General features: G+C 72.2%; 55 protein-coding genes and 2 pseudogenes (2 of these 57 cut by a window edge). 25 read left to right on the top strand and 32 right to left on the bottom strand.

The window, feature by feature from the left end:
* Positions 1-119, bottom strand: partial view of a TetR family transcriptional regulator gene (locus AB0412_RS25270; RefSeq protein WP_366404849.1) — the 5' portion only. Its footprint begins 436 nt before the window's first position; 119 of the gene's 555 nt are visible here — the first part of the coding sequence; the start codon lies at positions 117-119; the stop codon falls past the left edge of the window.
* Positions 120-308: 189 nt separating this feature from the next.
* Here AB0412_RS25270 and AB0412_RS25275 point away from each other — a divergent pair, with 189 nt between their 5' ends.
* Positions 309-1,184, top strand: coding sequence for an SGNH/GDSL hydrolase family protein (locus tag AB0412_RS25275; RefSeq protein WP_366404850.1), 876 nt, complete (start codon positions 309-311; stop codon positions 1,182-1,184).
* 197 nt (positions 1,185-1,381) lie between these two features.
* Here AB0412_RS25275 and AB0412_RS25280 read toward each other — a convergent pair whose 3' ends face one another.
* Positions 1,382-2,371: a BtrH N-terminal domain-containing protein gene (locus AB0412_RS25280; protein WP_366404851.1), complete on the bottom strand. Its 990-nt coding sequence runs from the start codon at positions 2,369-2,371 to the stop codon at positions 1,382-1,384.
* Positions 2,372-2,505: 134 nt separating this feature from the next.
* A complete protein-coding gene (locus AB0412_RS25285) occupies positions 2,506-3,138 on the bottom strand; it encodes a helix-turn-helix domain-containing protein (RefSeq protein ID WP_366404852.1) in 633 nt (210 codons plus the stop codon).
* Positions 3,139-3,227: 89 nt separating this feature from the next.
* Between AB0412_RS25285 and AB0412_RS25290 the strand changes: the two are divergent.
* Positions 3,228-4,750 (top strand): annotated as a pseudogene (locus AB0412_RS25290) (FAD-dependent monooxygenase).
* 247 nt (positions 4,751-4,997) lie between these two features.
* Positions 4,998-6,758, top strand: coding sequence for a SpoIIE family protein phosphatase (locus tag AB0412_RS25295; protein WP_366404853.1), 1,761 nt, complete (start codon positions 4,998-5,000; stop codon positions 6,756-6,758).
* A gap of 47 nt (positions 6,759-6,805) precedes the next feature.
* Here the strand turns inward: AB0412_RS25295 and AB0412_RS25300 are convergent, their stop codons facing one another.
* Positions 6,806-7,042 (bottom strand): hypothetical protein, encoded by a 237-nt coding sequence (locus AB0412_RS25300; protein ID WP_366404854.1) that lies wholly within the window; start codon positions 7,040-7,042, stop codon positions 6,806-6,808.
* A 162-nt stretch (positions 7,043-7,204) separates the two neighbouring features.
* On the opposite strand from AB0412_RS25300, the gene AB0412_RS25305 reads away from it, so the two are divergent.
* The gene (locus AB0412_RS25305) at positions 7,205-7,720 is read left to right on the top strand and encodes a DinB family protein (protein ID WP_366404855.1); all 516 of its coding nucleotides are present in this window, start codon (positions 7,205-7,207) and stop codon (positions 7,718-7,720) included.
* A 313-nt stretch (positions 7,721-8,033) separates the two neighbouring features.
* On the opposite strand, the gene AB0412_RS25310 is transcribed toward AB0412_RS25305, so the two are convergent.
* The gene (locus AB0412_RS25310; RefSeq protein WP_366404856.1) at positions 8,034-8,777 is read right to left on the bottom strand and encodes a glucose 1-dehydrogenase; all 744 of its coding nucleotides are present in this window, start codon (positions 8,775-8,777) and stop codon (positions 8,034-8,036) included.
* A gap of 185 nt (positions 8,778-8,962) precedes the next feature.
* Here AB0412_RS25310 and polX point away from each other — a divergent pair, with 185 nt between their 5' ends.
* From polX to AB0412_RS25325, 3 genes are all read left to right on the top strand, one after another.
* On the top strand, positions 8,963-10,732 hold the full coding sequence (polX, locus tag AB0412_RS25315) for a DNA polymerase/3'-5' exonuclease PolX (protein ID WP_366404857.1): 1,770 nt from the start codon (positions 8,963-8,965) through the stop codon (positions 10,730-10,732).
* 57 nt (positions 10,733-10,789) lie between these two features.
* Positions 10,790-11,656, top strand: coding sequence for a GNAT family N-acetyltransferase (locus AB0412_RS25320; protein WP_366404858.1), 867 nt, complete (start codon positions 10,790-10,792; stop codon positions 11,654-11,656).
* A gap of 117 nt (positions 11,657-11,773) precedes the next feature.
* Complete coding sequence (locus tag AB0412_RS25325) at positions 11,774-12,316, top strand: MarR family transcriptional regulator (RefSeq protein WP_366404859.1); 543 nt, start codon at positions 11,774-11,776, stop codon at positions 12,314-12,316.
* A gap of 308 nt (positions 12,317-12,624) precedes the next feature.
* Here AB0412_RS25325 and AB0412_RS25330 read toward each other — a convergent pair whose 3' ends face one another.
* Genes AB0412_RS25330 through AB0412_RS25380 form a run of 11 tightly spaced genes read right to left on the bottom strand, consistent with a single transcriptional unit; the run spans position 12,625 to position 22,624 of the window.
* On the bottom strand, positions 12,625-13,635 hold the full coding sequence (locus AB0412_RS25330) for an aromatic ring-hydroxylating dioxygenase subunit alpha (RefSeq protein ID WP_366404860.1): 1,011 nt from the start codon (positions 13,633-13,635) through the stop codon (positions 12,625-12,627).
* Between the two features lies 1 nt (position 13,636).
* Positions 13,637-13,861: a recombinase-like helix-turn-helix domain-containing protein gene (locus tag AB0412_RS25335; protein WP_366404861.1), complete on the bottom strand. Its 225-nt coding sequence runs from the start codon at positions 13,859-13,861 to the stop codon at positions 13,637-13,639.
* Between the two features lie 32 nt (positions 13,862-13,893).
* Positions 13,894-14,841 (bottom strand): PDR/VanB family oxidoreductase, encoded by a 948-nt coding sequence (locus AB0412_RS25340; RefSeq protein ID WP_366404862.1) that lies wholly within the window; start codon positions 14,839-14,841, stop codon positions 13,894-13,896.
* 12 nt (positions 14,842-14,853) lie between these two features.
* Positions 14,854-16,479: a thiamine pyrophosphate-binding protein gene (locus tag AB0412_RS25345; protein ID WP_366404863.1), complete on the bottom strand. Its 1,626-nt coding sequence runs from the start codon at positions 16,477-16,479 to the stop codon at positions 14,854-14,856.
* Between the two features lie 9 nt (positions 16,480-16,488).
* A complete protein-coding gene (locus AB0412_RS25350; RefSeq protein WP_366404864.1) occupies positions 16,489-17,274 on the bottom strand; it encodes an SDR family oxidoreductase in 786 nt (261 codons plus the stop codon).
* Between the two features lie 17 nt (positions 17,275-17,291).
* Entirely contained in the window at positions 17,292-18,035 is a 744-nt protein-coding gene (locus tag AB0412_RS25355; protein WP_366404865.1) for an SDR family oxidoreductase, read from the bottom strand.
* Positions 18,028-18,549, bottom strand: coding sequence for a cupin domain-containing protein (locus AB0412_RS25360; protein ID WP_366404866.1), 522 nt, complete (start codon positions 18,547-18,549; stop codon positions 18,028-18,030). The genes AB0412_RS25355 and AB0412_RS25360 overlap by 8 nt, the downstream gene beginning before the upstream one ends.
* A 7-nt stretch (positions 18,550-18,556) precedes the next feature.
* Entirely contained in the window at positions 18,557-19,348 is a 792-nt protein-coding gene (locus AB0412_RS25365) for an alpha/beta fold hydrolase (protein ID WP_366404867.1), read from the bottom strand.
* Positions 19,345-20,145 carry an aspartate dehydrogenase domain-containing protein gene (locus AB0412_RS25370; RefSeq protein ID WP_366404868.1) on the bottom strand — a complete coding sequence of 267 codons (801 nt, stop codon included), beginning with the start codon at positions 20,143-20,145 and terminating at the stop codon, positions 19,345-19,347. Before AB0412_RS25370 ends, AB0412_RS25365 begins: the two co-directional genes overlap by 4 nt.
* Positions 20,142-21,116, bottom strand: coding sequence for a VOC family protein (locus tag AB0412_RS25375; RefSeq protein ID WP_366404869.1), 975 nt, complete (start codon positions 21,114-21,116; stop codon positions 20,142-20,144). Before AB0412_RS25375 ends, AB0412_RS25370 begins: the two co-directional genes overlap by 4 nt.
* Before the next feature lie 20 nt (positions 21,117-21,136).
* A complete protein-coding gene (locus AB0412_RS25380; RefSeq protein WP_366404870.1) occupies positions 21,137-22,624 on the bottom strand; it encodes an aldehyde dehydrogenase in 1,488 nt (495 codons plus the stop codon).
* 332 nt (positions 22,625-22,956) lie between these two features.
* On the opposite strand from AB0412_RS25380, the gene AB0412_RS25385 reads away from it, so the two are divergent.
* A complete protein-coding gene (locus tag AB0412_RS25385) occupies positions 22,957-24,348 on the top strand; it encodes an MFS transporter (protein ID WP_366404871.1) in 1,392 nt (463 codons plus the stop codon).
* Positions 24,349-24,414: 66 nt separating this feature from the next.
* On the opposite strand, the gene AB0412_RS25390 is transcribed toward AB0412_RS25385, so the two are convergent.
* The 3 genes from AB0412_RS25390 to AB0412_RS25400 all read right to left on the bottom strand — a co-directional run bounded on the left by AB0412_RS25390 (position 24,415) and on the right by AB0412_RS25400 (position 26,215).
* On the bottom strand, positions 24,415-24,939 hold the full coding sequence (locus tag AB0412_RS25390; protein WP_366404872.1) for a hypothetical protein: 525 nt from the start codon (positions 24,937-24,939) through the stop codon (positions 24,415-24,417).
* 109 nt (positions 24,940-25,048) lie between these two features.
* The gene (locus AB0412_RS25395) at positions 25,049-25,222 is read right to left on the bottom strand and encodes a hypothetical protein (protein WP_366404873.1); all 174 of its coding nucleotides are present in this window, start codon (positions 25,220-25,222) and stop codon (positions 25,049-25,051) included.
* A 78-nt stretch (positions 25,223-25,300) separates the two neighbouring features.
* On the bottom strand, positions 25,301-26,215 hold the full coding sequence (locus AB0412_RS25400) for a hypothetical protein (protein ID WP_366404874.1): 915 nt from the start codon (positions 26,213-26,215) through the stop codon (positions 25,301-25,303).
* Positions 26,216-26,348: 133 nt separating this feature from the next.
* Between AB0412_RS25400 and AB0412_RS25405 the strand changes: the two genes are divergently transcribed.
* Both AB0412_RS25405 and AB0412_RS25410 read left to right on the top strand, forming a co-directional pair.
* Positions 26,349-27,248, top strand: a complete 900-nt coding sequence (locus AB0412_RS25405; protein ID WP_366404875.1) for an NAD-dependent protein deacetylase — start codon at positions 26,349-26,351, stop codon at positions 27,246-27,248.
* A 176-nt stretch (positions 27,249-27,424) separates the two neighbouring features.
* Entirely contained in the window at positions 27,425-28,849 is a 1,425-nt protein-coding gene (locus tag AB0412_RS25410) for an amino acid permease (RefSeq protein WP_366404876.1), read from the top strand.
* Positions 28,850-28,854: 5 nt separating this feature from the next.
* On the opposite strand, the gene AB0412_RS25415 is transcribed toward AB0412_RS25410, so the two are convergent.
* The 4 genes from AB0412_RS25415 to AB0412_RS25430 all read right to left on the bottom strand — a co-directional run bounded on the left by AB0412_RS25415 (position 28,855) and on the right by AB0412_RS25430 (position 32,875).
* Positions 28,855-30,270, bottom strand: a complete 1,416-nt coding sequence (locus tag AB0412_RS25415; RefSeq protein ID WP_366404877.1) for an amidase — start codon at positions 30,268-30,270, stop codon at positions 28,855-28,857.
* 125 nt (positions 30,271-30,395) lie between these two features.
* Positions 30,396-31,133, bottom strand: a complete 738-nt coding sequence (locus AB0412_RS25420; protein WP_366404878.1) for a hypothetical protein — start codon at positions 31,131-31,133, stop codon at positions 30,396-30,398.
* A 168-nt stretch (positions 31,134-31,301) separates the two neighbouring features.
* Positions 31,302-32,459, bottom strand: coding sequence for a DUF6596 domain-containing protein (locus AB0412_RS25425; protein ID WP_366404879.1), 1,158 nt, complete (start codon positions 32,457-32,459; stop codon positions 31,302-31,304).
* An 8-nt stretch (positions 32,460-32,467) separates the two neighbouring features.
* Positions 32,468-32,875, bottom strand: coding sequence for a YciI family protein (locus tag AB0412_RS25430; protein ID WP_366404880.1), 408 nt, complete (start codon positions 32,873-32,875; stop codon positions 32,468-32,470).
* Positions 32,876-33,078: 203 nt separating this feature from the next.
* Between AB0412_RS25430 and AB0412_RS25435 the strand changes: the two genes are divergently transcribed.
* Positions 33,079-33,699 carry a dihydrofolate reductase family protein gene (locus AB0412_RS25435; RefSeq protein ID WP_366404881.1) on the top strand — a complete coding sequence of 207 codons (621 nt, stop codon included), beginning with the start codon at positions 33,079-33,081 and terminating at the stop codon, positions 33,697-33,699.
* A gap of 32 nt (positions 33,700-33,731) precedes the next feature.
* On the opposite strand, the gene AB0412_RS25440 is transcribed toward AB0412_RS25435, so the two are convergent.
* Both AB0412_RS25440 and AB0412_RS25445 read right to left on the bottom strand, forming a co-directional pair.
* On the bottom strand, positions 33,732-34,583 hold the full coding sequence (locus AB0412_RS25440) for a maleylpyruvate isomerase family mycothiol-dependent enzyme (RefSeq protein ID WP_366404882.1): 852 nt from the start codon (positions 34,581-34,583) through the stop codon (positions 33,732-33,734).
* Between the two features lie 133 nt (positions 34,584-34,716).
* Positions 34,717-35,232, bottom strand: coding sequence for a pyridoxamine 5'-phosphate oxidase family protein (locus AB0412_RS25445; RefSeq protein WP_366404936.1), 516 nt, complete (start codon positions 35,230-35,232; stop codon positions 34,717-34,719).
* Positions 35,233-35,399: 167 nt separating this feature from the next.
* Between AB0412_RS25445 and AB0412_RS25450 the strand changes: the two genes are divergently transcribed.
* On the top strand, positions 35,400-35,837 hold the full coding sequence (locus AB0412_RS25450) for an NfeD family protein (protein WP_366404883.1): 438 nt from the start codon (positions 35,400-35,402) through the stop codon (positions 35,835-35,837).
* Positions 35,838-35,865: 28 nt separating this feature from the next.
* On the top strand, positions 35,866-36,975 hold the full coding sequence (locus tag AB0412_RS25455) for an SPFH domain-containing protein (protein ID WP_366404884.1): 1,110 nt from the start codon (positions 35,866-35,868) through the stop codon (positions 36,973-36,975).
* Here AB0412_RS25455 and AB0412_RS25460 read toward each other — a convergent pair.
* Positions 36,964-37,203 (bottom strand): hypothetical protein, encoded by a 240-nt coding sequence (locus tag AB0412_RS25460; RefSeq protein WP_366404937.1) that lies wholly within the window; start codon positions 37,201-37,203, stop codon positions 36,964-36,966. The two genes, AB0412_RS25455 and AB0412_RS25460, sit on opposite strands and share 12 nt — an antisense overlap.
* A 179-nt stretch (positions 37,204-37,382) precedes the next feature.
* On the opposite strand from AB0412_RS25460, the gene AB0412_RS25465 reads away from it, so the two are divergent.
* From AB0412_RS25465 to AB0412_RS25510, 10 genes and pseudogenes are all read left to right on the top strand, one after another.
* Positions 37,383-38,591, top strand: coding sequence for an FAD-dependent oxidoreductase (locus AB0412_RS25465; protein ID WP_366404885.1), 1,209 nt, complete (start codon positions 37,383-37,385; stop codon positions 38,589-38,591).
* Positions 38,592-38,684: 93 nt separating this feature from the next.
* Positions 38,685-39,581 (top strand): RNA polymerase sigma-70 factor, encoded by an 897-nt coding sequence (locus AB0412_RS25470; protein WP_366404886.1) that lies wholly within the window; start codon positions 38,685-38,687, stop codon positions 39,579-39,581.
* Positions 39,582-39,770: 189 nt separating this feature from the next.
* The gene (locus AB0412_RS25475; protein WP_366404887.1) at positions 39,771-40,361 is read left to right on the top strand and encodes a redoxin domain-containing protein; all 591 of its coding nucleotides are present in this window, start codon (positions 39,771-39,773) and stop codon (positions 40,359-40,361) included.
* 6 nt (positions 40,362-40,367) lie between these two features.
* Positions 40,368-41,282, top strand: a complete 915-nt coding sequence (locus AB0412_RS25480; RefSeq protein WP_366404888.1) for a cytochrome c biogenesis protein CcdA — start codon at positions 40,368-40,370, stop codon at positions 41,280-41,282.
* A 132-nt stretch (positions 41,283-41,414) separates the two neighbouring features.
* Positions 41,415-42,011 carry a hypothetical protein gene (locus AB0412_RS25485; protein ID WP_366404889.1) on the top strand — a complete coding sequence of 199 codons (597 nt, stop codon included), beginning with the start codon at positions 41,415-41,417 and terminating at the stop codon, positions 42,009-42,011.
* Positions 41,923-42,135, top strand: a pseudogene (locus AB0412_RS25490) (potassium transporter TrkG); the annotation flags it as partial. The gene AB0412_RS25485 and the pseudogene AB0412_RS25490, both read left to right, overlap by 89 nt.
* 145 nt (positions 42,136-42,280) lie before the next feature.
* Positions 42,281-42,799, top strand: coding sequence for a potassium transporter TrkG (locus AB0412_RS25495; RefSeq protein ID WP_366404890.1), 519 nt, complete (start codon positions 42,281-42,283; stop codon positions 42,797-42,799).
* On the top strand, positions 42,792-43,148 hold the full coding sequence (locus AB0412_RS25500) for an NAD-binding protein (protein ID WP_366404891.1): 357 nt from the start codon (positions 42,792-42,794) through the stop codon (positions 43,146-43,148). Before AB0412_RS25495 ends, AB0412_RS25500 begins: the two co-directional genes overlap by 8 nt.
* 57 nt (positions 43,149-43,205) lie before the next feature.
* On the top strand, positions 43,206-43,508 hold the full coding sequence (locus AB0412_RS25505) for a TrkA C-terminal domain-containing protein (RefSeq protein WP_366404892.1): 303 nt from the start codon (positions 43,206-43,208) through the stop codon (positions 43,506-43,508).
* 138 nt (positions 43,509-43,646) lie between these two features.
* A complete protein-coding gene (locus AB0412_RS25510; protein ID WP_366404893.1) occupies positions 43,647-43,952 on the top strand; it encodes a PadR family transcriptional regulator in 306 nt (101 codons plus the stop codon).
* A gap of 42 nt (positions 43,953-43,994) precedes the next feature.
* Here AB0412_RS25510 and AB0412_RS25515 read toward each other — a convergent pair whose 3' ends face one another.
* A complete protein-coding gene (locus AB0412_RS25515) occupies positions 43,995-45,269 on the bottom strand; it encodes an APC family permease (RefSeq protein ID WP_366404894.1) in 1,275 nt (424 codons plus the stop codon).
* Positions 45,270-45,526: 257 nt separating this feature from the next.
* On the opposite strand from AB0412_RS25515, the gene AB0412_RS25520 reads away from it, so the two are divergent.
* On the top strand, positions 45,527-46,591 hold the full coding sequence (locus AB0412_RS25520) for a PP2C family protein-serine/threonine phosphatase (protein ID WP_366404938.1): 1,065 nt from the start codon (positions 45,527-45,529) through the stop codon (positions 46,589-46,591).
* 50 nt (positions 46,592-46,641) lie between these two features.
* Here AB0412_RS25520 and AB0412_RS25525 read toward each other — a convergent pair whose 3' ends face one another.
* The 3 genes from AB0412_RS25525 to AB0412_RS25535 form a co-directional block, all read right to left on the bottom strand.
* Complete coding sequence (locus tag AB0412_RS25525) at positions 46,642-47,622, bottom strand: peptidase (protein WP_366404895.1); 981 nt, start codon at positions 47,620-47,622, stop codon at positions 46,642-46,644.
* Positions 47,623-47,775: 153 nt separating this feature from the next.
* The gene (locus tag AB0412_RS25530) at positions 47,776-49,521 is read right to left on the bottom strand and encodes a ThuA domain-containing protein (RefSeq protein ID WP_366404896.1); all 1,746 of its coding nucleotides are present in this window, start codon (positions 49,519-49,521) and stop codon (positions 47,776-47,778) included.
* A 17-nt stretch (positions 49,522-49,538) separates the two neighbouring features.
* Positions 49,539-52,319 carry a PQQ-dependent sugar dehydrogenase gene (locus AB0412_RS25535; protein WP_366404897.1) on the bottom strand — a complete coding sequence of 927 codons (2,781 nt, stop codon included), beginning with the start codon at positions 52,317-52,319 and terminating at the stop codon, positions 49,539-49,541.
* 409 nt (positions 52,320-52,728) lie between these two features.
* Here AB0412_RS25535 and AB0412_RS25540 point away from each other — a divergent pair, with 409 nt between their 5' ends.
* Positions 52,729-53,223, top strand: a complete 495-nt coding sequence (locus AB0412_RS25540) for a MarR family transcriptional regulator (RefSeq protein ID WP_366404898.1) — start codon at positions 52,729-52,731, stop codon at positions 53,221-53,223.
* 6 nt (positions 53,224-53,229) lie between these two features.
* Here the strand turns inward: AB0412_RS25540 and AB0412_RS25545 are convergent, their stop codons facing one another.
* Together AB0412_RS25545 and AB0412_RS25550 are read right to left on the bottom strand one after the other, a co-directional pair.
* On the bottom strand, positions 53,230-54,420 hold the full coding sequence (locus AB0412_RS25545) for a SpoIIE family protein phosphatase (protein WP_366404899.1): 1,191 nt from the start codon (positions 54,418-54,420) through the stop codon (positions 53,230-53,232).
* Between the two features lie 16 nt (positions 54,421-54,436).
* Positions 54,437-55,741, bottom strand: the 3' portion of a protein-coding gene (locus AB0412_RS25550) for a SpoIIE family protein phosphatase (RefSeq protein ID WP_366404900.1). Its footprint extends 540 nt past the window's final position; the window shows 1,305 of its 1,845 coding nt (coding positions 541-1,845); its start codon lies beyond the right edge, outside the window; its stop codon occupies positions 54,437-54,439.

Consider the following 55,741-nt stretch of genomic DNA (forward strand, 5'->3'; position numbering starts at 1 on the left):
TCCGCGGCCGCCGCGATCTGCCGGACGGTGGTCCGGGCGAAGCCGTGCTCCCGGAACAACCGGGCGGCGGCTGAGTGGATGGCCTCGCGCGTGGTGATACCGGGGGCTGACTGCGGCATGCGGGCCAGGATAGGCGCCGCCGTTCCCGGGCGGCGCCCGAGGTGCTGGTGGTCAGCGTTTCAAGAAGTTCGGTCAACTATGTTGACGCCGACGTGGCGGCCACCTCACATTACCTATCGGTACTACTGATCGGTAATTCGCCCGCTCCCTCACTCCAGCCCCCACCACTCCCAGAGAAGAGAGAGCACATGCCGAGACTCCGTGATGTCATGTCCGCATCAATGGCCACCGGTGCGCTCGCCCTCACCCTCACCGCCGCGCCCACCGCACAGGCCACACCCGCCACCCCGACCCTGGACTACGTCGCTCTCGGCGACAGTTTCAGCGCCGGCTCGGGCGTCCTGCCCGTGGATCCGACCAACCTGCTGTGCCTGCGCTCCACGGCCAACTACCCCCACGTCATCGCCGCCAGGACGGGTGCCCGGCTGACGGACGTGACCTGCGGCGCAGCCCAGACCAAGCACTTCACACAGGCACAACACCCGGGGACACCCCCGCAGACGAACGCCCTCACCGCCGGAACCGACCTGGTCACGCTGACGATCGGCGGCAACGACAACGACACCTTCATCAACGTCCTGCTGGCCTGCGGCTCCGCGGGCCTGCTGAGCGGCGGCAAGGGCAGTCCCTGCAAGGACCGGCACGGCACCTCGTTCGAGGACCAGATCGCCACGAGCACCTATCCCGCACTGAAGTCGGCACTCAGGAGCGTCCGGGCCAAGGCGCCCGACGCCCGCGTGGCGGCCCTGGGTTATCCCTGGATCGCGCCGGCCGCCCCCGACCCGTCCTGCTTCGCCAGACTCCCGATCGCCAGAGGCGACGTCGCCTACGTGCGGGGCATCCAGGCACGCCTCAACGCCGCCGTCGAGCGAGCCGCCCGCGAGACGGGGGCGACGTACGTGGACTTCTCCCAGGTGTCCGAGGGACATGACGCGTGCAAGGCCGCCGGAACCCGGTGGATCGAGCCGCTGCTCTTCGGGCGGAGCGCCGTCCCCGTCCACCCCAACGCCCTCGGGGAGCGGCGCATGGCCGAGCACACCATGGCCGTGCTCGGGCTGCGCTGAGCCCGCAACTCCCCCGGCACGGGCGGGCGTACGGCTCGGCCTCCGAGAGTCGGGCTCCGGGCCGTCCTGGAGGAGCGGGCACTCCACGGCACTGGTGACCCATCAGCTGACCCGTGCTCAGCTGGGCTGACCGACCCGTGCGCCTGTCGTGGCCGGAGGGGCCGTCGAGCGTCCTCGTCGGCCGAGGTCCTCCCGGCTCATCCCTCCAGTGCGCTGAGCGCCTCCATGGCCTCGCGTTCCATGCGGGCAAGTTCGCGGAGGAGGGTGGCCGTCCGCGTCAGGCAGTGCGCGTCGCCCGATGTGCCGGCCCGGGTGATGAGGTCCGCCACCTCCCGCCACAAGGTGGCGGCCTCCGCGTACAGCCGGTGTCCGGTGCGCAGGTGGCCGCTGTCGATCAGGTGGGTGCATTCGGCGAGGAAGTCACGGTAGAGGTTGCGGAAGAGGGCGCCGCCCGTGCCGGCCTTCTCCATCAGGGCGGCGGCCTGCGGCAGATCCCGCTCAGGGGCGTCGGTGCGTTCCAGCCAGGTGCGCGCCAGCTTGCCCGCCTTCTCGATGCCGCGGTAGCCGAGGTTGGCGATGGGCGGATTGAGGAAGGCGTCGGCACAGGAGGTGATGGCCGCAGCTATGTGGTCCTTCGGGGAGGGTGGGTTCGCGGGGACGCTGAGGGTGAAGGAGCGGTGCCTGGCGGTCATGGGACCGCGCTGGGCCCTGGCCCGGGCGAGACTGGCCAGGCTGGTGGAGACCGCTCCGCCCTGTTGCTCGGTGTCCACCAGGCAGGCGGTGTCGTCGTCGTATCCGTACAGGGCGACGACATGACCGCCGAAGTGCACCTTCGAGGTGAAGTAGTCGAGGTGGTAGCTGTCCAGCTGCAGTCCGACCGGGCGCCCGGTGTCGATGGCATGCGCCACGGTCGCCCATGCCTTGCGGGGCGAGGTCGTCTCCTCGACCCGCAGGTCCAGTCCGAGTGCCGCGGCCAGGTTCCTGGTGAGCTCGAAGGGCTTGACCCGTCCCCCGAGGAAGGGGAAGTTCATCGTCTTGCTGTCCCAGTAGACGAAGGAGAGACCGGAGCCGAGGCCGAAGAGCATGGGCTCGGACAGATCCAGTCCTTCGTGCCGCAGCAGCACTCCCAGGGTCGTCGTCTCGCAGTGCTGCATGCCTCGGGCCTCGACGCCGTCGACTGTCGCCATGCCGGACTCTCCTCCTCTGCGGGGTGACCGGACGACCAGCCCGGTCATCGGATGCCGGGACGGCCCATGCTTCTTACCAGCCCGCCCTGCCGCGGCCCCGTCGGCCGCCCGCCGTCGCGGCGGCCTCGGCGGGCTCACCGTTGCCCCAGTCCGTTCTCCAGCAGGGCGAACGCGTGCTCCGCGTCCGCCAGCGCACCCGCGTGCCGTGCGTCGGCCGGCTCCCCGTCCGCGAGTCGCTGGGCGTTGTCCTGGGCCAGCGTCCACTGGACGGCGACGATCTGGACGGCGGCCAGGCGTGCGGTGAGTTCCGGCATGGCCGCCGTTTCCCGCAGGGCGAGGGCGAGTGCGCGTTCGGCGCCGGCTCTGAAGCCCTGCATGCGGGCCAGCAGCGAGGGTGAGTCGAGGATCATCCGGGTGAGTCGCAGCACGTGGGGGTGGTCGTTCAGCCCGGTGACCGGGTCGCGCTCGCGCAGCCCGCCGAGGAAGTGCTCGCGCACCGCGGTCAGCGGGTCGGTGCCGGGCTCACGGGCCCGTACGACGCGAGCCAGTTCGTCCTCGTGGTCGGCGAGGCGATGCAGCACGAGGTCTTCCTTGGTCGGGAAGTAGGCGAACAGCGTGCGCTTGGACACCTCGGCCGCCTCGGCCACCTGAGCCACCGAGACGCGGTGGAAGCCGTGTTCGAGGAAGAGCGCGATCGCGGCGTCGGAGATCGCCGCACGGGTCCGCTGCTTCTTGCGTTCCCGCAGCCCAGGCTTGACGTCGTCCACGATCCACACGGTAGCAGTCGGCCGCCCGAGACTATTTCTACACCAGGTATACTTTTGCCCTGAGGCGAGAAATGTGGGGGGTGCCGGGCATGAGGACCGAACCCGAGGTCGTCGAGGCCGAGGTCGTGGTGGTGGGCGCAGGGCCGACCGGGCTGACGCTGGCGTGCGAGCTGACCCTGGCAGGCGTCGGAACGCTGGTGCTGGAGAAGGCGCCCCGGCGGATCGAGCAGGTCAAGGGGGGCGGGATCCAGCCACGCACGGCCGAGCTGCTGGAGCTGCGCGGCCTGCTCGCACCGCTGCTGGCGTCCGGCGGCTCGTACGTGCGGGAGGGCGGGCACTTCGCCGCCCTGCCGGTGCCGCTGGACTGCACGCCGTGGCGCACGAGCCACCCCTTTCCGATCGCGATACCGCAGTGGAAGGTCGAGGAGGTGCTCGAGGAGCGGGCCGTCGGCCAGGGCGCGCGGGTGCTGCGCGACGCCACCGTCTGCGCTGTCGAGCCGGACGACGACGGCGTGACGCTGGTGACGACGGGCGGGCTGCGGGTGCGCGCGCGTCACGCGGTGGCCTGCGACGGCGGGCACAGCACGGTACGGAAACTGCTCGGCCTGCCGTTCCCCGGCCGGCCCGGGACCCATGAGGCGGTGCTGGCCGACATCCGTCTCGCCACGGCGTCACCGCTGGTGCCCCGTCAGTCGGGGCACCAGCGGTGACGCGTCAGGCGGGCGGCCACTGGGCCATGCTGGTGCCGCTCGGCGGCGACCTGTACCGGCTGACCTGCGGCCGTACGCGCAGGGCGGACGAGACCGGACAGGACGACTTCGACCGCGACTCGCCGGTCACCCCCGCGGAGATCAGCGCCGCGCTGCAGGCTGTGTACGGCAGCGAGACGACCCTCGGCACGGTCGAGAACGCGTCGAGATTCACCGACGCCACCCGGCAGCTGGAGCACTACCGCGTGGGGCGTGTCCTCTTCGCCGGGGACGCCGCGCACATCCACCCGCCGCTGGGCGGCCAGGGCCTCAACCTCGGGATCCAGGACGCTTTCAACCTCGGCTGGAAACTGGCCGCCACCGTCCAGGGCCGGGCACCGCACGACCTCCTGGACAGCTACCACGCCGAACGTCATCCGGTCGCGGCCGAGACCCTGCACCACACGTCGGCACAGCGCGTCCTCGCGGACCCCGAGCCGGGCGCCGACGCGGCCGCGCTGCGGGACATCGTGATCGACCTGCTGCGCCTGCCCGACGCCAACCGCCACATCGCCGGCCTGATGTCCGGCCTCTCCCTGCGCCACCCCCTGCCCGGCGACCATCCGCTCACCGGACACCGTGTCCCGGACGCCGACCTCGTGACCGACAGCGGGCCCACCCGGCTGTCGGCCCTCTTCCGCTCGGGCCACGCCGTTCTGCTCGATCTGACCCGGGGCCTCCCGGACGACCTCCGGCTGCCGCCGCGCATCGACCTCGTGCACGCCACCTGCCCGGAGGACATCGGCGCAGCCGTCCTTCTCGTCCGCCCCGACGGATACGTCTGCTGGGCCGCCGACGACTCCGAGGGCCACGGCGACGCGGTGCTCACCGTCATCGCCGATCGTCTCGCGTCGATGCCCTGAGGAGGGGGTGTCACCGTCGCCGTGGTGGAGGCCGCGCTGGGGGCGCGGGCTGCCGAGCGACGCGGCCGGATCCGCCGTGCGGAGCACTCCGGCGGGCACGTCACCGGGCACGCTCCCCGTGCCGCCCGAGCCCGGCCACCGTGACGTGTGCGACGTCGACGCGGTGGCTGGAATCGGGCAGGCCGGGAACCCGGAGGGAACCACCGCTCACGGGAGCCGGTGGCCGGTCGGCACGGGAGACGAGGACATGGCAGAGCCGGAGGAGAAGGGGACGGCCGGGAGCCACCACCCGTCGGAGCCTGTCGCCGCGCACGGCAGTGCGGCGCTGGAAGCCATCGGGACGGCGGCCTATGTGGTGGACGAGCAGGGCCGCATCGTCGCGGTGAACACCCGTGCCCGGGATCTGCTGGTCCGGCCCGTCGAGGATCTTCTCGACCGTGACGCACACGACCTGCTGCACCGAGACGCCGGCGGCGACCGCTTGCCGAGGAGTCGGTGCAGCATGCGGCAGGCCTTCCACGAGGGGCGCACCGCCCAGGGCGACGACGACTACTTCGAGCGCGGAGACGGCACCCTGCTGCCCATCTCCTGGCTGATCACGCCGTACGACCTCGGTGACCGCACCTGCGGGACGCTGGTGCTCTTCCATGCCCGGCATCCGCTGGAAGCCGGCCCCCCGCCGGAGCCCGAGGTGAAACCGGTCCCCGAACTCGAACGGCTCGCGCTGCTGGCCGAGACCACCACTCGGCTGACCTCGACCCTCGACGCCGATGAGGCACTGCACCGGCTGGTGGCCCTGGTGGTGCCCAGGCTGGCGGACTGGGCCGTCGTCGATCTGATCACCGAGCGGGACGAGGTGTGGCGCACCCTCGTCGTCCACGCGGAAGGCGACCGGCTGGTGCGTCACGAGGAACTCGAGGGCCCGATGCCGCCGGTCCCGGAGGCCTCCCCGATGCCCTTGTCCAAGGCTCTGCGCGGGGTGGCGTCCACCCTCGCCGGGCCCCAGACCTATCAGGGGCCCCCGGACTCCGGCATCGCCCTCGAACAGCGCCGCCTGTTCGACGCCACCGGGATCCACTCCGCGGCCATCGCGCCCATCCGCAGCACCCGTGAGGTCCTGGGCGCCCTGACCCTGGGCCGCGCCAAGCAGCCGGAGGGCTTCACCAGCGACGGACTTCCCCTCCTCGAGGACATCGCGCGCCGCGCGGGCCTGGCCCTGGACAACGCGCGCCTCTACCAGCGCCAGCGCAAGGTCGCCGAGACCATGCAGAACCACCTGCTTCCCCAGATGCCACGCGTCCCGGGCCTGGAGATGACGGTGCGCTACCTCCCGGCGCCGGACGCCTCGCACGTCGGCGGCGACTGGTACGACGCCTTCGCCCTGGCCGACGGCGCCACCGCGCTGGCCGTGGGCGACGTCGTCGGGCACGACCTGGAGGCCGCGGCCGGCATGGCACAGCTGCGCAACATGCTCCGCGCCTACGCCTGGGCCCTGGAGGAACCCCCCAGCCGGATCGCGTACCGGCTGGACGAGGCGGTCCTGCACATCACCGAGGTCACCATGGCCACGATGATCTTCGCGCGCGTCGAGGAGACCGAGGACGGACACTGGAGACTGACCTGGCACAACGCGGGCCACCCGCCGCCCCTGCTGATCAGTCACGACGGCCTGGCCCACTTCCTGACCGACGGGCACGGCCTCCTCGTGGGCACGGGAGTGCGCCTGCCGCGGGCCGACGGGAGCGCCCTCCTGCCACCCGGGTCCACGCTCGTGCTGTACACCGACGGCCTGGTGGAAGAACCCGGCCGGACGCTCGACGACGGCCTGCACCGACTGCGTCAGCACGGCGCCGCCCTGGCCCACCGCCCCCTGTCGTCCTTCACCGACCACCTGCTGCGCCGGGTCCGGCCCGCCGCCAACGACGACGACGTGGCCCTCCTCGCCCTGCGCGTGCCCGACCGGCCCGGGCGGACAGGCGGCGGGGCAGGTCTGAGCAGCGACGTGTGAGGGACGCCTGGGACGCGACGCGCCAGAGCGTCTCCGGCTGCTGCATGCTAGGCGCTGTCCGTCAGAGCCTCGTGACCACGCGCACGGGCGCAGTGGGCACAGCAGAAGAACTGCCCGCCGGCCTGGTGTCCGTGTCCGAGGACCTTGCACTGGCAGTTGTCGCAGATCGGCGCCAGCTTGTGGGCGGCGCATTCCAGGCTGTCGAAGGTGTGCACGCCGCCACCGACGGTGTGCACCTCGAAGGACAGGGCGTAGTCGTTGCCACAGACCTCACAGACGGCCATGACGCGCTCCCTTCCGGCCCACGGACCTTCCGACGTTGCGGCCCTCTGAGCAGCAGCCGGGTACCGCGCCGTGCCCGTTGCATGCCCGGCACGTCCCCCGGCTCGCCGGCGCCGCCGAAAACCGGACGACAGCGGAGTGCGGGCCCGCTAGCGTCCGCAGGCATGGCTTCCTCACTTGAACGCCCCCCGTTCCAGGCCGACGAACGCACGGCACTCATCGGCTGGCTGGACCTTCAGCGACAGATCCTGCGATGGAAGTGCGAGGGCCTCAGCGAGGCGGACGCGCACCGCTCCGTCATACCGACCTCACCGGCGATGACGATGGCCGGGCTCGTCAGCCACATGCGGTGGGTCGAACACACCTGGCTGGAAGTGCTGTTCCTCGGCGGGGACAAGACACAGAACCCGTCCTTCGACGAGACGGACGAGGATGCCGACTGGCGCACCGACGGGGTCACGCTGAAGCAGCTCCTCGCGGACTACGAGGCCCAGTGTGCCCGCAGCAACGAGATCGTGGCCGCCGCCTCCCTGGACGACGTCGGCCGCGACCCCGAGTACCGCTCCGCCAAGGCCAACCTCCGCTGGATGCTCATTCACCTCATCGAGGAGACCGGACGGCACGCCGGGCACGCGGACATCGTGCGGGAGCTGCTCGACGGGGCCAAGGGCTACTACTAGGCCGGTCCACCCGGCAGCCGGGTCCGGGCCCCGGCCTTCGGCGGGAACCCCGGCTGCGCATCCCGGGACGCGCGACCTGTACGGTGTGGATCACCGTCGTCGGCGCCGACTTTCCTTGCCGTGGAGGCCGTTGCCCGGTTCGCAGGCGTGATGCGATCGATGGCGGTTCCGCAGGGGCGTCCGCCAGAGCGGGTGCCCCTGTTGTCGACACCTAGGAAGCCGTGTACGACGCCGGCAAGCGTGACCTGGTCACCGACGAGTTGATCGACTCCCGGTGAGGCACGCTGCCGCCGCGCCGGCGGCCGCACCCCGGCTAGAGAACACCTCCGTTCGCGCGGATGTTCTGACCCGTCACCCACCGTCCGTCCGGCCCCGCGAGGAACGCGACGACGTCCGCCACGTCCTCGGGCCGGCCGAGGCGTCCGAGCGAGGTCATCGCGACGGCCATCGCCAGCTTCTCCGGCTCGTTGGTGGACCTCAGAAGACCGGTGTCCGTGGCGCCGGGCGACACGGTGTTGACCGTGATGCCCCGCGCGCCCAGCTCGCGCGAAGCCACCAGGGTCAGCTGCTCCAGGGCACCCTTGCTGGCCGCGTAGGGGGCGTTGCCGGGGGCGGGGAAGACGGTGTTGAGGGTGGAGATGTTGACGATCCGCCCGCCGTCGCGCATGTGCCGGGCCGCGTAACGCATCGTGAGGAAGACCGACTTTGCGTTCACGGTCATCACTCGGTCAAAATCCGCCTCCTCCGTCTGTGCGAGGGGCACGACGTCGGTGTGCGTGGCCGCGTTGTTGACCAGGATGTCCAGACCGCCGAACCGGCGTTCCGCCGTGGCGGGCAGCTCCTCGGCTGCGCCGGGCTCGGCCAGGTCCAGCTGGACCGCGACAGCCTGCCCGCCCTCCTTCTCGGCCTGCCGCACGACCTCGTCGGCCGCGTCCCGGTTCCGCGCGAAGTTGAAGACGACACTGGCTCCGTCCCGCACGAGCCGCAGGACGACAGCCCGGCCGATCCCGCGTGAGCCACCGGTGACGACAGCTGTCTTCCCTGTGAGCACCGCCATGCTCTCTCCCTGCCTCGATGCATCCGTGGGCGCGCATTGCCATACCTATCGCGCGGTTTCGTGCGCGTGAAGGCGGCGCAGCCGACCGTGTCGGCGCCGCAGGCGCTCGTGGGCGTGAGCGGTGTCCGTCGGCGTGCGCGGAGCTCGGAGGCATGAAAGCGGTGCCGGCTGCCTACCCGGGACGCATGGCTCGGTCCAACGACGAGGTCGCGGCGCTGTTCCAGGAGTACGCGGATCTGATCGCGATCACGGGCGGAGAGGCGTACAGGGCGCGCGTGTACGAGAAGGCCGCTCGAGCGATCGGCGGCCATCACACCGACGTGGCCACGCTCGACGCCAAGGGCCTGCGGGAGATACCCGGGGTCGGCAAGTCGATCGCGGACAAGGTCGGCGAGTACTTCCGCACCGGCAGCGTGTCCGCGGTGGACGAGCTGCGCGCGAAGGTCCCGGCCGGTGTCCGGCGGCTGACGGCGATCCCCACGCTCGGCCCGAAGAAGGCCATGACGCTCTACGAGGAACTGGGCATCTCCTCGGTGGACGAACTCCTCGACGCGATCCGCGCCGAGAAGCTGCGCGACATGAAGGGCTTCGGGCCACGGACCGAGGAGAACATCCTGCACGGTGTCGAGCTCCTGCGGTCCTCCGGCGACCGGGTCCTGCTCGACGCGGCCATGGATCTCGCCGAGGATGTCGTCTCCGAGCTGTCCCGGGTCACCGGCTGCCTGAGCTGCACCTACGCGGGATCGCTGCGCCGGTACCGCGAGACCGTCGGCGACCTCGACGTCCTGGTGGCGGCCCGGAAGCCGGGCCCGCTGATGCGGGCGTTCACCGAGCTGCCCTACGTCTCCGAGGTGATCGCGCACGGCGAGAAGAAGACCTCGGTCCGCACCGGCAAGGGGCTCTCCGTCGACCTGCGGGTGGTGCCGCCGGATTCCTGGGGGGCGGCGCTGCAGTACTTCACCGGCTCGAAGGCGCACAACATCCGCACCCGGGAGCTGGCCCTGCACCAGGGGCTGAAGCTGTCCGAGTACGGCCTGTTCGACGCCGACAGCGGCGAGAAGGTCGTCTCCGAGACCGAGGAAGAGGTCTATGCCCGGCTCGGGCTGCCGTGGATCGCGCCGCCGCTGCGGGAGGACCGCGGGGAGATCGAGGCGGGGCTGCGCGACGAGCTGCCCGATCTGGTGCAGGAGTCGGATCTGCGGGGCGACCTGCACACGCACACCGACCTGACCGACGGGCTCGCGCCGCTGGAGGAGATGGTGCGGGCGGCCGCCGAGCGCGGCTACGCCTACTACGCGATCACCGACCACGGGCCGGACCTGTACATGCAGCAGATGACCGAGGAACGGATGCTGGCCCAGCGCGAGCAGGTACGGGAACTCGACGGCAGGTTCGGCGGGCGGGACGGGCGGGGCGGCATGCGGCTGCTGCACGGCGTGGAGCTGAACATCGGCCCGGACGGCGACGTGGACTGGCCCGGGGAGTTCCTGGCCGGCTTCGACGTGTGCGTGGCCTCCGTGCACTCCCACTTCAACCAGAGCCGCGCCGCGCAGACCCGGCGGCTGGTCCGGGCCTGCGAGAACCCGCACGTCAACATCATCGGCCATCCCACCACCCGCAAGATCGGCAGACGGCCGCCTCTCGACGTCGACCTCGACCAGGTCTTCGCCGCGTGCGCGCGCACCGGCACCGCGCTGGAGATCGACGCCTTCCCCGACCGTCTCGACCTGCGCGACGAGGACATCCTGCGGGCGCGGCGCCACAGAGTGCGGTTCGCCGTCGACAGCGACGCCCATTCCGTGCTGCACCTGGCTCATATGCGCTACGGCGTGGGGACGGCCCAGCGCGGCTGGCTCACCAAGGACGACGTGATCAACACCTGGCCGGTGACGCGCCTGCGGCGCTTCCTGCGCAAGGGGCGCACCGCGCGGACGTCCCGCGCCCGACCGGGGTGACGCCGGCGGGTCGTAAACCGAGTGCGGCCGGCCGGTGCCGTGGTGTGGGATCGGGGCATGGCGATTGCGTTGGGCAGGCCGGGCGTCGACGGACTGGGCGAGGTCGTGGGCGTGCTGCGGGGGTGGCAGAGCGACGGGGCGCCGATGCAGCTGCACCCGGGGGATGTGGGCTGGTTCTGGCGGTTCGGTGCGCAGGCGACCGCCGCGGCGGTCAGGACATGGAGCCGGGGTGGGCGGATCCTCGCCGTCGGGCTGCTGGACGGTCCGGGACTGTTGCGGCTGGCGATCGCGCCGGACGTCCGGCGGGACGAGGAGCTGGCTCGGCAGCTGGCCGCGGACGTGAGGGCTCCGGAGCGCGGCGTGCTGCCCGAGGGGAGGGCGAACGTCGAGGCGCCGACGGGGGCGCTGGTCCAGGAGCTGCTGTCCGGGTACGGCTGGAGCGTCGACGAGCCGTGGACACCACTGTGCCGCGACCTCGCCGGGCCGGTGCCGGACCCGGGCGTGCGGATCGAGGTCGCCGGGCCGGAGCAGGCGCCGGTGCGGGCCGCCGTGCAGCGGGCCTCGTTCGACAGGTCGGCGTTCTCGGACGGGCACTGGCACGCGATGGCGGCCGGGATCCCGTACGCCGACGCCCGCTGTCTGGTCGCCTACGACGACGAGGGCAACGCGGTGGCGACGGTGACGGTGTGGTCGGCCGGCCCGGGCAGGCCCGGGTTGCTCGAACCGATGGGTGTGCACCGGGACCATCGCCGCCGCGGTTACGGCGCGGCGATCAGCGTCGCCGCGGCGGCCGCACTCCGGGAGCTGGGCTCGTCGAGCGCGCTCGTCTGCACCCCGAGCTCCAACGGGGGCGCCGTCGCCACCTACAGGGCAGCCGGTTTCCGGCCACGCCCGGAGGTCCGGGATCACTGCCGGGTCGCCTGAGCGCCTCGCCCCGGGTGACGCCGACGGTGCGTGCGCCGGGGCACATGTTTCAGGGCTAAGATTTCTGACGCGGACCGCAGGTCGGGCTCGTGCGGGCGAGGTCAGGAGGGGCACCACATGCCGGGGAAGAGGGCCACGGGCCGGCAGGACGCCGTCGCGGCGATCATCGAGGACTGGGCCCGGGAGCGGCCCGAGCTGGACACCTCTCCGCTGGAGGTGCTGGCCCGGCTGCACCGCACCTTCCTGCGCTACCAGGCCGGACTGACCGCCGCGATCGAGCGGCACGGGCTCGCCGTGGCCGGGTTCGACGTCCTGACCGCGTTGCGGCGGGCGGGGAAGCCCTATCGGCTCACGGCGGGGCAGCTCGCCGACTCGGGGCTGATCTCCTCGGCCGGGGTCACGCTGCGCATCGACCGGCTGGAGAAGGACGGCCTGATCGTGCGCGAGCGCGACGCCGAGGACCGCCGCGTCGTGTACTCCCGGCTCACCGACGCCGGCCTCGCGAAGGTGGACGAGGTGTTCGCCGAGCACCTGGACAACGAGCGGCGGATGCTCGCGGAGCTGTCCCCGGCGGAGCGGCGCCAGCTGGCCCGGCTGTTGTCCAAGCTGGAGCACTCCATCGTCCACGCGGCCGAGACCCACACAGACCCACCCGCCTGAGCCCCGACTCCCCCGGCCCGGAGCCCGACGCAGAACCCAGCGCCTGAGCCCCGACTCCCCCGGTCAGGGACCCGGCGCCGGCCGCGGGCCTGAAGCCGGGCTGCGTGTCCCCGGCTGGGCCCCTCCTCGGTCACCGGCCCGAGACTGCTTCCGTCCACCGCCCAAGACCCCCTTCGGCCATCGGCCTGAGGCCGGGCACCGGTCGGCCGGAGCCGGAGCCACGGCCGGAGCCGGAGCCAGGGCTAGGGCCGGGCCCGGGGCCAGGACCGGGGCCGAGGCCAGGACCGGATCCGAGGCCGGGCCCCGGTTCAGCGGGCCGCCTGGGTCTCTGCCTGCTGTCGGTACAACCGGCGCAGGCGGACGACGCCCAGGTCGTGCTGGTAGAGGTTCTCCGCCTGGTCGGCGTCCGCGGGCATGGCCTCCAGCATCACCCGGTCCTGCTCCAGCACCTGCCAGTGGCGTTCCTCGATCAGCGTGCGGTACAGGAAGCGCCAGGTGTCGCGCTCCCAGCCGGAGACCTTGCGGTAGCGCCAGAAGAAGACGCCGGTGCGCCCCGCGTCCACCGGGCAGGCCATACCGACGATGCCGAAGGCGCCGCCGGGTCCCGCGGACGGCGGGTACGGGATGGACAGGTCGACCCAGTCGACACCCGTGCGGCACAGCTCCACCCAGTCGAAGTTGACGCCCCGCTGGTCGGTCTTCTCGAAGAAGTAGCCGCGGTCGGTCTCCCGGATGCGGAACCGGGCCTGGGTGTCGCCGTCGTACATGGTGTGCGACTCGTGGTGCAGGAACGCCCCGTGCATCGGGTCGAGGAGGTTCTCCATCGCGAAGCGCCACGGCACGTTCCACTCGGCGTAGCACAGGAAGGAGGCGATCTCCGGGTCCGTCAGCGGTTCGGGCAGCGTCAGTTCGACGGGCTCGGGGTGCTGCTCGTCGCCGAAGTAGGCGAGGATCGCGCCGCCCACCTCGCGCACGGGCAGCGAGGTGACGAGCTTCTTGCCCTCAAGGTTGCAGCCGGGCAGACCGGGGACGGAGGTGACGGTGCCGTCGCCCTGGACCTCGACGCCGTGGTACCAGCAGGCCACCCGGTCGCCGAGGTGTCTGCCGAGGGAGAGCGGGGCGCCCCGGTGCGGGCAGCGGTCGGCGAGCATGGACAGGGTGCCGTCGGAGCGGCGGAACAGCAGCCAGTCCTCGCCGAGGGCGGTGACCTTGCGCATGCCGCCCGGCTCGACGAAGGCGGAGGGGACGACCGGGTGCCACTGGTTGCGCAGTCCGTTGGCGTAGACGTGCTCGGCGGTGACGTCGGTGGTGAGGGTCATCTCAGGCTCCCAGGCGGTGCATCTCGGCGCGGAAGGTGTCCTCGGTCCAGGGCGTGCCGTCGGGCGTGCGCACCTGGCGGGCGTTGAGGCCGGCGACGACGTCGGCGAGCCCGTGGCCGTCCTCGGTGAAGATCTCCTCGAGGGTGCGGGCGAGCTTCAGCTCGTACGGGGTGGGTTCGTGGGTGCGGGACTGGTGCGGGTCGAGGTACGGCCAGTCGGTGGTCATGGGGGCCTCCAGGAGGGCGGCGGGTACGGGGGTCACAGGTCGAGGACGAGCCGGTCGGAGGCGCAGCGCGAGACGCAGATCATCATGGTGGCGTTCGCGGCGTGCTCCGCCTCGGACAGCAGGAAGTCGCGGTGCTCGGGGCGGCCGGCGAGGACGCGGGTCTCGCAGGTGCCGCAGATGCCGTCGCGGCAGGAGGAGGGGACGGCCACGCCCGCCGCCTCGACGGCGTCCAGCACGGAGGTGGTGGCGTCGACGGTGACGGTCAGGCCGGAGCGGCGGCACTCCACCTCGAAGGCGGTGTCGTCGCCGGTCCGCTCCACCACCGGCGCGCCGAACCGCTCCAGCCTCACCTGCCCGGCCGGGCATCGCTCTTGTACGGCGGTCAGGAGCGGCTCCGGACCGCACACATACACCAGCGCGTCGTCGGGCAGGTCGGCGAGCGCGGCCGCCAGGTCGATGTGGCCCTGCTCGTCCTGCGGGACGAGGGTGATCTCGCCGCCGGTGAGCTCGGCGAGCTGTGCGCCGAAGGCCATGGAGGCACGGGTGCGTCCGCCGTGCACCAGGCGGTAGGGGACGGTGTCGCGGTCGGCCTGGCGGGCCATGGCGAGAATGGGGGTGATGCCGATGCCGCCGGCGATGAACACGTACGACGCCGCCGGCTCCAGCGCGAAGTGGTTGCGCGGCCCGGCGACCCGGATCCGCTGGCCCGGGCGCAGCTCGGTGTGGACGTGGCGTGAACCGCCGCGCGAGGCGGGCTCGTCGAGGACGGCGACGCGGTAGACGGTGGTGTCCTCCGGGTCGCCGCACAGCGAGTACTGACGGACGTGGCCGCCCACGTGCAGGTCGATGTGGGCGCCCGGGGTCCAGCCCGGCAGGGGCTTGCCCGCGGGGTCGACGAGGTCGAGGGACAGCACGCCGTCCGCCTCCCACGTCATGCGGTGCACGAGGAGTTCGAGCTCCTGCTCTTCGGTGTCGCTCACGGGACGGCCTCCTTACGTGCCGGGGATCTTCACGGGCGGGGTGAACGGGGTCTTCATCGGGCCGAGTGCGGCGAGGTCCACCTCGACGACCGTCGGGCCCTCGGCGGCGAGCGCCTGCCGGATCACCGGCTCGGCGTCGGACTGGGCGGAGATGCGCGCGTAGGTCAGGGCGCAGGCGGCGGCGAGCCCGGCGAAGTCCGGGGTGAACAGGTCGACGCCGGACCGGCGTTCGCTATAGCGGTCCTGGGTGTTGCGCAGGACGCCGTAGCCGCCGTCGTTGAAGACGAGCAGCAGCAGGCGGGGCCGCTCCTGGGCGAGGGTGAGCAGCTCGCCGAGGTGGACGGCGAGTCCGCCGTCGCCGGCGATGACGACCGTCGGCTCGCCGGGGCGGGCGAGGGCGGCGCCGATGCCCATGCCGAGGCCCTGGCCGATGCCGCCGCCCCGCGGGAAGACGTTGCCGCGCGGGTCGTGGATCGGCAGGAGGCGATTGCCCCACGTCGAGGAGGGGATGGTGACGTCCCGCGCGACGACCGTGCCCGGGGGCAGGGCGGCGGTGAGGGCGTCACAGATCGCCGCCTGCGGGCCGATGGACTCGCGCAGGGCGACGCGGACCTCGTCGCGTACGGCGGTGACGCGGGCGGTCCAGCCGTCCTCGGCGGGCACGGCCGCCGAGGTCAGGGCGGGCAGGACGTGGGCGGCGTCGCCGTGCAGGGCGTGCCTGGCCGGGTGGACGCGGCCCAGGGCTGCGGCGTCGAGGTCGATCTGTACGTGCGCCTCGGGCAGCCGCAGGGTGTAGTCGGCGGTCTCGTTGGATCGGAAGTGGGTGCCGACGGTGACCAGGACGTCGGCGTCGTCCAGGAGGGCGCGCACGGCGGGGGCGGTGGCGAAGTTGCCGATGACCTGGGGGTGGTCCTCGGGGACCGTGCCGCGCCCGGAGTTGGAGGTGATCAGGCCCGCGCCGGTCGCCGCCAGGAGGTCGTGCAAGGCGGTACGGGCGCCGGTCGCGCCGCCGCCGGCCCAGACGAGGGGGCGCCGGGCGGACGCCAACAGGTGCTGCGCGCCCGCGAGTTCGGCCGCATCCGGCTGCGGAGCCGGTGTGGTGGGCGCAGGGTCGCCGGTGTCCTGCTGGGCGGCGTACTGCAGGTCGATCGGCCACTCGATGCTGGCCGGTCCCCCGGGCGCAGTCAGCGCCGCGGCGGCGGCCTCACGCAGCAGGCGGCCCGCGCTCGCGGTGTCGGGGACGGTCTCCGCGTACGCCGAGACCGCGCGGAGCATGCCGAGCTGGTCCTTGGTCTCGTGGATGAACCCCCGCCCGCTGCCCAGGTATCGGCTCTCGATCTGCCCGGTGATGTGCAGGACGGAGGTGCCGGCGGCGAGCGCCTCGATGAGGGAGCCGGCCGCGTTGCCCGCGCCGGTGCCGGTGGAGGTGAGGGCGCAGCCGAGGGTGCCGCGGGCGCGGCCATAGCCGTCGGCGGCGCTGACGGCGGTGGCCTCGTGCCGCACGGGCACGAAGCGCAGCTCCCGGTCGACGGCCTCGACGAGGGGGAGGTTGTGCACGGACACGATGCCGAAGACCGTGTCGATGCCGAGTTCTTTCAGGACGGCGACGAGGAGGTCGCCTCCGGTGCTGTACGTCATGCGTGCCTCTCAGAGGATGCCGCGGCCGACCCCGCCGCAGACGTCGATGGCGGTTCCGGTGATGTAGGAGGCGCGCGGCGACAGCAGGGTCACGATCGCGTAGGCGACCTCCTCGGCGCGGCCCAGGCGGCCGAGGGCGACGCCCCGGTCGGCGGCGAGTTCGGCCTGCCAGTCCTCGTAGGACAGGCCGGTGCCGGCGGCGGCGTGGCGGCGGGTCCACTGGCCGGTGTCGATCAGGCCGAGGCAGACGGAGTTGACCCGGATGCCCTCGGGCGCAAGTTCGGTGGCGAGGGACTTGGAGAGGTTGAGGATGCCGGCGCGGGCGGCGCTGGTGGTGATCAGGCGGGGTTCGGGCTGCTTGGCGAGGACCGCGTTGACGTTGACGACGCTCGCCGCGTCCGAGTTCCTCAGGTGGGGGCGGGCGGCGGCCAGCGGGTTGAGGACACCGGTGAACTTGAGCTCCAGTTCGTCGCGCCAGTCCTCGGCGGTGGTGTCGTCGAGGCGCTTCATGCGGGACTGGCCGGCGTTGTTGACCAGGGCGTCCAGGCGGCCGAAGTGTGCGGCGGCCCGTTCGGTGAAGGCGGTGACGGCGTCGGCGTCGCGGACGTCGCAGACGCCGGTCAGCAGGCGGTCGCCCTGGCCGAGACGGGCGGCGGCCTTGGCGAGCCGGTCGGCGTCGCGGCCGCAGGTGGCGACGCGCGCGCCTTCGTCGAGGAGCGCGCGGACCGTGGCCAGGCCGACGCCCGAGCTGCCGCCGGTGACCAGGACGGTCCGGTCGGCGAGACCCAGATCCATGGGGTTCTCCAGTGGGGTCAGTGCATGGTGAAGCCGCCGTTGACGGCGATCACCTGTCCGGTGAGGTAGCGGGACTCCTCGGTGAGGAGGAAGGAGACGAGTCCGACGAGGTCGTCGGGCTGCTGGGGGCGGCGGATCGCGCGCTGGCCGGCGTACAGGGCGTGGCGTGCGGCGGGCACCGTCTCGGTGGCCTCGCACTCGGTGAGGCCGGGGGCGACCGCGTTGACGGTGATGCCCTGCTCGCCGAGTTCGCGGGCCATGCCGCGGGTCAGGGCGATGACGGCGCCCTTGGAGGCGATGTAGTGGGCGAGGCGGGGCGAGCCGTACAGGGCGGCGTCGGAGGCGATGTTGACGATTCGTCCGGGCCGGGCGAGCAGCGGGTGCAGCGCCTTGGCGACGAGCCAGGGGCCGCGGACGTTGACGGTCATCAGCCGGTCCCAGGTCTCGACGTCGATGTCCTGGAACTCCTTGCCGCCGACGCCGTTGGCGAGGGCCGCGTTGTTGACCAGGGCCCACACGGGGCCGAACGGCCGTACCGCCTCGGCGAGTTGCCCGACCGAGGCCGGGTCCGCCACGTCGCAGGGCACGAAGTGCGCCTCGCCGCCCGCCTCCCGGATCGCGGCCGCGGTGCGCTCGCCCCACTCGGGGTCGAGCTCTGCGACGACGACCCGGTGTCCGTCGGCGCCGGCCCGGCGGGCCATGGCCTCCCCCAGACCACGGCCCGCCCCGGTCACGACCACCGTGCGCACGCTGTCAGTCACGGCTGACGCCGTACAGCGGCGAGTACTCGGGGTAGGTCGGCACCTGCGGCTTCTGCGTGCCGATGATCACGCAGAACAGCGCGTCGGTGTCGCCCTCGTTCTTCAGGGAGCGGGTCACCCCGGCCGGGACCACGATCATGTCGCGGTAGCCGAGGGTGCGGTACTCGACCTCGTCGGGGCCGCGGTGGATGCCGACGCGGACCTGCCCCTCCAGGACGAAGAAGGCCTCCTCGACGTCGTGATGGGTGTGGGCGGGGCCCTCGGCGCCGGGCGGCAGCAGCATGTTGGAGAAGGTGAAGCCGCCGGAGGGGATGATCCGGTTGTCGTTCTCGTGGTTGCCGGTGGCGCCGGAGCCGACGTAGCGGATCTGGGCGCGGCGGTACTGGGGGCCGGCCTTCTCCTGGAAGGACAGCGTGCCCCAGTCGGGCTCGCGCGAGTCGCGGGTGGCGATCAGGGAGTCGGTGTACTTGGCGAGGTCGGCGCCGTTGTCGTAGTCGGTGGTGGTGAGGGGCATGAGGGGGTCAGCCTTTCGTGCGGGGGTTGGTGACGATGTGCAGGTGGGCCAGGACCCAGGCGTTGAAGTGCTCGGGCTGTTCCTGGTTGGCCAGGTGGCCGGCGTCCTTGACGACCACACTGGCGGTCTTGTGCAGGCCACCGGCCAGGGCCTGGGCGGCTTCCGGGCCGGTGACCCGGTCCTTGTCACCGCACAGCACGAGGGTGGGTGCGGTGATGCGCGGCAGGTCGGCGCGCAGGTCGGCGGAGGCCATGGACTCGGCGGCGTGGGCGTAGCCGGGCAGGCGTACCGCGTCGGCCATGGTGTCGACGACCCTGCGGACGAGCTGCGGGGGTGCGTCGGCGGAGACCAGGCGGGGTCCGCGCCGTTCGGCGAAGGCCCGCGGTCCGAGCGCTTCCAGTTCCGGTACGCGGGAGCGCATCGCGGCGGCCTTGCCGGGGTCGGTGCCGGAGCCGGGGCTGGAGGCGGCCACGATCAGGGAGGTGACGAGGTCGGGGTGGCGCAGGGCGAGCCTCAGGGCGATGACGCCGCCCCAGGAGACGCCGAGCACATGTGCGCTGCCGCCGCGGGTGCGGATCACCTCGGCGGCGGCGTCGGCGTAGTCGTCGAGGTCGAGGGGGCCGTCCGGGTCGGGTGATCTGCCGTAGCCGGGGGCGTCCCAGGCGACGACCCGGAACTGTCCGGAGAGTGCGGCGAGTTGGGGTGCGAAGGAGGCCGAGGAGGAGCCGATGCCGTGCAGGCACAGCAGGAGCGGCCCGGTGGTGCCGGCCTCCTCCGCGTGCACCTTGGCGGGGGTCACAGGATCTGTCCCGGGCGTCCGGCGATCGCGCCGAGGGAGCGCAGTACGGCGTAGGGCACGACCTTGCTGGTGGCGGGGTTGTCGGCGTCCGGGGTGTGCGCGGCCTCGAAGCGGTAGGAGCCGTGTGGTCCGGACGCCTCGATGACATGCCGGGTGTGTACGGCGCCCGGGTCGGCGACGACGCGGACGCTCACGGCGTCCAGGTCGCCGACGGCGAGGGCGACGGAGGCGGCGACGTTCGTCGAGCGGGGGAACTTCACGGGGATGTCCCGCGCGGTGCCGCTGAGGACCTCGACGGGGCCGGTGGCGGTGCGCAGCCGGTGCAGCAACTCCTCGTCCATCCAGGGCTGTTCGAGGACGGCGGGGAGCTTGGTGGTGGTGAGGCGGACCTCGTCGAGGGGGCCGAGGACGCGGACGGCCTGGAGCAGGTCGAGGCCGCCGACGGCGCCGCCGGTGAAGTAGACGCGGCCCGGTCCGCTGTCGAGGAGCCGCTTGGCGAGGTCGTCGTCGGTGAGGGCGCCGGTGGAGGCGACGAGCAGGTCGGTGCCTGCGGTGAGGATGCGCTCGCCCCAGGCGCGGACGACGCCCTGGCCGGCGGCCTCCACGATCAGGTCGCAGCGCTCGACGGCGGTCTCGAAGGGCACCTGCTCGGCGGGGGCGGCGCCGCCCAGGGGCCGGTTGTCGACGACGCATTCGAGCATCGCGCCCGGTACGTCTCCGGCGGCGAGGGCGGTGCCGACGACGCGGCCGATGGCGCCCCAGCCGACCAGGCCGGTCTTCATGGGGGTGGGGTTCATGCGGGGGCTCCTTGCGGTGCGGCGGGCTCGGCGTCGAGGGGCGGCTGGACGGGGCTGCCGTCGGGGGTGCCGGCCATGTGGGCGCGGATGAGTTTCGACGGCGGTCCTGCGGTGCCCCACAGGTCGGACAGTTCGGGCACCCGCCGCCACACCTTGCAGATCCAGCGGTCCTCGACGACCTGGGCGACCTCGGAGGTGTACTCGCACACCAGGCCGGTCGGGTCGGTGAAGTAGGAGAAGGTGTTGTTGCCGGGGCCGTGCCGGCCCGGGCCCCACTGCGGGGTGATGCCGTGGTGGCGCAGGCGTCCGATGCCGCGCATGAAGTGGTCGAGCGAACTCATCTCGTACGCCACGTGGTTGAGGGACACCCAGGGCGCCTGGTTGAAGGCGACGCAGTGGTGGTCGCTGTTGCAGCGCAGGAACGCCATCTGGTGCTCGGACCAGTCCGACACGCGCAGGCCGAGTACCTCGCGGTAGAAGGCGACGGAGGCGTCGATGTCGGGGGTGTTGAGGACGACATGGGTCACGCCGACGGGGACGGCGGCGTCCCGGCCGCGGGGCGGCACCGCCCAGGTGTCGGCGGACAGTTCGATCAGCCGGCCCTCGTGGTCGTGGAAGCGCAGCCCGTATCCGCCGCCGACCTGGTCGAGCGGGCCGGGTCCGGCCACCGGCCGGATGCCGCGCCGCTCGAGCCGGCGGGCGGCCTCGTCGATCTCCGCCGGGGTGGCCACGGCGAAGGCGAGCCTGCCGAGGCCGATTCGGTCGGCGCGGGTGAGCTGGAGGGCGTGGTGCTCCTCGCCGGTGCCGCGCAGCCAGCTGGCGCTGTGCCCGGACTCGACGACCTCCAGGCCCCAGGCCTCCTCGTAGAAGTCGGTGGCCTCGGTGAAGCGGGGGGTTTGCAGTTCGACGGAGCGCAGGGCGCGCAGGCGGGCGACGGGGGGGTCGGGCGGGGTGAGGGAAGAAGGGGACATGCGATTTCTCCGGTCGCGGGTCAGCCGGCCCAGGGCAGCGGCGTGGTGGCGGTGCCCCAGTACAGGGACTTCTGGCGCTGGTAGGCGCGGATGCCGTCGCGCCCCTTCTCGACGCCGAGGCCGCTGTCCTTCCAGCCGCCGAAGGGCGTGGAGATGCTGAACTGCTTGTAGGTGTTGATCCAGACGGTGCCCGCCTCGATCCGGCGGGCGATCCGCCAGGCGGCGCGGTGGTCGCGGGTCCAGATGCCGCAGGCGAGGCCGTAGACGGTGTCGTTGGCCCGGCGGACCAGGTCCTCCTCGTCGTCGTAGGGCAGGGCGACCAGCACCGGGCCGAAGATCTCCTCCTGGCAGGTGCGGGAGTCGCCCGGCAGGCCGTCGAGGACGGTGGGCAGGTAGTAGGCGCCGCGCTCGTACTCGGGCCCCTCGGGGACCGCCCCGCCGCACAGCACGCGGGCGCCCTCCTCGCGGGCGAGGTCGACGTAGGCGGCGACGCTGTCACGGTGGGCGGGGTGGACGAGCGGGGCGACCTGGGTGCCGGGGTCGGTGCCGGGGCCGACGCGCAGCTTGCGGACGCGTTCGACGAGGGCCCCGAGGAAGTCGTCGTACAGGGAGCGGGCGACGAAGAGGCGCGATCCGGCGATGCAGGACTGGCCGCTGGAGGAGAACACCCCGAACATCACCCCGGCCAGGGCCTGTTCGACGTCGGCGTCGGGCAGCACGATCGTGGGTGACTTGCCGCCGAGCTCCAGCGAGACGGGCATCAGCTTCTCGGCGGCGGCCCGGGCCAGGGCGCGGCCGGTGCCGGTGCCGCCGGTGAAGACGACCTTGCCGACGTGTGGATCGCGCACGATGGCGTCGCCGACGATCCGGCCGGGTCCGGGAAGGACCGACAGCAGGGCCGTGGGCAGGCCGTGTTCCTCCAGGGCCTGCGTGATCAGCCGGCCGAGGGCGAGGGAGACCAGCGGGGTCCAGTCGGCGGGCTTGAGCAGGATCGCGTTGCCCGCGGCCAGCGCGGGGGCCAGCTTCTGGGCGTCGCTGGCGACCGGCGAGTTCCACGGGTTGATGGCGCCGACGACACCGATGGGCTCGTGCACGCTCATGGTGACGTACGCGCCGCGGGACGGGGTGAGGGCGTCCTCGGCGGTCTCCAGAGCGGCGGCGGTGTACCGGAAGGTGCCGGCCGCGCTGGTGACCAGGGCGCGGGTCTCGGTGAGCGTCTTGCCGGTGTCGGCGGTCTGCAAGGCGGCGAGGTGCTCGGCGTCGTCCTCGATCAGCGCGGCCACGCGGTGCAGGAAGCGGGCCCGCAGATGCGGCAGGAGGTCGCGCCAGCCCGGCTCGGCGGCGGCCCGGGCCGCGGCCTCGGCGGCCTCGGCGACCTCGTCGGTGGTGACGGCGTGGACGGTGGCCAGGCGTTCGCCGGTGGCCGGGTCGAGGGTGTGTGCCGGGGCACCGCCGCCGCGCCGCCACCGGCCCGCAACGAGCGCTTCGTCCGGGGGAGTTCGGAGCATACGGGGGCCTCCTGGACGCGTCGAATGGGGAGCTGCTTAAGTAAGCACTAGACATCTAAGGGCTTAAATATCTCTGACGCAAGAGGGTCGGACCGACAGATTCGACAGTTAAATCGCTGCTTCAGACCTTGACGCGGTCCGGGCGTCGAGCGATACAACTTGAGCGCTTAAAGATTTGGCGCTTACCGATTCCTCGGACCGACAGCGCCGCGGCTCTTTCGCGGACCGGCCCGCCTCCCGCAGACTGGACCGCCGTCGACCGCCCCTCCCCCGCTCCTGCCCGCCCCGATCCCGTTCGTCCTCCCCCTGCCCCCGCGACCCCGGAGTACCGCATGACGACGGAAGCCGTACCCGACAGCCCGCTCAGAGCCTCCATAGCCGCCCGCTTCGAACGACTCCCCCTGTCGCGCTGGCACGTCACCGTCCGGCTCCTCGTCGGCGCGGTCACGTTCTTCGAAGCCTTCGACCAGCTGCTGATCGCCTACGCCCTGCCCGAGCTGCGCGCCGACTGGCGCCTGTCCACCTCCTCCGCGACGCTGCTGCTCACCGTGGGCTCGGTCGGCATGCTGGCCGGCGCCCTGCTCTCCGGGCGGATCGCCGACCGGATCGGCCGCGTGAAGGTGATCGTCCTGTGCTTCGCCGTCTCCAGCCTCGCCAACCTGGCGCTCGCCCTCTCCCCCTCCCTGGAGCTGTTCACCGCCCTGCGCTTCATCCAGGGCATGGCCATCGGCGGCGAGGTCCCGGTGGCCGCCACCTTCATCGCCGAGATCACCCGCAGCCACCGGCGCGGGCGCTTCGTCCTGCTGTACGAGCTGGTCTTCCCGGCGGGCCTCACGGTGGGCGCGCTGGTCGCGGCCTGGGTCATGCCGGTGCTGGGCTGGCGGTGGATGTACGGCCTCGCCGCGATCCCCGGGATCCTCGCCCTCGTCGTCCACCGCATGGTCCCCGAGTCACCACGCTGGCTCGCCGACCGGGGCAGGACCGAGGAGGCCGCCGCGGTGATGGCGCGGATCGAGACGGCCGTGGAGAAGTCGACGGGCGCACCGCTGCCGGAACCGGTACCGGTGACCGCGGAGGCCGAGCGGGCCGCCACGAAGGCCGAGGAGGGCTCGGGTCTGCGCGGGCTGCTGGCCGGCCGTTACCGCCGCCGCACGCTGGTCGTCGGGGTGCTGTGGTTCGCCGGGTACTTCGTGAACTACGGCATCACGTCCTGGCTGCCCACCATCTACAAGAACCGCTTCGACCTGTCCCTGTCCGACGCCCTGCTGTACTCCACGGTCACGTCCTGCGCGGGCCTCGCGGGCTGCCTGGTGGCGGCGCTCACGGTGGACCGGCTGGGCCGCCGCCGCGTGATCACCGGCTGCCTCACCGGTTCGGCCGCCGTCCTGGGCCTCCTCGCCCTCCTGGGGGCCGACAGCGCCGTGGAGGTCCTGGTGTGGACGTCGCTCGCCGCGGTCTTCTTCTTCGGCTCCAACATCTGCCTCTACCTGTACACGCCCGAGCTGTTCCCGACCCGCATGCGGGCGCTCGGCAGCAGCGTGGGCGGCGCCATGAACCGGATCGGCGTCATCCTCGGCCCGATCGTCGTCGGCGCCGTCTACGCGGGCGGCCACATCGGGGCGGTCTTCCTCACCCTGGGCGCCGTCTCCCTCGTCGGGGCGGTCGTCGCCGGCATCGGTGCGGAGGAGACGGCGGGGCGGCGGCTGGAGGAGGTCTCGCCGTAACGCCTGCCCACGCGTGAACCCCGGCCGGTACGGCCGGGGTTCACCCATGTCCGGCGGCCGTCGTGCTCAGCAGCCGCCGCAGTTGTAGTACAGGACGTCCCAGTGGTTGCCCTCGTCGGCGTAGATGTTGCCGGAGCCGGACCGCCACTGCGGAGCCCCGTCACCGCGCACACCGATGTAGGTGAAGTTGTTCTTGATGTAGTTCCCGAGGCAGGTGTACTTGCTGTAGTCGAGCTTGTAGCCGTTCCAGTGGGAGTACGTGCCGGAGGCGTGACCGGTCTCCGTGCCACCGGTGATGTTCAGCGCGCATCCGCTGGCCCGCTTCAGGGTCTGGGCGCCCTGGGCGGTGGCCAGGTTGAGCTGCTCGAAGGACGTACAGGTCGGATTGTTGCGGTCGGAGCAGTTGCCCGAGGACGACCAGCTGATGCCGACCTCGCGGAACATCGAGGTGGCGGTGGCGTGACTGATCTTGGTGACGGCGAAGGCGTCGCCGGCCGTGCCGATCACGACGGCGCCGGGAGCGACGACGAGGGCGAGCGCGGTCAGGATCGATCTGACCCGGACACCGATGAGCCCTTTGAGATGTTTCACGTGGAACCTCCTGCGAAGAGTCGTGCCCTGTGAGGTGACTGTGCAGGTGGTGCGAGGTGATGCAGGTCGTGCAGGTCGTGCAGGTCGTGCACGCAGATGATGCCGGGGTCTACGCGCGTTGGCCAGAGGGCGGTCGATGCGGCGGGTTCCCGGTGAGGCGGGTGGCCAGGCGGTAGGTGACCTTGATGTCCCGGTAGTCGCTGCCCGGCACGACCTGGTCGGGCAGATTGGTCCGCTCGTCGTGCGACGTCGAGTCCCGCTCCCCCGCGCCGGGGAAGTTCACTGCGGCCCGAGGGCGTTCGGCGAAACGCAGGCGCTCACCGTGGACCGTCGCGTCGAAGGAGATGTCGGCTTCAGGCGTTCATGGCGGTTCGGCGGAGTCCTCCGAGCTACGGCGGCGGACGGGCCGCTTCGCCCCGGCCGACCGTCGCTTCGCGCTCCGCGAGGCCGGTGCCGTACGGCGTGCGGCGCCGCCGACCGCGTCCTGTGCGATGCCGCCGGCCTCTTCGCCGGCACCGCCGGCGGCGGCGCGGCCCGCCTCGCTGCCGACGCCCGCCACCGCGCCCCCCGCGCCGTCGCCGACACGTTCCACGGCACCGGCCGCACCCCTGCCGACGTCCTGCACGACCGCTCCTGTGCCCTGCCCCACGTGCCGTACGGCCGCCCCCGCGCCCTGTCCGACGTCCTGTACGGCCATCCCCGCGCCCTGTCCGACGTCCTGTACGGCCGCCCCCGCGCCTCGGCCGACATCCCGCACGGCGACCCCGGCGCCCTCTCCGACGTCGTGCACCGCCGCGCCGGCACCCTGGCCGACCTCCTCGACGGCCCTGCCCGCGCCCGTGCCCACCTCCCGGACGGCCTGACCCGCGCCACCGCCGACGTCCTGTACGGCGGCGCTCACCCCGCGGGCGAGCTGCTCCAGCATCTGCGGGTTCCGGTCGAGCGTGGTGAGCACCCGGTCGATGATCCTGGCGACGTTGTCGAGCCGCACCCTCAGCTGGGCCTGCGCCTCGACGCCGGAGATGTTGAGGTGGACCTTGCCCAGCGTGACGTCCGCGCCCACGCTCAGCCTCAGCAGGTCCAGCACCTCCGCCTGGAGCGAGACGTGCGCCCGCAGGTCCTGGACCTCCAGTTCGATCTCCTCGACCTGGAGCCGGGGCACGTCGAGGAAGACGTCAGGGGTCGCGTCCTCGCCGTAGGCGTACTCGTCGGCGTCCTCGTAATCCTCGGCGCCGTCCTCGTAGTCCTCGGCGTAGTCCTCGGCGTCGTCCTGCATGCCCGCGCCTCCAGCAGCCCTTGTCCGTCGATCACCGCAAGTCTCCCACTTACCGGCATTCCGGTCATTTCAGCCAGGCTGCACCCGGGCTTCACCGCACTGCTCCGCGCGGCCTCTTCCGTACCCTTGCCGCATGCGCATGCGCCCCACCCTGAGCTGGACCCCCGCCGAGGACCTGCCGCCGGGCAGCACGGACCTCGGGCCGGTCACCGATGCGCTGCGCGCGGGCGGCGTGCTGGTGCTCAGCGGGGCCGGCATCTCCACGGAGTCGGGGATCCCCGACTACCGGGGTGAGGGCGGCAGCCTGAGCCGGCACACGCCGATGACGTACCAGGACTTCGTCGCCAGTGCCCGGGCCCGGCGCCGGTACTGGGCGCGCAGCCACCTCGGGTGGCGCACCTTCGGCCGCGCCCGGCCCAACGCCGGGCACCGAGCCGTGGCGGCGCTCTCGGGGCACGGCCTGCTCTCGGGTGTGATCACCCAGAACGTCGACGGGCTGCACCAGGCCGCCGGCAGCGAGGACGTGGTGGAGCTCCACGGAAGCCTCGCCCGGGTCGTCTGCCTGTCCTGCGGCGCGTCCTGCCCCCGCCGGGACCTCGCCCGGCGGCTCGAGGAGGCCAATCCGGGCTTCGCGCCGACGGTCGCGGGCATCAACCCGGACGGCGACGCCGACCTCACCGACGCGCAGGTCCGGGACTTCCGGGTGGTGCCCTGCACCGTCTGCGGCGGCATCCTCAAACCGGACGTGGTGTTCTTCGGCGAGACGGTTCCGCCCCACCGCGTCGAGCACTGCCGCCGGCTGGTCCGCGAGGCCGCCTCGCTGCTGGTCCTGGGCTCCTCGCTGACGGTGATGTCCGGGCTCCGCTTCGTCCGTCAGGCGGCGCAGGCCGGGACTCCGGTGCTGATCATCAACCGCGACCCGACCCGCGGCGACACCCACGCCCTCACCCGGGTCGCGCTCCCTCTGGGGACGGCCCTGACCACCGTGGCCGACCGGCTGGGCGTCCCCGTCGAGGGCACGACGGCGACCTGAGCGCAGGCCCTGGACGATTCCCGGTCGAGGGGGCGTCACGGCGCACTATTTGCGGTGGCGGACCCGGTGGCGCAGGACAAAACTGCTGGATTTGGTACCGCCTCGCGCCGTGCCCGACCATGGGCGCGCCGTCCCGGCGATCCCGGACGGCAGTTCGAAGAAAGGCGCACCACCCCATGCACGTCACCGGAACCGTCCCTCCGTCGGCTCCGGCCCCGCAGGAGACCCCCGCGGCCCCCGCCCACCCCGACGGCACCACCGGTGCCGCGTCGGGCCGGCACTCCCGCCGTTTCGGGCTGCCCGTCGCCACCGCCCTGGTCATGGGCAACATCATCGGCGGCGGCATCTTCCTGCTTCCGGCCTCCGTCGCCCCGTACGGCACGATCAGTCTGCTCGCCTTCGGCGTCCTGACCGTCGGCGCCATCGCCCTCGCCCTGGTCTTCGGCCGGCTCGCCGAGCGGGACCCGCGTACCGGCGGCCCGTACGTCTACGCCCGCGAGGCGTTCGGCGACTTCGCCGGCTTCCTCGCTGCCTGGGCGTACTGGATCACCACCTGGGTGTCCAACGCGGCGCTCGCCGTCGCCGCCGTCGGTTACCTCGACGTGCTGATCCCGGTGAACGACCACCGCTGGAGCGCCTGCCTCGCCGCCCTGGTCCTGCAGTGGCTGCCCGCGCTCGCCAACTTCGCCGGCACCCGCTACGTCGGCGCCGTGCAACTGGTGGCGACCGTACTGAAGTTCGCACCGCTGCTGCTCGTGGCCGTAGGCGGGCTGTTCTTCTTCGACCCGGACAACCTCGGCCCCTTCCACGCCGGCGACGGCAGCGCGATCGGTGCGGTCTCCGCCTCCGCCGCGATCCTGCTCTTCTCCTATCTCGGCGTGGAGTCCGCCGCCGTCAGCGCCGGGGAGGTCAAGAACCCCCGGCGGACCGTGGGGCGGGCCACCGTCATCGGCACCGCGGGCGCGGCGCTGGTCTATCTGCTGGGCACCCTCTCCGTCTTCGGCACCGTCGCCCACGACCGCCTGGTGGACTCCACAGCGCCCTTCTCCGATGCCGTGAACGCCATGTTCGGCGGCGCCTGGGGCGGCTGGGCCGTGGCGCTCGCCGCGCTCGTGTCCATGACCGGCTGCCTCAACGGCTGGACGCTGCTCAGCGCGCAGACGCCGTACGCGGCGGCGAAGGACGGGCTGTTCCCGGCGCCGTTCGCGCGCAGGCGGCGCGGGGTGCCCACGGTCGGCGTCGGCGTGACCGTCGTCCTGGCCTCGCTGCTCACCGTGTACAACTACACGGCGGGCTCGGCGAAGGTGTTCGAGATCCTCGTCCTCGTCACCACGTTCACCGCGACCGTGCCGTACCTGCTGGCCACCGCCGCGCAGCTGTACCACCTCGTCGCCGGGCACCGCGACCGGATCGACCGCGGGCGGCTGGTCCGGGACGCCGTGATCGCGTCGGTCGCGGCCGGGTTCTCGCTGTGGCTGGTCGCGGGCGCCGGATACGCGGCCGTCTACCAGGGCGTGCTGTTCCTGTTCGCGGGCGTGCTGGTCTACGCGGTGATGGCGGCCCGCAAGCAGCGGACCGACGCTGCGGGAGGCGAGCGGTAGGCGCGTCAGGAGTCCTGGATGCGCCGGAACGGACGCTCCGCCTCCAGCGCGAACGCGATCTCCAGCAGCTTGCGTTCGCTTCCGGGGCGGCCGGAGAACATGACCCCGATGGGCAGGCCGTCCGCCGTCGTGCTCGCGGCCGGGACGGACATCGACGGTGTGCCGACGACATTGTCGACCGGGGTGAACGCGACGTACGCGAGGATGCGCTCGATCAGCGTCGGATAGGGGACGGTCGGGCTGAGGTGGCCGATCGGCGGCGTGGTGTGGGCGAGCACGGGGGACAGGAGGAGGTCGTGCCCGCGGAAGGCCGCGGCGTACGCCTCTCTGGTGCGCTTCAGGCGTCGCAGGACGCCCGGGGTGCGCCGCCAGTCGCGCAGGTACGACGCCCGCAGGCCCCGGCTGAGGCCGTCCATGCGGCGGTGGTCGAAGTCCGGGCCGAGGGTGCGGCCCGTGACGCCGATGAGGAACGCCAGCATGCCCCAGTAGGTGAGGAAGTCCTCCGTGAAGCGGGGGTCGATGGCCGGCTCCACGGGCTCCACGCTGTGGCCGAGCCGTTCGAGGGTCGCCGCGGTCTGCTCGACGGCCGCCCGGGTGGCGGTGTCGGAACGGACGCCGTTCGGCGAGTCCAGCAGGAATCCGATGCGCAGCCGCTGCTCGCAGGGGCCCTCGACCAGGCCCACGGGCGGCAGCTTCGGGTTGCGCCAGTAGGTCTCGGCGGCGGCGAGGAACGCCGCGGAGTCCCGCACGGTGCGGCTCAGGATGCCGTCGCTGACGATGTCCAGCGGGAGTTGGCGGCTCTGCGCGTTCGCCGCGACCCGGCCCCGGGTCGGCTTGAGTCCCACCAGTCCGCAGCAGGCGGCGGGGATGCGGATCGAGCCGCCGCCGTCGTTGGCGTGCGCGACCGGCACCGCCCCGGCGGCCACGAGCGCGGCGCTGCCGCCGGAGGAACCACCCGCCGAACGGCCCGTGTTCCAGGGGTTGCGGACAGGTTCGGCGCCCTCGTACTCCGTTGTCGGGCTGAAGCCGAACTCCGGCAGCCGGGTCTTGCCCAGCACGGTGACGCCGGTGCTGAGGAACTGCCGGGCGAACGGCGCGTGCCGGCGGGCGGCTCGCGGGGTGAAGGCCGCGCTGCCGTGGCCAGTGGGGAGGGCCAGGTAGTCGGTGTTGTCCTTGACGAAGGTCGGCACGCCGGCGAAGGCGCCGTCCGCCGCGTTGGCGTGCGCGGGTGCGTCGATGAGCACCTGGACCGCGTTGAGCCGCGCGTCGACCGCCCTCACCCGCTCGGCCGCGTCCCGTGCGGCCTCGGCGGCGCCGACCTCTCCGCGCCGGATCGCCTCGGCGAGACCGACGGCGTCATGGTCGCCCAGCGCGTCGTCACGGAAGGCGTGCACCGTTGTCCGTTCCTCGAATGTCGTCACCGCTGCTCCGGCCCCCGGTTCTTCGGACGTTTGCCGCCATCATTCCTTACCGGCGAGTAACACGCGAGGCTTTTGCCGATCCTCGGCGCCGGACCGGCACCTCGGCAGGTCGCCGGTCCACCGCCTCATCGCGGCCGCATCAGCGCCAGGTCCTCGCCCCACGCGTCGAGCACCGCACCGTGTCCGGCCGCTCGGGCCGCCGTCTCCACGAGGGTGAACAGCTGCCGCTGCGGGGCTGGTTCGCCTGTGGCCGAGACACGGTCCACGGCGCGGAGCAGCCCGTCGGTGTCCCAGCCCGGCAGCGGATACCTGAGGAGCTCCCATTCCAGGTACTTGTTGTAGGGACGTGGGCGACGGTCGAGAGCGAAGAGCAGCTCGAGCAGGAATCTCATGCTGTCGGCGGCGTCGAGACGAGCGGCGAGATCCTGGCCGTCCCGGTGGTTCTTGAGGGAGCGGTAGAGCGAGTTGGCATAGGCGTCCAGCCACTCACCGGCGTCCTGGAACGCCTCGTCCGCACGCAGACGGGCCTTGGCGGCGAGGATCCGGGCGATGTCCCCGTCCAGCCGGTCGAGCACGATCCGGGCCCGGGCGAGGGCATAGCGCTCAGGGCCGGGCATCCCGGCCGCACGGAACGCGGTGAGCGAGACGATGACGAGGTCCAGCTCGGCGGTGCGGTGCCCCGCGAACCGGGTGAGCGCGGTCGTCGCGCCATCGGCGAGGACCACGTACAGATCGTGGTCGGAGTGCCGGGTGACCATGCCGTCATGGGCACGGGACCCCTTGAGGACCAGCCCGACGACGGCTGGATCGGCGAGGGCGAGTTCGACGAGCGCGTCGTAGGTGAGAGGCTGCTGAGCAGTCATGGGGTTGATCTCCGCTGAGGTGATGACGGGTACGCCTACGGGGGCTGCCCCTTCACGACAGGGCGCCCTGCACCGTCTGCGGCCGGCACATGGCCACCGCTCTGCGGATCAACGCACATCCGGACTCTACGGGACGACGACGCCGTGCTGTGATCCGGGCGCGGCCCGTCAGCGGTCTCGGTGAGCGGCGAGGCGGGCGTTGAGGCGGGCGGCCTGGCGGGTGAGGTGGTCGCGTTCGGCGAGGTTGGGGGCCTTGTGGGCCGCCTCGGCGTACAGCCGGGCCGCCGTCGCCGGGTCGCCGTCGCGCTCGTGGAGGTATGCGGCCACCGCGGCGTGACGGGGCAGCGAGGCGTCCAGTCCGGCGAGCGCCGCCAGGCCGGCGCGCGCTCCGTCGGCCTCTCCGACGGCGACGGCGCGGTTGAGCCGCACGACGGGGCTGTCGGTGAGGCGTGTGAGCTCGTCGTACCACTCGACGATCTGCACCCAGTCCGTCTCCTCGGCGGTGGGCGCGTCGGCGTGGAGCGCGGCGATGGCGGCCTGGGCCTGGAACTCGCCCAGCCGGTCCCGCGCGAGAGCCGCCTGCAGGATCACGACGCCCTCGGCGATCAGCTTCGTGTCCCACCGGGCGCGATCCTGCTCGGCGAGCGGCACGAGGCTGCCGTCGGGCGCGGTCCGGGCGGCGCGGCGGGCGTGGTGGAGCAGCATGAGGGCGAGGAGTCCGGACACCTCGGGGTGATCGACGACGGCCGCGAGCTGCCGGGTGAGCCGGATGGCCTCGGCGGCGAGGTCGACGTCGCCGGAGTAGCCCTCGTTGAAGACCAGGTACAGGACACGCAGCACGGTGGCGACGTCGCCGGGCTGGTCGAAGCGCACACCGGAGACGGTGCGCTTGGCCCGGCTGATGCGCTGGGCCATGGTCGCCTCGGGCACCAGACAGGCCTGGGCGATCTGCCGGGTGGTGAGCCCGCCGACGGCACGCAGCGTGAGCGCCGCCGCGGACGCCGGGGTCAGGGACGGGTGGGCACACAGAAAGTAGAGCTGGAGCGTGTCGTCCACCGAGGCAACCGGTCCGGGCGCGGGCTCCTCCTCGACGCGGTCCTCGCGCCGACGGCGGGCGGTGTCGGCGCGCGTCGCGTCGAGGAACTTGCGCCAGGCCACGGTGACCAGCCAGCCCTTGGCATCCCGTGGCGGGTCGGCCGGCCAGACCCGGAGCGCCTCGATCAGGGCCTCCTGGACGGCGTCCTCGGCCGCCGCGAAGTCGGCTCCGCGGCGGACCAGGGCGGCGAGCACGCTCGGCGTGAGGGCCCTGAGCAGGAGCTCGTCCATCCGTGACGTCACTCCGTGATGACGGGCTGCTCGGTGAGGAACGGGCGCAGTTCCAGCCACTCGTGGATCGGCTTGCCGCCCGCGCCGGGCGCCGCGGACAGCTCTCCGGCCACCTCGACGGCACGCTCGTGGCTGTCGACGTCGATGATCATCCAGCCGGCGATGACGTCCTTGGTCTCCGCGAACGGGCCGTCGGTGACCGGCGGACGCCCCTCACCGTCGTAGCGGACCCACGCCCCCTCGGGGGAGAGCGCCTGGCTGTCGACGAACTCGCCGGACTTCTCCAGCCGGGCCGCGAGGTCCCTCATGTACTGCACGTGGGCCGAGATCTCCTCGGGCGTCCACTGCTCCATCGGCACGTCGTTGACCGAGGCCGGGGCCCCGCGGTAGTGCTTCAACAGCAGGTACTTGGCCATGTCTCTTCTCCTCGCTGGTGCGACCCATTGTGGTCGCTTCACGGCGGGGACGGAGCCGGTCACGGATTCTCGACATCGCCGTCCGACTATCCGGGAAGAGCGTGCTCGGCGCGCGCACGCGATCCGGGCCCGTCACGGCCGGACCAATGCCACCATAGGGAACGCACGCCGCATCGCTGCGTCGTGTCGAAGAGGAGAGACTCATGACCCAAGGCGTGGGCAAGGTGGTCTGCGACCTCACGATCTCGGTCGACGGGTACTCGGCCGGGCTCGACCAGACCGAGGAGCGCCCGTTCGGCGACGACGGCGGTGACGGCACGGGCGAGAAGCTGCACGCCTGGATGTTCGACACGCCCGACGAGAACCGGGCCGAGCTCGACCGGCTGGCCGCCGCCAAGGCGTTCATCATGGGCCGCAACATGTTCGGCCCCGTACGGGGCGCGTGGGACCGGCCCTGGAACGGCTGGTGGGGCGAGAATCCGCCGTTCCACGCCCCGGTCTTCGTGCTCACCCACCATGCGCGCGAGCCCCAGCCGATGGACGGCGGCACCACGTACCACTTCGTCACCGACGGCATCGAGTCCGCACTGGCGCAGGCACGCGCGGTGGCCGGCGACGGCGACGTCGCGGTCCAGGGCGGTGCGACCACCGTCAACCAGTACCTCGCCGCCGGCCTGATCGAGGAACTGCGCCTGCACATCGCACCCCTCACCCTCGGCGCCGGCACGCGCCTGTTCGAAGGCGTCCCGCCCCTGAAGCTGGAGCAGATCGCGTCACGCGCGGCCAGCCAGGTCACCCATGTGACCTACCGCGTACTGTCCTGACCCGAGAACCATCACCGAGGGGCCAGGCGCGGTCAGTGGACGACGGACACGATCTCGCACGCGGCCTCGGCGAGTCGGCGGTCTCCCCGGATGCGGGCTCGGTCAAGCGCCGTGGCCGGTTCGATGCCCCGTGTGCACAGGCGCCAGGCGGTTTCCGCGTCCAGGAGCACCGATGCGGTCGGCCTGCCGCTGAGCGGTTCGCCCAGTGACCAGCGGTCCGGCGTGGCGGTGGCGGTCCAGCTGCCGCCTGCCGACCCCTCGACCATCACTGCGATCTGCGCGCCGGCGGGTGCTGTCGTACGCCGCAGGGTGTGGGGCAGGGCCCGCATGAAGGTGTCCAGGACCATGGACAGGGCGCGTGGTTCCGGGTCGGTCCCGCTGCCGACGGCATGGCGGATCTGCTGCCGGTGTGTCCAGTACTCGGTGAACTCCCGGGCGATGTCCAGCCAAGCCGGCGCCGGGTCGGCCCCTGCCCACGACACGCCCAGGCCGGGCGCGTTGAGGTCGGCGGTGGCGAAGCGCTCGGCGAGCCGGGTCCCGGCCAGTTCCAGGGCGTCGACGAGCGAGGCGGGGCTGTCGTGGGCGCGCAGGTCGACCCATTCCTGGTTGGTGCGGTGGATGAACGCCTCCAGCGTCTCCCCGGGCGAGAAGACACGCCGGTATCCGTCCGGGGCGTGGCCGAGGCGTCCGTAGTAGTCGCCGAGGATGTGGGCGGCCAGGTCATGCACGGTCCAGCGCGGCACCGCCGTCCTGCTCCAGTCGGCGGGCCGCAGACCCCGCAGGGTGGCGAGGAGCGCTGTCAGCTCCGCGCGGAACAACGGGCGGGCGTCGATCGGGTCGCCCAGCCAGGAGGTGCCGGACACGCCGTCGGACTCGGGACTCATGGCCACAGCCTTGCATCCGGGAGTTTCGGGCTGCCATCGAATACTCCCGGCGCCGGGTGGCCCAGGAGTCCTGCCCGGATCGCTGCCAGGCCGCATCGGCCGCCGTCCCCTCGCACGGCGACGGTGTCGACCGTCACCGCACGCCGGTGCCGTGTGCCTGCCGGCGTTCCGCGCGCCGCCGGATGAGTTCCTCGACGGCGCTGGGCAGGGTCGTCTCGAAGTCGATCAGCTTCGCCCAGGTCGGCGTCATCACGATGCGGACCATGCCGTCGTAGAGCGAGCGCACCTCGGCCTCCCACTCGACGCGCTGCTCGGCCGTCATCCCGTAGGAGCCGTTCATCTGGAGGTACTCCTCGGGCATGCCGTCGACGTCGTCGAGCTCGACCGTGCCGCGGACCAGCAGGATCTTGGGCGGGTGCACCTCGGTGTCGATCGTGACGGCGACGGCCGGGTTCCGGCGGAGCGAGGCCAGCTTGGGGGCGTTCCTCGACGTGCACATCACGATGTGCCTGCCGTTCCAGGTGAAGGCGATCGGGATGTTCCGCGGTGTCCCGTCCCCCGCCACGTAGGCCAGGCGGCAGAGGTCGCGGGCCAGCAGTTCCTGGCTCAGCGGGCGGTCGAGGATCTCGGTGACCTGGTCGTTCGTCATGGCGTTCGTCATGGTGGGCCTCCTGAGGACTGGCGACCACGCTGGCCGCCGCTGCTCCTGGGACGGAGCCGTCGCACCGTTCTCGACATCCCCGCCGGACGAGTCTGCATCCGTCCGAGGGCCGGAGGTACGTTGGTGGATAGGTCGCCTCGGGGAGGCTGATTCCGATGCCGTGGTTCGTATGGCTGCTCGCCGCCGCGGCGCTCGGTGTCGCGGAGTTCTTCACCCTGACGCTGGTCTTCGGGCTGCTGGCGGGTGCCGCGCTGGTCGCCGCCGTGGTCGCCGGGGTGGGCATCGGCCTTCTCGGCCAGCTCGTGGCGCTCGCGGTGGCGGCGGCAGCGGGACTCCTCGTCGTCCGTCCGATCGCGCTGCGGCAGATGGAACAGTCGCCTCTCACGCACGAGGGCAGCGACGCGCTGATCGGCAAGCGGGCCGAGGTCATGCAGGAGGTCACCGCGACCCGCGGTCTGATCAAGATCTCCGGCGAGGAATGGTCCGCCCGCACGCTCGACGAGAGCCATGTGATCCCGGTGGGCGCACTGGTGGACGTCATGGAGATCGACGGCGCCACCGCGGTCGTCTACCCCCGCGAACTCCTGCCGTGACCGCTGAACGCATCCCCCGGGAGGAAGTGTGGATCCGGTTGTCATCCCGATTCTCGTGGCGGCGATCGTCGTTGTCTTCCTGGTGGCCTCCACGGTGCGGATCGTTCCGCAGGCCCGCCGCTACAACATCGAGCGGTTCGGCCGGTACCGGCGGACGCTCCAACCGGGCCTGAACTTCGTCCTGCCGGTGGCGGACCGTGTCAACACCAAGCTCGACGTGCGCGAGCAGGTGTACTCGTCCCAGCCGAAGCCGGTGATCACCGAGGACAACCTCGTGGTGAACATCGACACGGTGCTCTACTACCAGATCACCGACCCGCGGGCGGCGGCCTACGAGGTGGCCGACTACCTGCAGGCGATCGACCAGCTCACCGTCACCACGCTGCGGAACGTCATCGGCTCCATGGATCTGGAGGAGACGCTCACCTCCCGCGAGGAGATCAACGCCCGGCTCCGCACCGTTCTCGACGATGCCACCGGCAAGTGGGGCATCCGGGTCAACCGCGTCGAGATCAAGGCCATCGATCCCCCGAACACCATCAAGGAGGCGATGGAGAAGCAGATGCGGGCCGAGCGTGACAAGCGCGCGGCCATCCTGCACGCCGAAGGGGAGCGGCAGGCCAAGATCCTTACCGCGGAGGGCACGAAGCAGAAGGACATCCTGGAGGCTCAGGGCACGCAGCAGGCCATGATCCTGCGGGCGGACGGCGAGGCGAAGGCGGTGGAGCGCGTCTTCCAGGCCGTCCATCGCAACAACGCCGACCCGAAGATCCTGGCCTACAAGTACCTCGAGACGCTCCCGCACCTGGCGAAGAGCGACAACAACACGTTCTGGGTGATCCCCGGGGAGCTGACCGAGGCGGTCCGCGCCGTCAGCGGCGCGTTCGGGGACCGGTCGGCGATGGGGCTCCCCGCATCCGCGCCATCGGAGGGAACAGCCACGGCCGGCAGCGGCGACGCGTCGGACGAAGAGGGGGCGGCACAGCTCGAGGCGGGTTCGTCGCTGTCGCTCGACGCCGCCGCCGCTGCCGACGAGGTCGCGAAGCAGGCCGCCGCCGTGGTGAGTGACGCGAAGGCCGAGGCCGAGGCCGCGAGGGCGTCCCAGGGGCCGGGCCGGGGACAGAAGTCAGGCGACTGAGCCTGCCTGGACCAGGGTCACCGCACTCGACACCAGCAACGCGACTCCGACGCCCCCGAAGTACGTCCTCATGCGTCCCGGGGTCTTCCACGGTGTCCCCCATCGGGTCCTGCGCGTGAAGGTCGCGTCGGCCCAGTCCCACACCCACATGTCCACACGGCGGTAGCCGCAGGCCACCGCGACACAAGCACAGCCGGCGATCACCGCGAGCACGCCACCGAGGGACATCACGTTCCAGCCTCTCCTTGCCTTCCCCGTTGTCGCGGGCATCGTCACACGCCGATGCCTGACAGGACATGGTCTGATCCCGCGGCAGAGCGCCTCTGAAGTGATCTGACTCACAGCCTGTCACAGGGGTCGACGGCCCGGTGACTTATGGCCGAAGACCCGGAGACGGAGGAGGCACCATGACGGGGAACACTCAGGTGGTCGTGATCGGTGGCGGATACGCGGGCGCGATGGCCGCGAACCGGCTGACGCAGCGCGCCGACGTGAGCGTGACACTGATCAACCCGCGCCCGGAACTCGTCCACCGGGTCCGCCTGCACCAGTTGGTGGGCGGGTCCGACGACGCGGTCATCGCCTACCAGGACGTCCTGGCCGAGCGCGTCCGGCTGGTGGTCGACACCGTGACCCTGATCGATGCGGCCGAGCGCAGCGTGACCCTGGCGGCCGGCGGCACGCTCGCCTACGACTACCTGATCTACGCCGTGGGCAGCGGCAGCGCCGTACCGAGCGTGCCCGGAGCGGCCGAGTTCGCCTACCCGATCGCCACCCTGGAGGAGGCCCAGCGGCTGCGGGCGGTCCTGGAGGCCACGCCCGCGACGGCCCCGGTGACGGTGGTCGGCGCCGGGCCCACCGGCATCGAGACCGCCGCCGAGCTGGCGGAGCAGGGCCGCAGGGTGACCCTGGTGTGCGGCGGCGTTCTCGGCCCATACCTGCACACCCGGGGCCGGCGCTCGGTCGCCGAGCGGCTGGCCGAGCTCGGTGTGACGGTCGTCGACGGCTCCGACGCGAAGGTGACGGCGGTGGCCTCCGACACCGTGCGGCTCGCCGACGGCCGTGAGCTGCCCAGTGAGGTCACCGTCTGGACCGTCGGCTTCGGGGTGCCCGACCTGGCCGCGCGCAGCGGACTGAGCACCGACGCCGTGGGCCGGCTGCTCACGGACGAGACGCTGACGAGCGTGGACGACGAGCGGATCCTCGCGGCCGGGGACTCGGCCGCACCGTCCGGCCTGCCGCTGCGGATGAGCTGCCTGAACGCATCGCCGCTGGGTGCGCGGGCCGCCGACACGGTGCTCAGCCGGCTCGCGGGTGAGCAACCGGTCCACCTCCACCAGGGCTTCTACGCCCAGTGCATCAGCCTGGGTCGCCGCGCGGGCATCTATCAGTTCGCCAACCGGTCCGACGTCGCCGTGTGGCTGCACATCGACGAGGGTCTGGGTGCCAGGATCAAGGAACTGGTCTGCAAGGGCATCCCCAAGCACCTGTCCGGGGAGGCGCACAAGCCCGGTTCGTTCAGCCTGCACCGCATGCCGGGCGGTGTCGCCAAGCGCCGGAAGATGCTGCGCGCCCACCACGCCGGGGGACCGGCCGTCGCCGACCGGGCGGCCTGACCGGTCGCGTGCTGCGAGGATCTTGCCGTGGACGCACGCGAACACGGGCCTGTCGTCAGGGCGGGCCGCGAAGAAGGAGGAGGGGAACGAGAGTTGAGCGACGACGACGCCGACCCGGCGACCGGGGCGTTCCTCGCCCACCGCAATCTGCTCTTCACCGTCGCCTACGAGGTACTCGGCTCCGCGGCCGACGCCGAGGACGTCCTCCAGGAGACGTGGTTGCAGTGGGTCAGGGCCGACCAGGGGCAGGTGCGCGACCCACGCGCCTTCCTGGTCCGGATCACCACCCGTCAGGCGCTCAACCGGCTGCGCGCCGTGAAGCGCCGCCGGGAGGCGTACGTCGGCCCGTGGCTGCCCGAACCGCTGCTGACCGCGCCGGACGTGGCCGAGGACGTCGAGCTGGCCGAGAGCGTCTCGATGGCGCTGATGCTCGTCCTGGAGACGCTGTCACCGACCGAGCGGGCCGTGTTCGTGCTGCGCGAGGTCTTCGACATCGACTACGACGAGATCGCGGCCGCGGTCGACAAGAGCCCCGCGGCCGTCCGCCAGATCGCCCACCGTGCCCGCCGGCACGTCGAGGCGCGGCGCCCACGCCAGGTGGTCTCGTCGAACGAGGGCCAGGCGGCCCTGGAGTCGTTCCGGCGTGCCGTCGAGACCGGTGACCCGCAGGCCCTCCTGGAGGTGCTCGCCCCCGAGGTCGTCCTGATGAGCGACGGCGGCGGTATCAAGCACGCGGCGCTGCGGCCGGTCGCCGGTGCTGAGCGGGTGGCCCGCATGTTCGCCGGGGGCCTCGGCAGACTTCATGCCACGCTCACCACGGAACCGACCGTGGTCAACGGCAGCCCTGCCCTGCTCGTCCGCCTCGACGGCGAGATCGACGGCGTCATGGCGATCAGTGTCGAGGGGGGCCGCATCACCGGCCTCTACTACGTTCGCAACCCCGAGAAACTGTCCCACGTCACCTCCGCGACCCCGCTCACCCTGCGCTGACGCGGCATCAGGCCAGGACGCCCACGCGTGAACCCCGCCTCGCCTCCAGCGGTTCGCAGGAGAGGCGGGGCACGCGTGTGGGCGAGGGTGCCGCAGGCCGACGTCATCGAACCGTAAGACGATCACCCCGCACCCGCCCGGCCTGGCGGATCTACAGTCTCACCTGTTCCCGAGACACAGGAGTCCGCCATGCGTGCCCGCACCCTTCTCCCGGCCGTCCTGGCCGCAGCCGTACTCACGATCGCCGGGTGCGGCGCCGACGACGGCAAGGGCTCCGGCGGTGATTCCGGCGCCGCATCGTCCCAGGCTTCGTCTCCCGCACAGTCACCCGTCCCCTCCGACGGCGGCGGGTCCGGTGCCACCGGAGCCGAGGTGCCCGAGTCACTGAGGTTCACCGCCTCCACGGTCGACGGCAGACCCTTCGACGCCAGGACTCTGGCCGGCAAGCCCACCGTCCTGTGGTTCTGGGCGCCTTGGTGCCCCAAGTGCAAGGCCCAGGCCGCCGAGACCGCGAAGGTCGCCGCCGACTACGCGGGCAAGGCGCACGTGGTGGGTGTGGCCGGCCTGGACAGGAACGCTGCCATGAAGGAATTCGTCTCCCGGACCGAGACCGACGGCTTCCCTCACCTCTCGGACGAGAAGGGCGAGGTCTGGCAGCGGTTCCGGGTCACCGAGCAGAGCCGCTACGTCATCCTCGACAAGGACGGAAGGACGGTCTACGAGGGCGTCCTGCCCGGCGGTGACGGGCTGTCCGAGAAGGTCGCCGGACTCGTCGGCTGAAGACCCATGGCCGACCTCCCTCTCGCCCTCGCGCTCACCGCGGGCATGCTCGCCGCCGTCAACCCGTGCGGCTTCGCCCTGCTGCCCGCCTATCTGTCGCTGCTCGTCCTCGGTGACGACTCCCCCGGTCGCGCGGTCGCTGTCGGCCGCGCCCTGACCGCCACCGCCGCGATGACCGTCGGTTTCGCCGCCCTCTTCGGCATCTTCGGCCTGGCCGTCCAGCCCGCCGCCGGACAGGTCCAGCAGCACCTGCCCTGGTTCACCATCGCCTTCGGCCTGCTGATGGCCGCCGCCGGTGCCTGGCTGCTCGCCGGTCGCCAACTGCCCGCCCCGGCCCCGAAGATCCGCCGGGCCCCCACCGTCACCCGGTCGCTCCCGTCGATGGCGCTGTTCGGCATGGCGTACGCCACGGCTTCCCTCGGCTGCACCATCGCTCCGTTCCTCGCCATCGTCGTGTCCGCCTTCCGCTCCGGCTCCACCGGCGAGGGCATCGCCCTGTTCACCGCGTACGCGGGCGGGATGGGTCTGATCGTCGGTGCCGCGTCCCTGACCGTCGCCCTCACTCGCACCACGGCCGTCACCCGGCTCCGCCGCCTCGGCGCCGTCGCCCCCCGGCTCGGGGGCGGACTCCTCGTGCTCGTGGGCGTCTATGTCGCGTACTACGGCTGGTACGAGATCCGTGTCCAGCGGGACCCCACGACCGAGGATCCGGTCATCGACGCGGCCGGCGCCGTCCAGCGCACGATCGCCGACGCGCTCGACGCCACGGGTCCTGCGGTCGTCACCGCACTCTTCGCCGGCCTGCTGCTCGTCACCGGGGTGATGATCCACCGGCGCCGCCGTACGACCCGCGAGCCGGATGTTCCGCCCAGTGGTGCGGCAGGTCAAGGGAAGAATCCCCGCGACGGCAGCATGGCCTGACGGGCTGTCCTGTGTGACCGTGCCGGCTCCCACTCCATCGCGATCGTCCCCTACCGTGGGTGAGCCGAAGGCCAAGGTCATCCGACGGGGCGTATCCGTCGCCAGGGGCGGCGGACGGGAAAGAGGCGGCACGTGGCGGGACTGACGGCGCGGGTACGGCCATGGCCGTCCCTGCTCGTTGCCCACCCGGCCCGTGCCGTCGTCGTGGCGTTCGCCCTGGCGGGACTGGCGGGAGCGGCACTGCTGTCCCTGCCGTTCGCCACCGAACGGGGCACCACACCCCCCCGTCGTGACCGCGCGCTGTTCACCTCCACCTCCGCCGTGTGCGTCACCGGACTGGCCGTCGTGGACACGGGAACGTACTGGAGCGGCTTCGGCGAGGGCGTCATCCTCGCGCTGATCCAGATCGGCGGCTTCGGGATCATGACCATGGCGTCGCTGCTGGCCCTGCTGGTCTCCGGACGGCTGCGGCTGCGCCTGCAACTGACCGCCCAGGCGGAGACCAAGAGCCTGGGCATCGGCGACGTGCGCCGGGTGCTGCTCGGCGTCGCCGGCACGACGCTGATCGTCGAACTGGCGGTCGGGGGCGTCCTCGCGCTGCGTTTCCGCTACGGATACGGGGAGAGGCATCGGCAGCGCCGTGTACCTCGGCTTCTTCCACGCCGTCTCGGCCTTCGACAACGCCGGGTTCGGGCTGCACGCCGACAGCATCACCCGATACACCGGTGACGCCTGGGTCACGCTCCCGATCGCGGCGGCCGTCATCCTGGGCGGCCTCGGCTTCCCGGTTCTGCTGGAGTTGCTGCGCCACCGCAACCGGCGCCGCACGACCGGGCGCCGCAACTGGACCCTGCACACCAGGCTGACGCTGATCACCACCGCCGTCCTGCTCGTCGCCGGCACCTTGCTGACCTGCCTGCTGGAGTGGACCAACGCCGGCACGCTCGGCCCCTCACACCGCGGGGGACAAGATCCTGGGCGGGTTCTTCCACTCGGTGATGGCGCGTACCGCCGGGTTCAATGCCCTCGACATCGGCGCAATGCAGGCCTCGACGCTGCTGATGACGTGCGTGCTGATGTTCATCGGCGGCGGCAGCGCCGGGACCGCGGGCGGCATCAAGGTGACCACTTTCTCGGTGCTCCTGGCCGCGATCACCGCCGAGGTGCGCGGCGAGACCGGCTCCGCGGTGCTGGGCCGGCGTCTCGCCCCGCACGTGCTGCGCCAGGCGCTGACCGTCGCCCTGCTCGGTGTCGGGCTGGTCACCGCCTCCACGCTCGCCCTGCTCACCCTCACCGAGGAACGGCTGGAGGCGGTGCTGTTCGAGGTCGTGTCCGCCTTCGCGACGGTCGGTCTGTCCACCGGCATCACCGCCGACGTCCCCGTGGCCGGTCAACTGCTGCTGGTGGTCCTGATGTTCGTCGGCCGTCTCGGCCCGATCGCCCTCGTCTCGGCCCTCGCCCTGCGCGAGCGCACCCGCCGCTACGACCTGCCGGAGGAGCGACCCATCATTGGTTAGGCTGCACACCCTTCGCCGCCGACGCCGCAAGCGTCCGGCGGATTCCGACACGCACACGGGCGACCAGCGCGTCGCGGTCATCGGCTTGGGCCGCTTCGGCTCCTCGCTCGCCGGGGAGCCGATGCGCCGGGGCTGGGACGTCCTCGGCCTCGACACCGACGCCCGCCTGGTGCAGCGGCACAGCGACGACCTCACCCATGCCGCCGTGGCCGACTGCACCGACCAGGAGGCGCTGCGCCAACTCGGTGTCCACGAGTTCACCAGCGCCGTGGTGGCCATCGGCACCGACATCGAAGCGAGCATCCTGGTCAGCGCGAACCTGTTGGAGGCCGAGGTGCCCAACATCTGAGCCAAGGCCATCAGCCGCCAGCACGGTCAGATCCTCGAACGCCTCGGCGTCCACCACGTGGTCCTGCCCGAGCACGAGATGGGCGAACGCGTCGCCCACCTGGTCACCGGCCGCATGCTGGACTTCATCGAGTTCGACGACGACTACGCCCTCGTCAAGACGATCGCCCCCCGTATCGCCACCGGTGTGCCGCTCGGTCAGAGCCAGGTCCGCAGCAGGTACGGCGTCACCGTCGTCGGGATCAAGCGCCCTGGCGAGGACTTCACCTACGCCACCGCCGACACCGTCGTCCAGGAGGGCGATGTCATCGTCGTCACCGGCAAGACCGACGCGGTGGAGACCTTCGCCGAGCTGAGCTGAGCCGGCTGGGCCGGGCTGACTGTTCGGGGGGCGGCACTCCCCGACAGCCGCGCCCTCTGTCCCGGCACCTGCCGATGGCTCGGGCGGCGTAGGATCGGGGGCCGATATCGGTCTCGTCACTGCCGGAGGTGGGCCAGGGTGCGGGAGTTCCAGCGGGGTGCGGTGCGGCTGCACATCCTGCATCACGCGGCCGAGGAGGAGATCCACGGCGCGTGGATGACCGAGGAACTCGCCCGGCACGGCTACCGGATCAGCCCCGGCACCCTCTATCCGACGCTGCACCGGCTGGAGGCCGACGGGCTGCTGGTCTCCGAGCAGCGCGTGGTCGACGGCCGCACGCGCCGCGTCTACCGGGCGACCGAGGCGGGGAAGGAGGCCCTGGCCGAGGACCGACGGGCTCTGCGGGAGCTGGCCCGCGAAGTGCTCGGGGACGGGACCGACTGACCGGAGCGTCACCCGCCGGCGGCCCCACGCCGGCGAGCCGGGCTACGGCCTGCGGGTGGCGAGGGCGCGGCGGACGCCGTACGCGGCCGCCCCGAGGGTGAGGACGGCGGTGCCCGCGACCACGGAGGTCAGGGGCAGGGCGAAGGCCAGGACGAGGCAGCCGGTGAGCCCGAGGACGGGGATGACCCGGGGCGGGCGGCGCTCGGCCGGGGTGAGGGTGAAGGCGGAGGCGTTGGCGATGGCGTAGTAGGCCAGCACGCCGAACGAGGAGAAGCCGATCGCGCCGCGTACGTCCGTCGTGGCGGCGAGGACCGCGACGACGCTGCCCACGAGCAGTTCGGCGCGGTGGGGAACCTGGAACTTCGGGTGGACGGCGGCCAGCGCGTGCGGCAGATGCCGGTCGCGGGCCATGGCGAGGGTGGTGCGGGAGACACCGAGGATCAGCGCGAGCAGGGAGCCGAGCGCGGCGACCGCGGCGCCGACGCGGACCACCGGCACGAGCCAGTCGGCGCCCGCCGCCCGGACGGTGTCCGTCAGCGGGGCGGTGGCTTCTGCAAGGCCCGTCGGACCGAGCACCGTCAGTACGGCGACCGCGACGAGCGCGTACACGACCAGCGTGAGGCCGAGCGCGATCGAGATGCCCCGGGGGATCGTGCGCTGCGGGTCGCGGACCTCCTCCCCCAGTGTGGCGATGCGGGCGTAGCCGGCGAAGGCGAAGAACAGCAGGCCCGCCGCCTGGAGCACGCCACCGGCGGTGGCGTCGGAGCCGACGTCCAGCCGGGCCGCCCGGGTCGAGGAGGAGGTGAAAGCGGCGATCACCACGGCGGTGAGCACGGCCAGGACCACGGCGACGATCACCCGGGTGAGCAGCGCGGACTTCTGGACACCGGCGTAGTTCACCGCCGTCAGTGCCACCACTGCGGCGACCGCGACCGCGTGGGCCTGTCCGGGCCACAGGTACGAGCCGACCGTGAGGGCCATCGCGGCGCACGAGGCGGTCTTGCCGACCACGAACCCCCACCCGGCGAGGTATCCCCAGAAGGCGCCGAGGCGTTCGCGGCCGTAGACGTAGGTGCCGCCGGAGGCCGGGTAGCGGGCCGCGAGCCGGGCGGAGGAGGTGGCGTTGCAGTACGCGACCACGGCGGCCAGCGCCAGGCCGATCAGCAGCCCGGAGCCGGCGGCGCGGGCGGCCGGGGCGAGCGCGGCGAAGATACCGGCGCCGATCATCGACCCCAGGCCGATCAGGACCGCGTCGGTCACGCCGAGGTGCCGCCGCAGCTGTCCGGACGGACCGGCGGCGGTCGCTGAGTCGGTCATGGACTACTCCCTCGGCGGCACAGCCACCACAGCTGACGGAACCCGATATCGGACGACGATATACGAGTCTCGCGGGATGACCACAGCCTCCCCGGCCCGCGGTCAGCAGCAGACGGCCGGGCTCAGTGAGGAGCCGTCCTCGCCGCCCGGTGGCACGCCGGCCGGGCGCTCGTGCGGGGCGGGCGGGGCTGGTGTAGAGAGGAGGTGTGTCGCAGCGCCATCCCGGACTCAGCCGGACGACGCGAGCGGGCCGTTCGATGGTGGCCGTTCCGATCGCGATGATCGTGGCCGTCGTGGTGATCGACGTCCTTGCGCCGCCGCACATCCACCTGGGCCCGCTGCTGGTCGCCGCCCCGGCGGTCACCGCCTCGTTCGCCGGTCCGCGGACGACGGGGCTGGTCGCCGCGCTCGCGGTGGCGGCTCAGGCGATCATCGGCGTGCTGCGTGACCGGGACGAGCTGTTCTCGGCCAATCACCAGGCACAGATTCTCGCCCTGGTCCTGGTCGGCGGGTGCCTGGTGCTCTTCTGCGTGGTGCGCGAGCGCCGCGCCAGGGAGCTGTCGCAGGTGAGATATGTGTCCGAGACCGCCCAGCGGGTCGTCCTGCGGCCGTTGCCCCAGCGGATCGGGCCGCTGCGTGTGGCGTCCCGCTACATCGCCGCGGAGCCGGAGGCGTACATCGGCGGTGATCTGTACGCGGCCGCGCGCACCGGTTCCGGCACCCGGCTGATCGTGGGCGATGTGCGCGGCAAGGGGATGACCGCCGTCGGCGATGCCGCCCTGCTGCTCGGCGCGTTCCGGGGTGCCGCTCACCGCCAGGCCACGTTGGTCGAGCTGGTGACATACCTGGACGGAAGTGTGTGCTGGGATCTGGCCGAGCCCGGTGAGACCGACCGGTCCGGCGAGACCTTCATCACCGCCGCGATCCTGGACATCCCCGATCGGGGCCACACCGTCGACATGATCGACTGCGGGCATCCGCCGCCCGTGCTGCTGCGCGACGGCCGCGCCACGGCGGTGCCCGCCCGGCAGCCCGCGCCGCCGCTCGGCCTGGGCAGCATGACGACGCGTCCCTACGCCGTCGACACCTTCACGTTCGAGGCGGGGGATCTCCTGCTGCTGTACACGGACGGGGTCGTCGAGGCGCGTGACGCCGCCGGCACCTTCTATCCGCTCATCGAGCGGATCACGGGCTGGACGGACAGCGACCCCGAGTCCTTCCTGCGCCGGCTGCGCCGGGATCTGCTGGACCACGTGGGCGGGCGTCTGGGCGATGACGCCGCCATGATCGCGATCGGGCGGGCGTCAACGCCTCAGACATGATCCCGGGTGTGCGCCGTTCGGCGCGGCCGGGCGCCGCTCGGCTGCGGACCCTAGGAGGCCTGGGCCTTGTCGTACAGGGCCTTCGCGACGTCACCGAAGTACGGGCCGAACATGCGGTTGGGCAGGAAGGTGTAGCCGAAGCTGTTCACCGAGACCTGCAGGCCGGTGCCGGTGGCCTCGTCGAAGCCGGTGAACCAGGGGCCGCCGCTGGAGCCTCCGGTCATGTTGCAGGCGAGGCTGTGGTCCTGCGAGAAGAGGAAGTCCTTGGAGCTGTTGCCGCTGCAGTAGATGAGCTTCGAGCCGTCGTACGGCGAGGCGGCCGGGAAGCCGAAGGCGTACATGCGTTTGTTGTAGCCGCCGTTGAACTGGATGCCCTGCGCGCCGACGACCGAGGTGAGCTTCTTGCCGTTCAGGGGGGCGACGACCGCGGCTCCGATGTCGTGGTTGATGTCCTCGCTCGCCTCCCACTGGGGCGTGGTGAGCGTGCTGGTGGCGGTCCACTGGCCGTAGGGGGCGTTGCCGTTGTTGTAGGCGGGCACGAAGACCCAGTTGGTGTGCCAGCTGCCCTGGTACTTCACGCAGTGCCCGGCCGTGATGACCGTGCTGGCGTTCTGGCTGGTGACGGCGTTGCCGGAGCAGGATGCGGTGCGGCCCTGGAAGGTGAAGAAGACCCGGCCCGAGGTGGCGACCACGGCTCCGTCGCCGGTCCACGGACCGCCTGCCTGGGGGAAGGCGGCGGGGGTGGCGGGTACCGCGGTCGGCGTACGCCCGCTGCTGTCGGGGGCCTTGAGGCTCTTGGCCGCCCGGGGAGTCAGGTGGAGGTCGAGCGGCTCGGCGCCGCGCATGCGCTCGGGGGTCCAGAAGGTGCGGGATGCGCGCTGCTCGGCGAGGGGGACGGTGCGGGTCTCGGCCGACGGGGTGCGGGAGGTGTCGGAGGGCGCCGCGGCGGCGGAGGCGGCGTTCATCAGGCCGCCGGTGAACAGGGCTCCGACGGTCAGCAGGACGCCGGCGGCAGTGCGGTGTCGTCTCACGCAGGTCTCCTTCTGCCGTGCCGGGACCCGTCGAACGGGCCCCGGCAGGGTGGGGGATGAAGAGCGGTGCGGACAGACGTGCGTGAGGCAGAGTGCCACGGAAATCGTTGATTGTCAGGAGCGCGTCAGCTCAGTTTCTTGCGTCGGAGTGCGTCACGGCAGGGTCCATTTCTGGTTGGGGCCGGTGTGGCAGGTCCACAGGTGGACCGCCGTGCCGTCGTTCCAGGTGCCGCCGGACGCGTCCAGGCACTTCGCCGACTGCGGGTTGCGCAGCGTGCCGTCCGGCTGGGCCGACCACACCTGCGCTCCCGTGCCATTGCACGTCCACAGCTGGATCTTCGTGCCGTCCGCGCTGCCGCCGCCGGAGACGTCCAGGCACTTGCCCAGCGCCCGCAGCGTGCCGTCGGACGCCACCGTCCACTTCTGCGCGCCGGTGCCGTTGCACGTCCACAGCTGCACCTGCGTACCGTCCGCCGTCTGCGCCCCCGCCACGTCCAGGCACTTGCCGTTCACCCCCTTCACCTCACCCGTGCGGGGGCCCGGCTGCTGGCCGCCGGACTGCTTGATGCGGATGTCGCGGAAGGCGACCTCGTCGCCGTCCCCGTGGTTCTGGATGCCGATGTGGCCCTGGCGCAGGCTGCGGGCCGGGTCGGTGTTGGTGAAGTCGTTGATCTTGCGGCCGTTGAGGAAGATCTCCAACCGCTCGCCGGTCACGCGGAGTTCGTAGGTGTTCCACTCCCCCGGCGGGTTCAGCGCGGCGTCGCGGGCGGCGATGTCGGCGGACTGGAAGCCGTAGACGGCGCCGGTGGTGCGGTCGGCCGCGTCGGTGGCGTCGATCTGGATCTCGTAGCCGTTGTTCACCGCCGACCACGGGTCGTCGGAGGCCGGGAAGCCGATGAAGACACCGGAGTTGTCGTCGCCGGCCGCCTTCCAGTCGAGCTTGAGGGAGTAGTCGCCGGTGAACTCCTCGGCGGAGTACCACAGCATGCCCAGCCCGCCGTGCGAGGTGAGGGTGCCGTCGGCGAGGGTGAATCCGCCGGGGCCGGCCTGGCTCCAGCCCGTGGTGGACGAGCCGTCGAACAGGGGCGTGTAGCCGGTCTCCGGACGGCAGTCGGCGTTCGTCGTGCCGGCGGCCCAGCGGATGCCGCCCAGGAGGTGCCGGCGGAAGGCCGGTTCGGTGTAGGACTCGTCGGTGTGGCCACCGCCGGTGTAGAAGGCGCGGCCTCCCTGGTAGTCCTTGCACCAGACGATCGGGTGGTCTCCGGACATGTTCCCGCCCGAGTAGCTGGACTCGTCGAGCGAGGCGAGCACATGGGCGGTGGTACGGGGGTTGGTGCGGTAGTTGTACCACTCGTCGGTGCGCTGCCAGGTGCTGCCCAGGTGGGCGGTGGCGTCGTGCGCCCGGTCCTCCACCTCGACGGTCGCGGACTGGATCGCCGGGTGCGAGTGGAACAGGGCGCCGGCCAGCCCCTCGTAGAAGGGCCAGTCGTACTCGGTGTCGGCGGCGGCGTGGATGCCGACGTATCCGCCGCCGTCCCGGACGTAACTCTCGAAAGCCGTCTGCTGGGCGGCGTTCAGCACATCACCGGTCGTCGACAGGAAGACGACCGCCTCGTACTGGGCGAGGTTGCCGCTGGTGAAGGCCCCTGCGTCCTCGGTCGCGTCGACGGTGAAGTTGTTGGCGGTTCCGAGGTCGCGCAGGGCCGCGATGCCGTCGTCGATCGAGGAGTGACGGAAGCCCGCCGTCTTGGAGAAGACGAGGACCTGGTAGGCCGGGTCCTCGTCCGCGCGTACCGCGACGTCCGCGCCCGGGGCGGGGACGGCGCCGGCCTGGTGTGCTGTCAGGAAGAGCGCGGCGCTCGCGAACAGGCCGAGAAATGCTTTGAGTTGGCTCCGCATGAACAGTCGCCTCCTTTCTACGGCAGGGTCCATTTCTGGTTGGGGCCGGTGTGGCAGGTCCACAGGTGGACCGCCGTGCCGTCGTTCCAGGTGCCGCCGGACGCGTCCAGGCACTTCGCCGACTGCGGGTTGCGCACCGTGCCGTCCGGCTGGGCCGACCACACCTGCGCTCCCGTGCCGTTGCACGTCCACAGCTGGATCTTCGTGCCGTCCGCGCTGCCGCCGCCGGAGACGTCCAGGCACTTGCCCAGCGCCTTCATCGTGCCGTCACCTGCGCGCGTCCACTTCTGGGCATCCGTGCCGTTGCAGGTCCAGAGCTGCACCTGCGTACCGTCCGCCGTCTGCCCTCCGTCCACGTCCAGGCACTTGCCGTTCACTCCCTTCACCTCACCCGAGCGGGCACCGCCGCCCGAGGTGCCGAAGGAGAACTCGTCCACGTCGAACAGGGCACCGCTGCCTCCCTTGAACACGAGGTGGAGGGACGTGGAGCCGGCCGGCTGGTCGCCGAGCGGGGCGGTCACGTTCTCGAAGGTCTCCCAGCCGCCGGTCACCGGTACGGTCGCCGTGCCGAGCAGGGTGCCGGTCGGGGATCCGGCGCGCACCTCGATCGTGCCGCCGGCGCCGGCGGAGGAGACCCGGGCGGTGAAGGTGCCGGCGTCGGCGAGGGCGTAGGGCTTGAAGGAGATCCAGTCGCCGTTCTCGATGTGGCCGACGGTCTTTCCGCCGTGGGCGGGGGCGTGGTTGACGACCTGGACGCCCGCGGAGTCGCCGTAGTGCTCGGCCTGGCGGTGGGTGGGCTGGGTGATGTGCTGGTCGTGGGTGGTGAGCGCGGGCTGGCCGTTCGCGCCCTGGTCGGTGTACTCGGCGTCGACGACACCGAAGATGTTGGCGTTGGGGTCGTGTTCGCCGTCCGCGAGGGTCTGCAGGGTGCCGGTGCAGCCGGTGGCGGAGGTCTGCGGGTGGCCGTGGCTGTCGTGGCCGACGATGAAGGTGACCTTCACCTTGGAGCAGTCGATGGTGCCGTCCTCGGGGTCGGTCACCGTGACCTTGAACGGGATCGCGTCGCCGAAGTCGTGGAGGGCGCCGTCGAGGGGCAGGTCGAGTCGCACCGTCGGCGCGGTGTTGCCGACGGTGATCTGCACGGAGGCCGTGGCGGACTTGCCGGTGGTGTCGGTGACCTTGAGCGTGGCCGTGTACTGGCCGTTGGTGGCGTAGGTATGTGTGGGGTCCGCGGCGGTGGAGGTGGCGCCGTCGCCGAACGTCCAGGCGTAGGTCAGCGCGTCGCCGTCGGCGTCGGAACTGCCCGCCGAGGAGAAGGAGACGGCCAGCGGTGCCTTGCCGGAAGTGACGTTCGCCCTCGCCTGCGCGACCGGGGCGTGGCCACCGGTGACGTGCTCGATGCGGTACAGGGCGGAGTTCTCGTCTCCGTTGAAGTAGCCGGTGCCGTAGTCGAGGACGTACAGGGCGCCGTCCGGGCCGAAGGCCATGTCCATCACCTGGGTGCCGGTCCAGGGGAAGGCGTTGATGGACTGCACGGTGCCGTCGCCGGCGGACTCGACGCGTTTGATCCAGCGGCGGCCGAACTCACCGGCGAAGAAGTCGCCGTCGTACTCCTGCGGGAACTTGACCTCGGAGGTGGACGCGGCGTCGTAGCGGTAGACGGGGCCGCCCATGGGGGACTCCGAGCCGTTGCCGAACTCGGGCACCGAGCCGCCGTTGTACGGGACCCAGGCGGGCTGGGCGGGCGGCAGGTCGGTCAGTCCGGTGTTGCGCGGTGAGGTGTTCTTCGGCGCGGCGCAGTTGAACTTCGCTCCGGAGGTGCCGGTGGCGAAGTCGTAGTCCGTGTAGGCGTCATTGGCGCCGGTGCAGTACGGCCAGCCGAAGTTGCCGGCCTTGGTGATCCGGTTGAACTCGACCTGGCCCTCGGGGCCGCGCTGGGGGTTCGCGGTACCGGAGTCGGGGCCGTAGTCGCCGAGGTACACGATGCCGGTGGCCTTGTCGACGCTCATCCGGAAGGGGTTGCGGAAGCCCATCGCGTAGATCTCGGGGCGGGTCTTCGCGGTGCCGGGCGGGAAGAGGTTGCCGGCGGGGATCGTGTACGACCCGTCGGCGTTCACCTTGATGCGCAGGACCTTGCCGCGCAGGTCGTTGGTGTTGCCGGAGGAACGCTGGGCGTCGTAGGCGGGGTTGCGGGAGGCCCGCTCGTCGATGGGGGTGAAGCCGTCCGAGGCGAAGGGGTTGCTGTCGTCGCCGGTGGACAGGTACAGGTTGCCCGCCGCGTCGAAGTCGATGTCGCCGCCGACGTGGCAGCAGATGCCGCGGGAGGCAGGCACGTCGAGGATCTTCTTCTCACTGGCGAGGTCCAGGGTGCCGTCCGTCCTCAGGACGAACCGCGACAGCCGGTTGACCCCCTCGTACGGGGCGAAGTCGGCGGCGGTGCCGTCCGCCGGGGCGTCACCGCCCGGGGTGCTGAGCTTGGGGGCGTAGTAGAGGTAGACGTGCCGGTTGGACGCGAAGTCCGGGTCCACGGCGACGCCTTGCAGCCCTTCTTCGTCATGGCTGTAGACGTCGAGCTTGCCGACCACGGTGGTCGTTCCCGCGGCGTTCGTCAGCCGGACGGTGCCGTCGCGCGAGGTGTGCAGGACGGACCGGTCGGGCAGCACCGCCAGCGTCATGGGCTCGCCCGTCTCGGCCACGCCCTTGGCGAGGGTGACCTGCTGGAACTCGGGGGCGGCGGGCGCCTCGGCGGCGTCCTGCGGGTCCGCGGGCGCCGCGGTGGCCGGAGACAGCGGCAGCATGAGGCCGACGGCGCAGGCCACGGCGGTGAGTAAGAAGCGGACGCGTCTGGGTCTGAGCGATCTCGTGCGCACAGAGGTCTCCCGATGTGGGGTGGGATGACGGCAGCCCTCAGCGGGCTGTCCGGGGGGCTACGGGCGCGCGCCGTCGCGCCGTCGACACCGGCCGGCAGCTTTTATGACCGGTTCATTTCAAGGAAGTTAGCGGGCTTCATCGAGCTCCGTAACCCGTTTCGCACAAGATCTCGTTACTTTCCCCACGGGCGGGACAAAGTGGCGTCGGCGCGTGGGTGGACGGGTGGCTGGGGGCGCGACTCGTGCGCCACAGTGGCTGCTTGCCCTCCGGCGCTCCGGGTAGAGCCTCTGAGAGGGTGATGTGCGCGCGCCCGTCTCTCACGGAAAGCGACTTTTTGTGACCCATCTCGGTGCCTCCGGCGACGATCGGGCGAAGGGACCCGTCGGCGGTCCGGAGGCCGTCGCGCTGGAGATCGCCGAGGCCGTGGAGAGCCTGACGGCCCTGTGGTCGCTCGCCGCCCAGGGCGGGCCGTTGCGGCTGTCCCTTCACCAACTGCGGGCACTGCGGGCGCTGGAGGCCGATCCCGGACTGAACCTCACCACGCTGGCCGAGCGGCTGGAGATCGGTCTGCCCACGGCGAGCCGGCTGTGCGACCGGCTGGAGGCGGCCGGTCTGCTGGAACGCGGCCCGCATCCGCTCAGGCGTCGCGAGGTGCAGCTGGGGCTCACCGCGCAGGGACGCCATGTGCTGGGCGACGTGGCCCGGCGCCGGGCGCGGGCGCTGGCCGACGTCCTGGCCGGGATGGACCCGCTCGAACGCATGGCGCTGCGCCGGGGGCTGCGGGCCTTCCTGGCGAGCCGGGACGATCCCCCCGAGCAGAAGCCCGAGTGACCGGCCCTACTCAGGGGCGCTGAGGGTGCGGCCGTTCCAGTCGAGGCAGACCACGGCGGCGTCGGCCGTCAGGTCCCCGCCGCCGAAGTGCTCCACCAGGCCGGAGACCACCGCGCGTGCGCACTCGTGCGGTGGTGTGGGCCGGGTGGCGCTGAGGACCTGGCGCAGGGCTCGCTCGCCGAAGAGGTCTCCGACCGCCGAGCGGGTGCCGTGCACCCCGGTGCTGACCGCGATCAGACGGTCGCCCGGTTCGACCTGGAAGATCTGCTCCCGGTAGTCGGTCTCCTCGAACATGCCGAGCGGCAGCTGCGCCTCCAGTGCGATCCGTTCGATGGATCCGCCCCGCACCCGGAACAGCTGCGGCGAGCCCGCGTCGACGGCCTGCACCCTGCCGGTGACCAGGTCGAACCGCAGCAGCAGGGTCGAGGCGTACACCTTGCCGCCGTACTGGGCGAACAGCGCCTGATCGGCGAGGCACGCCTGGTCGGCCAGGCCGATGCCGGCGCGGCGGGCATTGCGCAGGGCCCCGACTGCGAGGCTGGTGAGCAGGGACGCGTCGATGCCTTGGCCCATGCCGTCGGTGACGGTGAGGACGAGGTCGTCGGCGCCGGTGGACCAGTCGAAGTTGTCGCCGCCGATGGCGTAGGCGGGCTCGAGGTGGGCCCCGATGACGTACTCCTCGCGGGCGCAGCCCCGGCCCGGCAGGAGCTGCCACTGCATCTCGGCGGCGAGGGTGAGGCGGCGGGTGCGGCGGGCCTGGAGGTACAGGTCGGTGTCACGGCCCGCGGTGACGACCTCGTGGCCGAGCGCGGTGGCGAAGTCCCGGAGTTCGAGCACCGTGGCCGGGGTCGCGGCGTCGGCCGGCAGCCGGACGGAGAGCACGCCGAGCCGGTCGCCGCGCACGGTGAGGGGCAGGTGCACCACGTCGGTGCGCGGGTCAGGGGTGACCTCCACGACGGGGGTCTGTCCGGCGAAGGCGCTGCCCTCGGGGCCGTCGTGAGCGGGCACGGGCTCACCGGTGGCGGGCAGATGGGTGACCGGCTGCAGGACGGTCAGCCCGTAGTCGGCCAGCAGGAGGGTCACCTCACGGGCACCCACCCGTTCGGCCAGCAGGCGGCGCGCGGTGGCGACCAGGGCGTGCGGCGGCGCCGACCGCAGTGCGCTCTCCGCGGATGCCACCGGTTCAGAGGCGTTCACGGCGTCCCCCCCTCCCCTAGTGTCCCCTAGTGGCCTCCACGCTATCGCGGTGGGTGCCCGCTCCGGGCACACGAAGGGACACTCGGGCGGACGGCTCGGGAGTCGTACGGCACAGCAGCAGACAGACGTCGTCGTCGCGCTCGGAGTCGTGCAGCAGGGGCTTGAGCAGGGACTCGGCGCAGGCGTCCAGATCCTCTTCCACCTCGGTGTCGCCCAGCGCGGCCAGGGCCTCGCCGAGACGGTCGATGCCGGGGTCGATGCCCAGGGCCCGGCGCTCCACCAGCCCGTCGGTGTACAGGGCGAGGGTCGAGCCGAGCGGGAGGTCGGCCGTGTGTTCCTCGTAGTCGTAGGGGACGGGGACGCCCAGCATGATGCCGGGCTTGGCGTCGAGGACGCGCACGGTGCGGTCGGGGTGGCGGGCGACGAGGGGCGGATGCCCGGCTGCGGCCCAGACCAGTTCGGTGTCACCGGGCCGGAAGCGGGCGACGACGGCGGTGGCGTACAGGTCGGGCTGCTGGTGGCGGAGCAGATGGTGCAGGCGGGTGAGGATCCGGGCCGGGCCGTCGCCCTCCACGGCGTAGGCCCGCAGCGCGGTGCGCAGTTGCCCCATCATGACGGCGGCGCGCAGCCCGTGCCCGGTGACGTCTCCCATGACGGCGAGCACGCTTCCGTCGGGCTGTTCGAAGGCGTCGTACCAGTCGCCGCCGATGTTGAGTCCGCGGGTGGCCGGCAGATAGCGGGCGGCCAGCGTCAGGCCCGTGGGGTGGGGCAGTTCGGTGAGCTGGACGCGCTGCAGGGCCTCGGCGATGTCGCGGTGCTGTTCGTAGCGGCGGGCGTGGTCCAGGGCGATGCCGGTGCGGCGGGCCAGTTCGACCAGCATCACGGAGGCGTCCGGGTCGAAGCGGGGGCCGGGTGCCGTCAGGGTCACCACGCCCAGCGTCCGGTGCGCCGTCAGCGGGATGCTCAGCAGCGGCCGGGTCGGGGCCAGCGCGGACGGCGGCAGGTCGCCTACGCCGGGCAGGCCGCCGGGGTGTGCGGCGGCGTGCTGGGGGCGGCCGGTGCGGGCGGCGATCACCGCTGCGGCGGGACGGCCGGTGCGGGCGGCGGTCGAGGCGGCGGGACGGCCGTCGTGGCGGGGTGCCTGCTCGTCGTCGAAGAGCCAGATGTCGAGCTGCTCGGCGTAGGCCGGGACCAGCAGTTCGGTCAGGCGCCGCAGGATGTCCTCGTGGTCCAGTGACGCGGCCACGGCGGCGCTGGCGTGGGCGAGGAACGTCAGCAGGCGGCGGGCGTGCTCCGCCTCGGCCCGGGCGTTGCGTTCGGC

The organism is Streptomyces sp. NPDC052012 (genome assembly GCF_040689265.1).
GTDB lineage: Bacteria > Actinomycetota > Actinomycetes > Streptomycetales > Streptomycetaceae > Streptomyces.

Bases quoted from the DNA above. Each gene is read 5' to 3' on its own strand.
- AB0412_RS25275 (WP_366404850.1), top strand. From the start codon at position 309: ATGCCGAGACTCCGTGATGTCATGTCCGCATCAATGGCCACCGGTGCG.
- AB0412_RS25280 (WP_366404851.1), bottom strand. From the start codon at position 2,371: ATGGCGACAGTCGACGGCGTCGAGGCCCGAGGCATGCAGCACTGCGAG.
- AB0412_RS25295 (WP_366404853.1), top strand. From the start codon at position 4,998: ATGGCAGAGCCGGAGGAGAAGGGGACGGCCGGGAGCCACCACCCGTCG.
- AB0412_RS25300 (WP_366404854.1), bottom strand. From the start codon at position 7,042: ATGGCCGTCTGTGAGGTCTGTGGCAACGACTACGCCCTGTCCTTCGAG.
- AB0412_RS25305 (WP_366404855.1), top strand. From the start codon at position 7,205: ATGGCTTCCTCACTTGAACGCCCCCCGTTCCAGGCCGACGAACGCACG.
- AB0412_RS25310 (WP_366404856.1), bottom strand. From the start codon at position 8,777: ATGGCGGTGCTCACAGGGAAGACAGCTGTCGTCACCGGTGGCTCACGC.
- polX (WP_366404857.1), top strand. From the start codon at position 8,963: ATGGCTCGGTCCAACGACGAGGTCGCGGCGCTGTTCCAGGAGTACGCG.
- AB0412_RS25320 (WP_366404858.1), top strand. From the start codon at position 10,790: ATGGCGATTGCGTTGGGCAGGCCGGGCGTCGACGGACTGGGCGAGGTC.
- AB0412_RS25325 (WP_366404859.1), top strand. From the start codon at position 11,774: ATGCCGGGGAAGAGGGCCACGGGCCGGCAGGACGCCGTCGCGGCGATC.
- AB0412_RS25330 (WP_366404860.1), bottom strand. From the start codon at position 13,635: ATGACCCTCACCACCGACGTCACCGCCGAGCACGTCTACGCCAACGGA.
- AB0412_RS25335 (WP_366404861.1), bottom strand. From the start codon at position 13,861: ATGACCACCGACTGGCCGTACCTCGACCCGCACCAGTCCCGCACCCAC.
- AB0412_RS25345 (WP_366404863.1), bottom strand. From the start codon at position 16,479: ATGACGTACAGCACCGGAGGCGACCTCCTCGTCGCCGTCCTGAAAGAA.
- AB0412_RS25350 (WP_366404864.1), bottom strand. From the start codon at position 17,274: ATGGATCTGGGTCTCGCCGACCGGACCGTCCTGGTCACCGGCGGCAGC.
- AB0412_RS25360 (WP_366404866.1), bottom strand. From the start codon at position 18,549: ATGCCCCTCACCACCACCGACTACGACAACGGCGCCGACCTCGCCAAG.
- AB0412_RS25370 (WP_366404868.1), bottom strand. From the start codon at position 20,145: ATGAACCCCACCCCCATGAAGACCGGCCTGGTCGGCTGGGGCGCCATC.
- AB0412_RS25375 (WP_366404869.1), bottom strand. From the start codon at position 21,116: ATGTCCCCTTCTTCCCTCACCCCGCCCGACCCCCCCGTCGCCCGCCTG.
- AB0412_RS25380 (WP_366404870.1), bottom strand. From the start codon at position 22,624: ATGCTCCGAACTCCCCCGGACGAAGCGCTCGTTGCGGGCCGGTGGCGG.
- AB0412_RS25385 (WP_366404871.1), top strand. From the start codon at position 22,957: ATGACGACGGAAGCCGTACCCGACAGCCCGCTCAGAGCCTCCATAGCC.
- AB0412_RS25400 (WP_366404874.1), bottom strand. From the start codon at position 26,215: ATGCAGGACGACGCCGAGGACTACGCCGAGGACTACGAGGACGGCGCC.
- AB0412_RS25405 (WP_366404875.1), top strand. From the start codon at position 26,349: ATGCGCATGCGCCCCACCCTGAGCTGGACCCCCGCCGAGGACCTGCCG.
- AB0412_RS25410 (WP_366404876.1), top strand. From the start codon at position 27,425: ATGCACGTCACCGGAACCGTCCCTCCGTCGGCTCCGGCCCCGCAGGAG.
- AB0412_RS25420 (WP_366404878.1), bottom strand. From the start codon at position 31,133: ATGACTGCTCAGCAGCCTCTCACCTACGACGCGCTCGTCGAACTCGCC.
- AB0412_RS25425 (WP_366404879.1), bottom strand. From the start codon at position 32,459: ATGGACGAGCTCCTGCTCAGGGCCCTCACGCCGAGCGTGCTCGCCGCC.
- AB0412_RS25430 (WP_366404880.1), bottom strand. From the start codon at position 32,875: ATGGCCAAGTACCTGCTGTTGAAGCACTACCGCGGGGCCCCGGCCTCG.
- AB0412_RS25435 (WP_366404881.1), top strand. From the start codon at position 33,079: ATGACCCAAGGCGTGGGCAAGGTGGTCTGCGACCTCACGATCTCGGTC.
- AB0412_RS25440 (WP_366404882.1), bottom strand. From the start codon at position 34,583: ATGAGTCCCGAGTCCGACGGCGTGTCCGGCACCTCCTGGCTGGGCGAC.
- AB0412_RS25445 (WP_366404936.1), bottom strand. From the start codon at position 35,232: ATGACGAACGACCAGGTCACCGAGATCCTCGACCGCCCGCTGAGCCAG.
- AB0412_RS25450 (WP_366404883.1), top strand. From the start codon at position 35,400: ATGCCGTGGTTCGTATGGCTGCTCGCCGCCGCGGCGCTCGGTGTCGCG.
- AB0412_RS25460 (WP_366404937.1), bottom strand. From the start codon at position 37,203: ATGTCCCTCGGTGGCGTGCTCGCGGTGATCGCCGGCTGTGCTTGTGTC.
- AB0412_RS25465 (WP_366404885.1), top strand. From the start codon at position 37,383: ATGACGGGGAACACTCAGGTGGTCGTGATCGGTGGCGGATACGCGGGC.
- AB0412_RS25475 (WP_366404887.1), top strand. From the start codon at position 39,771: ATGCGTGCCCGCACCCTTCTCCCGGCCGTCCTGGCCGCAGCCGTACTC.
- AB0412_RS25480 (WP_366404888.1), top strand. From the start codon at position 40,368: ATGGCCGACCTCCCTCTCGCCCTCGCGCTCACCGCGGGCATGCTCGCC.
- AB0412_RS25495 (WP_366404890.1), top strand. From the start codon at position 42,281: ATGGCGCGTACCGCCGGGTTCAATGCCCTCGACATCGGCGCAATGCAG.
- AB0412_RS25515 (WP_366404894.1), bottom strand. From the start codon at position 45,269: ATGACCGACTCAGCGACCGCCGCCGGTCCGTCCGGACAGCTGCGGCGG.
- AB0412_RS25520 (WP_366404938.1), top strand. From the start codon at position 45,527: ATGGTGGCCGTTCCGATCGCGATGATCGTGGCCGTCGTGGTGATCGAC.
- AB0412_RS25530 (WP_366404896.1), bottom strand. From the start codon at position 49,521: ATGCGGAGCCAACTCAAAGCATTTCTCGGCCTGTTCGCGAGCGCCGCG.
- AB0412_RS25535 (WP_366404897.1), bottom strand. From the start codon at position 52,319: ATGCTGCCGCTGTCTCCGGCCACCGCGGCGCCCGCGGACCCGCAGGAC.